Origin of the sequence: Sinorhizobium prairiense, assembly GCF_029201645.2 — a bacterium.
Lineage (GTDB): Bacteria > Pseudomonadota > Alphaproteobacteria > Rhizobiales > Rhizobiaceae > Sinorhizobium > Sinorhizobium meliloti_A.
Window position 1 is genome coordinate 2,356,352 of record NZ_CP104131.1, and the last position, 54,678, is coordinate 2,411,029.

Consider the following 54,678-nt stretch of genomic DNA (forward strand, 5'->3'; position numbering starts at 1 on the left):
GTCGGTTCGCCCGTCGTTGCGAAAATCGGCCGGTGGTCCATCGGTTCGAAGGAGAGCATCTGGCCCTTGGCGTGCAGTGCCGCCTCGACTTCGGCGAGCGGCGTTCCGGCAAGCGCACTCATGGTCATCTCGGCCGGGTCATAGGTGACGATGCCGGAAAGGCGCCTGGTCGAGAGCGTTCTGTCAGCACGCGTGGGATTGCCGAGACCTGCGCGCGTGCCGCCGCCGACTACGGCGAGCGTGACGCGCTCGGCCGCCGCGGACCGCACGACGGACGCGATCCCCTCCTCGCTTGCCGGCTCGAAATGGACGATCATGCCGCGGGCCGCCCTTCGAGCGGAAAAACCTTCGACGGGTTCATAAGCCATTGCGGATCGAAGGCGGCGCGCGCCGCCATCTGCTGGCCGAGATCGGCCCTGCTGTACTGGTGCAGCATCAGATCGCGTTTCTCGATGCCGACGCCGTGTTCCCCGGTCAGGCAGCCGCCCGCCTCGACACAGAGCTTCAGTATGTCATTGCCGGCAGCTTCCGCGCGGGCAGCTTCCTCCGGATCATTGATGTTGTAGAGGATCAGCGGATGCATGTTGCCGTCGCCGGCATGGAAGACATTCGCAACGCGCAGGCCGTAGCCGGCGACGATCTCGCCGGTCCGCCTCAACACATGAGAGAGCTGGCTCAGCGGCACCGTTCCGTCCATGCAGATATAATCGGCAATCCGGCCGGTTGCGCCGAAGGCCGACTTACGCCCCTTCCAGATCAGTGCCGCTTCCAGAGCCGATTGCGATTCCTTGATCGTCATCACGCCGTGGCGGCGGGCGATCTCGATGATGCCGGCGAGCATGGCATCCATTTCGGCCTCGGAACCTTCCACTTCGACGATCAGCAATGCTTCGACGTCGAGGGGATAGCCGGCCTGGGCGAAAGCCTCGCAGATCTCGATCGCCGGCTTGTCCATGAATTCGATTGCGACGGGGATGATGCCCGATCCGATGATATCGGCGACGCAGCTGCCGGCGGACTCGGAGGAGGCAAACCCGAAGAGGACGGGCCGCGCTCCCTCGGGCTTCGCAATCAGCCGCACCGTCGCTTCCGTGATGATGCCGAGCTGCCCCTCCGAACCGCAGACGAGCCCAAGCAGGTCGTATCCCGGCGCGTCGAGCGCCTTGCCGCCGAGTTCGATCACGGTGCCGTCGAAAAGCACCATCTTGACACCCAGAAGGTTGTTGGTCGTAACCCCGTACTTCAGACAGTGCGCGCCGCCGGAATTCATCCCGATGTTCCCGCCTATGGTGCAGGCGAGCTGCGAACTCGGATCCGGCGCATAGAAGAAGCCGTCGGCCGAAACTGCATCGGAAATATTGAGATTGGTCACGCCCGCCTGAACCGTCGCCGTGCGGTTGAACAGATCGATATCCAGGATGCGCGACATCTTCGACAGACCGACGACGATCGCGTCCTCCTGAGGAATGGCGCCGCCGGAGAGCGAGGTGCCGGCGCCCCGCGGCACGATCGGAATGCCGTAGCGGCTGCAATATTTGAGCACCGCGGCCACCTGCTCCGTCGTCTGAGGAAGGACGACCGCGAGCGGCATCCGCCGATAAGCGATAAACGCATCCGTCTCGAAGGGCTTGAGGCCGCGCTCGTCGCTGATGAGGCCGCCTTCCGGCAACAGATCGGCAAGATCGGCGACGATTTCCCGCCGACGGTCGAGGACGGCCTGCCTTGGCTTAAGAAAGCCGATCGTCTCCGGCATGAGCGCCTCCCATTCACAGCAAAGTGGTATTTTTTGCTTACCACTAATGCATGTCGCCCAAAAGTGTGCGGCGGACTTGAGACGAGGACATACACAAGCAATGACCTCAGCGCATCCCGCTCTAACCTTTTACAGGGCTGGACGGACACCCGGCAAATGTTAATGATCTTTTCGCCTTTGGAAACAATGATCAGGATTGATGACGAATCTAGGCGATCTCGAGATTTTCGCGCGGGTGGTGTCGACCGGCAGCATGTCGGCGGCGGGACGCGCGCTCGGTTTTTCCGCAGCCGTGATTTCCAAACGTATCAAGCGGCTCGAAGACAGGCTGGGCACGCGGCTCCTGCAGCGCACGACGCGGCAGATTTCGCTGACGGAGGCCGGCCAGGGTTTCTATGACCGCGTTCTCGGCATTCTCGCCGGGCTGGAGGAAGCGGAGGCCTATGCTTCGGGCCGCTCGTCCCAGGTCCAGGGGACGCTGCGCATTTCCGCGCCGACCTCCTTCGGCCGCATGCACATCGCACCGCATCTGACCGGTTTCATGAAGGACCATCCCGACCTGAAGCTGCACATCGTGCTGACCGACGACTTCACCGACATCGTCGCAGAAGGTTTCGACCTCGCCATCCGAATAGGCGAACTCAGCGATTCGAGCCTCGTCGCCCGCAAGCTCGCGCCGGTGCGCCGGCTTCTCTGCGCGGCGCCGAGCTATGTCGCCCGTCATGGAGCGCCGACGGAGATCGGCGAACTCGCGCATCACATCTGTCTGCCGGCGCACAACAACGACAACTGGAAGCTGGAGGGGCCTGACGGCAGCCTCTCCTATCGGCCGGAGGGACCGCTCGTCACCAACTCGTCGGAAATCATCCGCGAAGCGGTGATTGCCGGTGCCGGCATCGCCCTGCGGTCCACCTGGGACATCGGCAGGGAACTTCGGGAGGGGCGCCTGGTTCAGGTGCTGCCGCAATGGGAAGGATCGCACAAGCTGACGCTTTCGGCGGTCTATCCAAGCCGGCAATTCCTGCCGGCCAAGGTCAGGCAGTTCATCGACTATCTCGCCGCACTCTACGGCCCGGTGCCCTACTGGGAGCGATAGTCTATCCGTGCTCGTCGTGATGGCGGCGAATGCGCCGCACCACCAGCCAGACCCCGGCGACCGCGAAGGGAACGGCGAGGCCCGTCAGGAGACCGGGATCAACGGGTATTTCATGACTGACGGCCTTGGCGAGGTAGCCGAAGAGCCCGACGACATAATAGGAAATCGCCGCCACCGACAATCCTTCGACGGTCTGTTGCAGGCGCAATTGCAGCTTGGCGCGGCGATCCATCGAATTCAACAGGGCGCTGTTCTGCCGTTCCAGTTCGACGTCGATCCAGCTTCTCAGGAGAGCCGTAGCGCGGGCGAGCTTGCGCGAGAGATTCGCCTGCCGCTCCTCGACCGACTGACAGGTGCGCATTGCCGGCGCCAGCCTGCGCTCGAGGAAGGTGCCGATGGTCTCGTAACCGGGCACCGGCGTCTCGGAAAGCGTGCGGATGCGTTCCTGGACAATGCCGTAATAGGCGCGGCTGGCGCCGAAGCGATAGAGGCTGAGGGCGGCACCCGCTTCGAGATCGGCGGCAAGGCGGGTGATCTCCGCCAGCATCTCGTCAGCCTCCTCGCGGACGTTTTCCTTCATGCGCTGCGTCACCGCCGTCAGGCCGTCCTCGGTGCGGCGGATCTCCGGCGACAGCGACTGTGCAAGCGGCAGGCCGAGAATGGCAAGCGTGCGGTAGGTCTCGATGTCGAGCAGGCGCTGCACCAGGGCGCCGGTTCCCGCCTCCGTCATGCCGCGATCGATGACCAGCACCTGGGTCAGCCCGTCGCCGTTCTGGCGAAAGTCGGTCAGGAGCACCGCCTGGCCATTCTTGGTTTCGCTGTAACAGAGGCTCGTGGGATCGAAAGCCGCGATCGCCTCGCGGGTCTCCGGCGTATCGGGACGAATTTCCAGACGAACTCCGGAAATCAGCGAGCCCGGGGGCGAAAAACCGTCGCCGAACGGATGGATCGGCACCTCGCCGCCGAAGCTTTCCGGCGCGGGCGCGTCCCAGAAATAGGTGGAGAATTCCGTGTGCCGCTCCCAGCGCAGCGTTCCCTGTCCCCAGGGGATCGCGTGGTGATTGGCGTCGCGACCGGGCGGGGCGATGCCGCGCGAGCGCGACAACTCGGACATCACGGCGTGATCGACGATCGACCCGCCCTCCGTCATGAAGGCGAGTTGAAAGATGACGCGCGGAGTCGTGACCAGTGCATAGGGCCGTGAATGGACCTCGCCGAGCGCCTGGGCGCGCATGGGCGCCACCGGAAATGCAAAACTGCCCTTTGGCATGAAGCGCTTCTTCCCCCTCACGCGTTCATCATCACCTTCTTATCAACGGATAAGGTAAAAAGAACAGGGCGCTTTGACGCAGTTCGATCTTTGTCAACACCGGCAGAGTGGACAATCAATTTGACCACTTGATGGGTCCTGTTAGATTGCCGAATGGAAGCGGAGGCCGGCGACACCTGTGCACAATGCCCTTGGCGCTCCGGGAGACGTGGCCGTGACCGAAGACCAGGACGACCTTTATGCCCGTATCAGCCATAGCCGGACGGCCGACGAGGTGGTGCAGCAGATCGAGCTTCTGATCCTCGAGGGGTGTTACGCGACGGCGATCGCTTGCCGGGCGAGCGAGAACTCTCCAGGCGCTTCGACGTGTCGCGGCCGATCCTGCGTGAGGCGCTCAAGGAGTTGGAGGCGCGCGGTCTCGTCGAAAGCCGGCATGGCGGCGGCACGTTCGTCGCCGACGTGGTCGGCCAGATCTTTTCCAAACCCCTGATCGAGCTCATCGGACGCCACCACAAGGCGACCCAGGACTATCTCGAATACCGGCGCGAACTCGAAGGCTTGACGGCGGAGCTGGCGGCGACCCGCGCAACCGACTTCGACCGCGACATTCTTACCCGCGTCATCAAACGCATGCGCGCCGCACACGAGAGCGGCAACTTCGCCGAAGAACTCGAAGCCGATATCGAACTGCACAATGCCATCGGCGAAAGCGCTCATAATATCATCCTGCTTCACACCCTCAGGGCCTGTTACAGGCTGCTGACCCAAGGCATCTTCTTCCACCGCAATTCCGTCTTCGACGCGCCCGGCGCACGCGACCAGCTTCTCGCGCAGCACGAGGCGATCTATGCGGCGATCATGGTCGGCGATCCGCAAGCCGCCAAGGCGGCCGCGCAGAGCCACATCGATTTCGTCGCCACGGCAGCGCGCGAGGCCGAGCGCAGCGGAGAGTGGGTGCGCATTGCCCGCCTGCGCCTGCAGCAGCGCGATCGCGCGGGTTCCTGACCCGTCGCGCGCCCGACAAGCGCAAAAGTACGGATGGCGAGTGCCCCGTGGTAAAATTCCAGCCGATTTCCTAAATATGGTCATGGGACAGTGGTTCGGTCGGAACCGCGACTCCGCGCTTTGCGTTAGCTGGGTGATGCATAGTCCCGAAAAGGAAGAGCGTGAATCCGAATGAATGCGGCGCGTTTGACGAACGCATTTACAGCGGCATGCGACGGTTCATACTCGGGTCGCGCGCGCTAACCACTGATTCGTTGAGGAGTATCGGGAATCTTGAACTTTCTGCACCGGCTCGCTTCTGATGTGCAACTCATGCTGCGTCGCCCGGCGCGAATGCAGTATGCGGCGCTGTGCTATCGGCTTGCCAGGAAGACGAATGCGCTGGAAATCCTGGTGATCACCAGCCGCGACACCGGCCGGTGGGTCATCCCCAAGGGGTGGCCGATGCAGGGCAAGCAGGCACACGAGGTCGCCGAGCGCGAGGCCTATGAGGAAGCCGGGGTGAAGGGCAAGGTGCAGAGGGCCGCCATCGGCGCCTACGTCTATCAGAAGCGGATGGACCACGGCCTGGAGATCTCCTGCAAGGTGCAGGTGCATGCGCTCGAAGTCGAGGATTTCTGCAAGAACTTCCCGGAGAAGGGCAGCAGGCGGCTGGAATGGGTCGACTATCGTGAGGCGGCAAAGCGCGTTGCAGAGCCTTCGCTGAAAGAGCTTATCCTCGATTTCGGCAAACGCCTCGGCCCCGACCCGGAGCAGCGGCCGAAAGCCTCCAGCAACTGACGGCGAGGCGGAAGCCCACGGCATCCGCCACGACGACTGGTCGAACGCGCAAGCTCGCCGCAGGCTGCGACATGCCGGATCGGGTAACGCCCCGGCCGCACCCCCTCGCCCCCCTCGTCAATTCCTCTTGAATACGCCCGTTTGTGCCGCTACTGGCGAATATTACAGTTGGAGAACAGCCATTGGCCAAGCCGCGACCGCGCCTCGAAAAGCTGACGCTCGACAAGGATCTCGACAAGTTCAGCCTTGCCGAGGAAGCGTCGCATCACGTCATGCGCAGATTGGCTGCTCCCGGACTTGCCGCTCTCTTCCTGATCCTCAGCATGGGTTTCGCGGCGAGCTATTTCACCGGCGCCTCCGGTGCGGCCGTGGTGGTTGCAGCAGCGGCGGTCGCGGGCTACATGGCGATGAACATCGGCGCCAACGACGTCACCAACAACGTCGGAGCGGCGGTCGGCGCAAAGGCGATATCGATGCCCGTGGCGCTGGGGATTGCGGCGGTGTTCGAGATAGCCGGAGCGCTGATCGCCGGCCGTAAGGTCACGCTGACCGTAGAGGCCGGGATCATCGACGGCACGCAGGTGGTCGGCGCCGAAGGGCTGGTCTGGGTGATGCTCTCGGCGCTTATCTCATCGGCGATCTGGATCAATATCGCGACCTACTCGCGTGCGCCCGTTTCGACGACGCATTCGCTCATCGGCGGCATTATCGGCGCAGGGGTCGCCGCCGCCGGGCTTTCCAGCGTCAAGTGGTGGGCGATCGCCGGCATCACAGCGAGCTGGACGATTTCGCCCGTGCTCGGCGGGATCATTGCCGCACTCTTCCTCGCCTTCCTGAAGGAGTTCGTCATCTACCGCGATGACAAGATCTCGGCCGCCCGGCGCTGGATGCCTGTCGTCCTCGGCGTCACTGCCGGTTCGTTCACGGCCTATGTCGCGGTCTTTGCAATCGACCATCTGGCTTCTGTTCCGCTTCCGACCGGCCTGGCGATCGGCGGACTGGCCGGGATCGCTTGCTATATCGTGTCGAGGCCTTGGATCCACCGCCAGTCGGAAGGTCTCGAAAACCGCAACCAGTCGCTTCGCAAGCTGTTCCGCCTGCCGCTCATCTTCTCGGCCGCCCTGCTCTCCTTCGCCCATGGCGCAAACGACGTATCGAACGCCATCGGCCCGCTGTCGGCGATCGTCTCGGCTGTCGACGGCGTGATCTCGACCGCGGATTCGGAGGCCCCCTTCTGGGTACTCCTCATCGGCGCACTCGGCATTTCGGTGGGTCTTCTGCTCTACGGTCCGCTGCTGATCCGCGTCGTCGGCGAGGAAATCACGCGTCTCAACCCTATGCGCGCCTTCTGCGTGGCGCTTGCAACCGCCGTGACGGTTCTGCTTGCCTCGGCTCTCGGCCTGCCGATCAGTTCCACCCACACGGCGGTCGGCGCCGTGTTCGGCGTCGGCTTCTTTCGCGAGTGGTACACGCGTCACTCGCAACGGCGGCTCGAATATGTCCGGCGCAAGACGGGCCAGACCGAATTCATGGAAAAGGGCGAGACGAACTTTGCGGAAGTGCGCCGCCGGCGCCTGGTGCGGCGCTCCCACTTCCTGACCATCGTCGCCGCCTGGGTCATCACGGTTCCCGTGTCGGCGCTGCTCTCGGCCTTTCTCTATCTCGTCCTCTCCGGTCTGTTTCTCTAGAAGGTACCCGATATCGATGCGCGCCAATTTTCGCATGCAGCGACTGTTCATCGAGAACCCGCTCCACGCCGGAGCGAAACATGAAGCCACCAGGGAGCAGTTCAACTATCTCATCAACGTCCTGCGCCTGGGTGAAGGCGCATCGCTTCTGGTCTTCAACGGCCGGGACGGCGAATGGCGGGCGGAGATAGCCATGCCTTCGCGCAAGCAGGCGGTTCTCGTCGCGGTCGAACAGACGCGCCCTCAGCCCGCCCCTTGCGATCTCGTCTACCTGTTTGCGCCTCTCAAGGTAGGGCGGCTCGATTATCTCGTGCAGAAGGCGGTGGAGATGGGCGCCGGCGTGCTGCAGCCGGTCATGACCCAGCATGTCCAGGGAAAGATCGGCAGCCTCGAACGCGTTCGCGCCAACGTCATCGAAGCGGCGGAGCAATGCGGCGTGCTCGGCATCCCGGCAGTCGAAGAACCCCGCAAGCTCGAGGAGCTTCTCATGGACTGGCCGCGCGACCGGCGCATCGTCTTCTGCGACGAGGGAAACGACAGCCAGAATCCACTGCCCATCCTCGAGGGAATTGCCGAACGCCGGCTGGCGCTCCTGATCGGACCGGAGGGCGGCTTTTCGGAGACGGAGCGGGATCTGCTGCGGAGCCGTGACTTCGTGACGGCGATCCCTCTCGGGCCGCGCATCCTGCGCGCCGACACCGCGGCAGTGGCTGCGATGGCCGTCATTCAGGCGACGCTCGGCGACTGGCGATGATGCGTCATCCGCTTGCTCCTAGTTTTTTTGAGGGCATCTTGAAAGAAATTGACTTGCGCCGCACTTGATTACGGTTCAAGCACTCCATCCGATCCTGCTGACCCCGCAGGAGCCGCCCAGGCAAAGAAGACGAATATGGCCCGAGACACTACCGACCAGACGCCGGTTACCTCTGTCGCTGAACTGACCGCCTATCTGGCATCCGGATCGAAGCCGAAGGAAAAGTTCCGGATCGGCACCGAACATGAGAAGTTCGCCTTCTTCAAGGCGGACAACAGCCCGGTGCCCTATTTCGGCGAGGCCAGCATCCAGGCGCTCCTGAACGGTATGGCCGAAAGGAACGGCTGGGAGCCGATCGTGGACGAGGGGAATGTCATCGGCCTTGCCGAGCCCTCGGGCAATGGAGCGATTTCGCTCGAGCCGGGCGGGCAATTCGAGCTTTCCGGCGCACCGCTCGAGAACCTCCATCAGACCTGCAAGGAATCCAACCAGCACCTTGCCGTGCTTCGGGAAATCGCCGAACCGCTCGGCATCCGTTTCCTCGGCATCGGCGGCAGTCCGAAATGGAGCTTCGCCGAGACGCCGCGCATGCCGAAATCGCGCTACGCCATCATGACGCGCTACATGCCCAAGGTGGGCAGCAAGGGCCTCGACATGATGTATCGCACCTGTACGATCCAGGTTAACCTCGACTTCTCCTCGGAAGAGGACATGCGGCGGAAGATGCAGGTCTCCCTGAAGCTGCAGCCGCTCGCCACCGCCCTCTTTGCGAGCTCCCCCTTCACCGAAGGCAAGCCGAACGGGCTGCTTTCCTGGCGGGGCGACATCTGGCGCGATACCGACAACCGGCGCTCGGGCCTGTTGCCGACGGCCTTCAAGCCGGACTTCGGCTTCAGCGACTATGTGGAATGGGCGCTCGACGTCCCCATGTATTTCGTCGTCCGCGACGGGCATTACCATGACTGCACCCATGTCACCTTCCGTCAGTTCATGAACGGGGCGCTGAAGGGCGAAATCGCCGAGTGGCAGCCGACGATGGGCGACTGGACCAATCATCTGTCGACTTCTTTTCCCGACGTCCGTCTGAAGCGTTTTCTGGAAATGCGCGGGGCAGACGGCGGCCCCTGGCGGCGGATCTGCGCCCTGCCGGCGTTCTGGGTCGGCCTGCTCTACGATGACGAGGCCCTGTCGGCGGCCGAGGAATTGACCCGCGATTGGGGTTACGAAGAGGTCCTGGCACTCAGAGATGCCGTGCCCGCAAAGGCGCTCGCGGCCGAATTCCGGTCGAGGTCGCTTTTCGATGTCGCGCGCGAGGTTCTCGCCATTTCGCGCAGCGGTCTCAAGCGCCGCAACCGGCTGAACGGCGACGGCATCGACGAAAGCCAGTTCCTGGCACCGCTTGACGAAGTGCTGGCGAAGAAGGCGACGCTCGCGGAGGACATGCTCTCGCTCTATCACGGCCGCTGGAACGAATCGGTCGAACCGGTTTTCGCCGACTACCAATACTGAGCGGACCCTCTACCCCGACGGAGCGCAGCCGACATGCTCCTTCCGCCCCTGTCCGGCGCTTCAGAAAAAGCGGTTTCCAGCCCTCCAATTCCCGTTATAGTGCAAGGACATGCGTCGCTCGTCCCGGGAAGGAACGCCAATGGCACCGCTTTTTGACATGTTCGCGCAGGCGCAGAACGGCCACGCCATCGAACTGATGGCGAAACAATTCGGGCTCGCGCAGGAGCAGATGGCGAAAGCCACGGCCGCGCTGATGCCCGCGTTTTCCACCGGCTTCAAGTACAACACGACGAACCCCTACGACTTCGGCGCGCTGCTGACGGCGCTCTCGACCGGCAATTACGCCCGGTATTTCGAAGACATGAGCCAGGCATTCACACCCCAGGGTGTCGCGGATGGCAACGGCATTCTCGGCCAGCTTTTCGGCTCGAAGGAAATGTCGCGTGCGATCGCGGCGCAGGCGGCACAGATGACGGGGATCGGCCAGGAGATCTACAAGCAGATGCTGCCGGTGATGGCGAGTACGCTGATGGGCGGGCTCTTCAAACAGACCACGGGGCAGATGAGTGGTGGGCTCGCCGACAATCCGATGATGACGCTGATGCAGCAATGGATGGAGGCGACAGGCCTCGCCAAAAAGCCCGAACCGCAGTCCAACCCCTTCGACAATCCTTTCACCCAGGCGATGCAGGGCTTCTTCGGCATGGGCAAGGCGGGAGAAACGGGCAAGGCCGGGGATAAGCCGAAAGCAGCCGACCTTTTCGCCGACAATCCGTTCTTCAAGGCCTATGCGGAGATGATGCGGGGCGCCGACACGGCGCAGAAAGCGCCGGCCGATAACCCGGCCTTCGCCCAGTTTTCGCAGGCGATGAACAGTCTCTTCGACAGCGGGCTGGAGATGCAGAAGGAATATCAAAAGAGCATCGACGCGCTGTTCGAGAGCTACAAGGGCGGCTCGGGCGGCAAGGCCTAGCCGCCGGGATTGCCCCTCTCCTCGGGTTTAATGCGAGGACGAACCCTCTCCGCGGGACGGGCACGCGCCCGACTGGTCTCCGCCATGATTTAATCCCAAACTGGAAACATGCCGATAAATCGGTGGGGAAAGCTGCGTCCGAGCCTACCGCGCCGCGCCTTATCGGACGCGCAAAAAAGCCCGGTACACGTCTTGGCATGTACCGGGCAAGGAGCAGGGTCTATTGGCTCATACCCTGCGGGGAACTTTTACGACGTGCCATCGGCACGATCCGAAATTCGCGGCATGATCCGCGCGAGGCGAAGATTTCGCAGATCATGCCGCACTGGCGCATCCGAGGCGGCGGGACGCGCATGAGGGTTCAATCGTGGCGCACTCCCCTGTAGAAGAGGTTCGCCCGATTGCGTGAGGCGCGCGTCAGGTAGCTGCCCGGGTTTTCGAAGAAGGCCGAGGTCAGCGCCTCGTGCAGGTCTTCGCGTTTCAAACCCATGTCCAGCAACTGGCGATCGTCGAGATCCTGCAGGCGGGCAATCTGGCAGCGGTTTCGATAAAGGCGCCAGACGGCCGTCAGCACGCCGATGATGCCTGTTGTGCGGGCTGCAGGCGACTGCCTGCTCGCAACGAGGCCGAAACCGGAGGCGTGGTGGGTCGTGCGCATGACGGAACTCCTTTTCGCGGGCACGAAGAAACCCGTCCCCTGCGGGGAGGTCTTTCGCAGGGGCAGGCGGAAATACTTTTGGCGAACCGGCGACTATTTTGGCCGGAAAGATTGACGTGGTTTGCGGATTATCATTCGCAAATCCTTATTGATCAGTCCAACGAATGTTTTTAATGATATTCATCAAACAATCTTATAGGTATTCCGGCCATGTCCGCACCGCTCGATATCGACCAGCTGCAAACCTTCGTAGCAATCGCAGACACGGGCAGCTTCACCAAGGCGGCCGACCGTGTCTTCAAGACTCAATCCGCCGTGTCGATGCAGATGCGACGCCTGGAAGAACGGATCGGCAAGCCGCTTTTCATGAAGGACGGCCGGGGCAACCGGCTGACCGTCGAGGGCGACAGGCTCCTGAATTTTGCCCGCCGGATGATCCGCCTCAACAATGAGGCGATCGCCTCCTTCGACGACAACCGCCTCGAGGGAACGCTGCGGATCGGCACACCGGACGACTACGCGGACCGCTACATGCCCGAAATCATCGTCCGCTTCGCCAAGACGCATCCGAACGTCGAGCTCTACATCATTTGCGAGCCCTCGGTGGACCTCGCGGAAAAAATGGCGAAGGGCGATCTCGACATCGCGCTCGTCACCCACAATCCGCGTGCGCGGGCTTCCGACGTCGTACGAACCGAGCCGCTCTGCTGGGTAAGCTCCATCAATCATCCGCTGCCCGAGAATGCGCCAATCCCGCTTGCGGTCGGCCGGCGCGACTGTCAGTGGCGGCAGGCTGCCTGCGCGGCGCTCGATGCGACCGGCAAGGAATATCAAATCCTGTTCACGAGCTGGTCCTCGACCGTCGTTGCGGCCGCGGTGCTCGCCGGCATGGCGGTCTCAGTCCTTCCGGAGTCGGCACTGCGACCGGGCATGAAGGTGCTGACGCTGGCCGACGGCTTCCCGTCACTGGCGCCGGTGCAGATCGGCATCATGAAGCGCCCCGGCCTTTCGCCGTCGCTGTCCAACGCGATCACCAATCACATTACCGCCTGCCTGGACAACATCACGCCGATCACCGTCAACGACGATCTCGAAGGCGATCTCAAGGGCTATCCCCGTTATCCGCGCCTCCGGCAGAGCCATATGCTGCCGGGCTGGTGAGCCGCTTACATATCTCCAATGACGAAGGCCACGCCTGAGGCGTGGCCTTCGCGCTTCTCGGAACGGGTGCCGGACTACTCGGCCGCCGTGCTGATCGTGTCCGCCTCGTAGCCGTGGGCGGTCTTCAGCGCCCGGCGGACGCCCGCCTCGTATTCCGGGTGGACGCGCGCGAAATGAACGAGCTGCCGCTCGACGATCTCGCCCGGGACGCCGCCCATGGCGGCCGCGATGTTGGAAAAGAGGCGCGACTTCTGCCCCTCGTCGAAGAGGTCGAACAGCGCCCGCACCTGAATGTAGTCGTCATTGCCGACGCGGTGGTCGTAGCGGGACATGTCGCCGTCTATTCTGAGCGGCGGTTCCTTGGCCAGCGGCTGTTCGGCCGGTCCATTGAAGGAGTTCGGCTCGTAATAGGCGTCCGGATTGCCGGTGCGAATGCCGCCATAGGTGTTCATCTGACCGTCGCGATGGTAGTGGTGAACCGGGCAGCGCGGCTGGTTGACCGGGATGTGCTCGTAATGCGTGCCGAGGCGATAGCGGTGGGCATCCGCGTAGGAGAATATGCGGGCCTGCAGCACCTTGTCCGGCGAGAAGGCGATGCCGGGAACGATATTGGAGGGCGAGAAGGCTGCGTTCTCGATCTCGGCAAAATAGTTTTCCGGGTTGCGGTTGAGCTCCAGCACGCCGATCTCGATCGGCGGGTAGTCGGCATGCGGCCACACCTTGGTCAGGTCGAACGGGTTGTAGGGCGTCTTCTCCACGTCGAGCTCCGGCATGACCTGCACCTGAACCGTCCAGCGCGGGAAAGCCCCGTTCTCGATCGCGTAGAACAGTGCCTCCTGATAGCCCTCGCGGGTCTTGCCGATGACCGTTTCGCCTTCCTCGTTCGTGAAGAATTTGTGGCCCTGCTGGGTCTTGAAGTGGAACTTGACCCAGTAGCGTTCGCCCGCGTCGTTCCAGAAGGAATAGGTGTGCGAGCCGTAGCCGTTCATATGCATCGGCGTCTGCGGGAGGCCGCGGTCGGACATCAGGATCGTCACCTGATGCAGGCTTTCCGGCGACAGGGACCAGTAGTCCCACATGGCAGTGGCGGAACGCAGATTGGTCTTCGGATGACGCTTCTGCGTGTGGATGAAGTCGGGGAACTTGTAGGGATCGCGAATGAAGAAGACCGGCGTATTGTTGCCGACGAGGTCCCAGTTGCCTTCCCCGGTGTAGAATTTAAGCGCGAAACCGCGGACGTCGCGCTCGTGGTCGGCGGCGCCCTGTTCGCCGGCGACAGTCGAGAAGCGGGCCAGCATCGGCGTTTCGGCGCCGGGCTGGAGACATTTCGCTCTCGTATATTGCGAGATGTCGCCGGTGATTTTCAGCGTGCCGAAAGCACCCCAGCCCTTGGCATGGACGACGCGTTCCGGAATGCGCTCGCGGTTCTGATGCGCCAGCTTCTCGATGAGCTGATAGTCCTGCAGCATGATGCCGCCACGCGGCCCTGCCGTCAGCGAATTCTGGTTGTCCGGCACCGGCGCCCCGGCGGTGGTGGTGATCGTCGGACGATCTGTCATCACATCCCTCCTGTCTCGACGTTTCGGCTTCCGAAGCTCCTGAGGAGCGTGACGGCTGAACGACAGCAGCCACGATCGGCACAGCGCATGGAATGCCTTGGCACTGGTTTCTCCCATCCCGCGACGATAATCTCCAATTGTATTTCCTGCTGATTACGATAAGATTTTCCTATCATGTTGACACTCAGGCAGATGCGTTACTTCGATGCCCTCGCGGCCACTCGCCACTTCGGCAAGGCGGCCGAACTCACCCATGTCAGCCAGCCGGCGCTCTCTGCGCAGATCATGGAGATGGAAGAACATCTGGGTGTGAAGCTGGTGGAACGGAGCCGCGCCGGCGTTTTCCTGACCGTCAAGGGCGAGGAAGTGCTGGCGCAGGTGCGTTCCATCCTCGCGGATGTCGGCAGATTGGAGGAGAGCGCCCGGACAAACACGGGCACTCTCGAGGGGCGGGTCCGCCTCGGGGTTATCCCGACACTCGCGCCCTATCTCGTCCCGAGGCTCATTCCCTACCTGCGCGAACGGTATCCGGCGATCGAAATCGAGCTCAAGGAGTCGCTTACCGACCGGCTCATCGCCGATCTCGGCGACGGCCGGCTCGATGCGGTCGTGGCGGCGCTGCCGGTCGACGCGGACGGCATCGTTACTCGGGCGCTGTTTTCCGACCGCTTCTATATGGCCGTGGCGGAGAACGACCGGCATGTGCTCATGTCGCCGATGACGGAAGAGCAGGTGGATATATCGCAGCTGCTGTTGCTCGAAGAAGGCCATTGCCTGCGTGATCAGGCGCTGGCCGTCTGCAATACGGCCGGCAAACGGCAGCTCCTGAGTTTCGGCGCCACGTCGATGGCAACGCTTTTGCAGATGGTGGCAAACGGCATGGGAATGACACTCATCCCCGAGATCGCGATACCGAGCGAAGCCGCACGCAACGCGATCCGGATCCTGCCCTTCGCCGCCCCGGAGCCCTCTCGTGAGATCGGGCTCATCTGGCGGCGCAGCAACCCGCGGCCGCGCGACATGGATGCGCTTGCAGACGCCATATCGGCCTGCGCCCGGGAGATCTCACGGGACGCTGCCGCGGCCGGACGGGGCGCGGCGAAAGCTGCGCCTCGTCCAGCCGCATGATCAAGCCAGCTTCGTCTTCAGGAATTCGACGGTCCGCTGCCAGGCGAGGTCGGCCGCCTCCTTGTTGTACCGCGCCGCCGAAGTGTCGTTGTTGAAAGCGTGGTTCACACCTTCATAGACGTGGATCGTCACGTCCTTGCCGTTTTCCGTCAGTGCTTTGCGGTAGGCCTCTATGCCGGCATTGATGCGCTCGTCGAGCCCGGCATAATGCAGCAGCAGCGCCGCCTTGATCTTCGGCACGTCCTCGGCCTTCGCCTGGGCGCCGTAATAGGCCACGCCGGCCTTGAGATCGGGTGCGTTCACGGCAAGCCTGTTGACGAGACCGCCGCCCCAGCAAAAGCCGATCGCGCCGACATTGCCGGTGCTTTCCGCATGGCCTTTCAGAAAGCTCACGGTGGCGACGGCATTCTCATTCGTCTCGGTTGCGTCGAGTGCGCTGATCATCTCCCGCGCCTTGTCCTCGTCGGCCGGTGTGCCACCGTCGGGCGACAGGAAATCGGGCGCAAGCGCCACGAAGCCTTCGAGCGCCGTGCGGCGCGCAACGTCTCTTATGTGTGGGTTCAGGCCACGATTCTCGTGAATGACGATGACGGCGGGAAGCTTGCCGGACGCATCGGCGGGTCTGACGAGATATCCCTTCATTTCGCCGTCGGCGCCGGGATAGGTGATGTCCTCTCCCTTGATGCGCTCGTCCGTCTCGGCAATCATTTCGGCTTTGGCACTATCGGCAGCCAGCATCGGCGCGATTGCGGCGGCGGCCGCAGCCGTACCCGCCAGCGCCGTCAATCTCTCCATGAAACGGCGGCGATCCAAAGTGAGATGCGTATATTCGTCATAGGCATCGATCATCGCCTGGGTGATGACAGGCTTGTTCATGACGCTCTCCCTGGGGCTATGGCAGATCAAATGTCGCTGTAGCAGGCGGCGGCAGACCACCCGGCGACAGGATAGGTCAGCGGCACGGTCACGGACTTACAAAACTGCGTTACCTCAGCTCATCGCCATCCAGACGGAAAGCCATGTCCACATCGCGAAGAGCACGATGAAACCTGCCATGAACAGCGGCTGGCGAAAGCGAAGCCGATTGCTCGTGACGTGGATGAAGGCGTGAGCATAACGGAGCGCCACGAAAAGCCAGGCGAGACCAAGCGAGAGGAGATTGTCCGCCTCGGTGACGTAGAGCAGCACGCAGCAGAGATGGAAGAGAACCGGCAGCTCGAACTGGTTCGCGATGCTGTTTCGCACGATAAGGCTCTCGCCCGGCTCGCCGCGGTTTTCCCGGAACACGGAAGCGTCGATCTCGCCCGACCTGATCAGCGATGCCCGACGCGTGGAGAGGAGCGCATAAAGCGCAAAGACAAGCGCGACATGGGCCACCATCGGCCAGAATATTTCGAAGCCCGTCATCGATGCTCTCAGCGTCAGCAATGGACACGGCGGACGCCGGACGGCGCCCGCCGATGATATCAGGCGCTGCCCGGATAGTTCGGGCTCTCGCGGGTGATCGTCACATCATGGGCATGGCTCTCGCGGAGGCCGGCGCCGGAGATGCGAACGAAGGTGGCGCGCTCCTGGTAATCCTTGATCGTGGCCCCGCCGACATAGCCCATGGAGGCGCGGAGGCCGCCGGCGAGCTGGTGCAGGACGCCGGAGACCGGCCCCTTGTAAGGCACCTGCCCCTCGATGCCTTCCGGCACGAGCTTCAGCGTGTCGCGGACTTCCGCCTGGAAATAGCGGTCGGCCGAGCCGCGCGCCATGGCGCCGACGGACCCCATACCGCGATAGGCCTTGAAGGACCGGCCCTGGTACAGGAAGACCTCGCCAGGGCTCTCCTCGGTTCCGGCGAGCAGCGAGCCGATCATCACGGCCGAAGCGCCGGCGGCGATCGCCTTGGCGACATCGCCCGAATATTCGATGCCGCCGTCGGCGATAATCGGGATGTCCGCGGCCTGTGCGGCCTCGACGGCCGCCATGATCGCGGCGAGCTGGGGCACGCCGACCCCGGCGACGATGCGCGTCGTGCAGATCGAACCGGGGCCGATGCCGACCTTGACGGCATCCGCGCCTGCGTCGATCAGCGCCTTGGTACCGTCTCCCGTCGCGACGTTGCCCGCCATGATGCGCACCGAGTTGGAAAGCTTCTTCACCCGTGCCACCGCATCGAGCACGCGCTGCGAATGGCCGTGGGCGGTGTCGACGACGATCAGGTCGACGCCGGCATCGATCAGCCGCTCGGCGCGCTCGAAACCGTCGTCGCCGACGCTGACGGCGGCGGCGGCGCGAAGCCGGCCCTGCGCATCCTTGGCGGCGTTCGGGTTGAGCTGGGACTTTTCGATGTCCTTGACCGTGATCAGGCCGACGCAGCGTCCTTCGGGATCGACCACGAGGAGCTTCTCGATCCGGTGCTTGTGCAGAAGGCGCTTTGCTTCCTGCTGATCGACGCTTTCCTTGACCGTGATAAGGTTTTCCCGCGTCATCAATTCGTAGATTTTCTGGGAAGGATCGGACGCGAAGCGGACGTCGCGGTTGGTAAGGATGCCGACGAGGCGCCCCTGCTTCTGCCCGCCGAGACCGCCGTTTTCCACGACGGGAATGCCGGAAATGCCGTGCGCCTTCATCAGTCCCAGAGCATCCGCAAGCGTCGCATCCGGGCCGATCGTCACCGGATTGACGACCATGCCGCTTTCGAACTTCTTGACCTGCCGGACTTCTTCCGCCTGTTCGGCGGGCGTCAGGTTGCGGTGGATGACGCCGATGCCGCCGGCTTGAGCCATGGCGATCGCGAGCCGCGCCTCGGTGACGGTATCCATGGCCGCCGAGAGGATCGGAAGATTGAGTTCGATGTCCTGTGCGATGCGGGTGGCGATATTCGTCTGACCCGGCATCACCTCGGAATGTCCTGGCTGGAGCAGAACGTCGTCGAAGGTCAAAGCCTCCAGACCGGTTGCCGTTTCGATGATGCGCGCCATGGCCAGTTCCTCTTCAAATAAACGAAAAATCCCCGGGGACGCTCAGCGACTTGTCCACCGGGTGACTTCAAGGCTTTTCTTGGAAGTTGGCGAGGGCTGGTAACACGGATATGCCGGAATGAAAATAGCCAAGGGGCCCAAATCTTATGGGCCCCGGCGAATTGTTGTCGCAGTGCAGCAAGCCGCCTCTTCATATGTCGAACTGATAGCTCGCCGGTACGAAGCGATAGCCCTGATCATGGCTCTCGACGAAGCCGACGGACGGAAACGGCATATGATAGCCGATGAAGGGCAGCCGGTCGGTCGCGATCATGTCGAAGACCTTTTTTCTGCTCGCGCTGGCAGCCGCCTTGTCCATGTCGAAGCGAACCTCCCAATCCGGCCGCTGCAGCGACAGGACATAGTGGTTCGCCGTGTCTGCGGTCAGGATCATGGCCTTGCCGTCGGATTCGAGCCGATAGAACATATGCCCCGGAGAATGACCGAACGCAGCCATCGCAGAGATGCCGGGGACGACCTCCCCGCCATCCGCGACAAAGGTGATCTTTTCCGACAGCGGCACGACCTTCGCCAGCACCGCCTTGTGCCCGTTTTCGGCAGGCGTGCCGACGCGGGCGCCGTCCTTCCAGAAATCGTACTCGACCTGCCCGGTTACATAGCGCGCACTGGCAAAAGCGGGCTTTCCACCCTCCGTCAGGCCGCCGATGTGGTCGCCGTGCATGTGGGTGATGACGACGACCGTCACCTGTTCCGGAGCATAACCGGCAGCTTTCAGGCCTTCCGCAAGCTTGCCCGTGCCCGCCTCGCGACCTCCCTCGCCAAGCCCGGTGTCGAAGAGAACGACCTCGGATCCGGTATCGACCAGAACCGGGGAAAAGCCGTTGACGAAGCCGCTGGTCGGCAGGAAATTCTGTTCCAGAAGTTTGGAGACCGACTCCGCAGGCTGATTGGTGCCGAAGATCTCGTGCGGCTTGTCCGCGGCGCGCGTCCCGTCGCTGATCACCGTCACCTTGAAACTTCCGAGTTTCAAAGTTTTGAAGTCCGCACTCATCGCCGTGCCGCCTTTTTCCGTCGTTTCCTGAGCACCGGCAATGCCTGCCAGCAGACTTGGTGCCGCCAATGCGCCCGCGCCTGCCGCGAACAGCGTCCGCCGCTTCAATTGAAAAGCCATCGTCATTCCCTCCTGTTGACCGGCGCTGCCCGCGCGCCGGTGATCACAGGCGAAAAGTAGTGCCTTGACAGAAATGGACAGGACGGATCACACGCATGTGATCTTCAATCTCCGGTTTCGCCCCGACAAAGCCATCGGAACCCCTTAACCGCGACCAGCGCGCTCGAGTTTCTGATGATTTTGTCCTCAAATCGATTTCGAATTAAGAACCAATGGGGCTAACGCCCGCAGTGACAGCCCCAAGGCGCCTTTCATGAACCGCATCGTCCCGTTGATCCTCGCCGTCGCTCTCTTCATGGAGCAGATGGATTCAACCGTTATTTCGACATCGCTGCCGGCAATCGCGCGCGATATGGGCGTCGGGCCGATCACGCTGAAGCTCGCACTGACCTCCTATATGGTGGCGCTGGCGATCTTCATTCCCCTGAGCGGCTGGATGGCGGACCGGTTCGGCGCCAAGCGCATCTTTCGCGCGGCGATCCTCGTCTTCATCGCGGGCTCCCTCTTCTGCGCGGTGGCGGATAGCCTCTTCGCCTTCGTCCTTGCGCGCTTCCTGCAGGGCATGGGCGGCGCCATGATGACGCCGGTCGCGCGGCTCGTCCTCGTGCGCAGTGCGCCGCGCAGCGAGCTTGTCTCGGCAATGGCTTTGCTGACGATACCCGCACTGGTCGGACCGCTCGCGGGCCCGCCGCTCGGCGGCTTAATCACGACCTATTTCTCCTGGCACTGGATCTTCCTGATCAACGTGCCGGTTGGAATTGTCGGCTATTTTCTTTCGGGCATCTACCTGCCCGAGATGGAGCGAAGAAATCCGCCCCCGGTGGATATCGTCGGGTTCCTGCTCGGGGGCATTGCCGCCGCGGGCGTGGTCTTCGGGCTTTCGGTCATCAGCCTGCCGGCGCTGCCGCCGGCGATCGGTGTCGCTTCCGTGTCGGCCGGCGTCGCCGCCTCGCTCCTCTACATCTTCCATGCGCGACGGCATTCGGCGCCCGTGCTCGATCTCAAGCTCTTCCGCGACGGTGCCTTCCGCGCCGCGTCGATCGGCGGCACGATCTTCCGCATCTCCGTCGGCGCAGTGCCTTTCCTTATGCCGCTGATGCTCCAGGTCGGCTTCGGTCTCAGCCCGTTCCAATCGGGCCTCATCACCTTCGTCGGCGCCGTCGGCGCCATCACCACGAAGTTTCTCGCGCGCCGCGTGTTCGCTTTCGCCGGCTTCCGCACGACGCTGCTCATCGCCGCCGTGATTGCGGCCGTCACGACTTTCGCCAACGGCTTCTTCACGCCGGCGACGCCCTATCTCCTGTTGATCTCCGTCCTGCTGATCGCCGGCTTCGCCCGTTCCTTCTTCTTCACCGGCGTCAACGCACTCTCTTTCGCCGACATCGACGATGCCGACGCCAGCAAGGCGACATCGATGAGCGCCGTGCTGCAGCAGATCAGTCTCGCCTTGGGGGTCGCAGTCGCAGGCGCCATTCTCGAATTCCAGACGGCGCTCAGCGGCGGGCCGCTCGAGCTCGAAGACTTCCACGTCGCCTTCATGATCATTGCCATCGCCAATCTTCTGGCGGCAATTCCCTTCGTCGCCATGGCGAAGAATGCCGGCGCCTCCGTTTCGGGCCATCGGCTGGCCGTGCGGGAAGTGGAGACGACGGCTGCCGGCAAATGATCTGCTGCAGGCCCCGACCGGGCAGGGTTGTCAGCGAGGAAAGCTCCGCCCTTTGCCCTTTCAGGCAAGCCGCGTAACGCCTATTCCGGCCGCTCGCAGACCGCCGAAAGCTTGTTGCCGTCCGGGTCACGGACGTAAGCCGCGTAAAAATTTGCATGGAAGGGGCGCAGCCCCGGCGCGCCTTCATCGGTGCCGCCACCGGCGAGCGCCGCGGCATGGAAGGCGTCCACCGCCGCGCGGCTTTGCGCCTCGAGCGCCACCATCGAGCCGTTGCCGATGGTCGCGGCCTCGCGATTGAACGGGGTCACCACCCAAAGCCGGCAGCGGAAGTCACCCTCCGCGCCGTAACCAATCTCCACCTCATCCTCCCTGCGGCGCTTGAGGCCGAGGGGCGCAAGCGCCGTGTCGTAGAAAGCGCCCGCCCTTTCGAGGTCGTTGGAGCCGAGGGTCACATATAGCAGCATGGCACTATTCCTCCGCAGCACCCTCTGCCGGCTCGTCGGTCTTAAGCCCGTGGCGGCCCTTGAAACCCTTGGCGAGCAGAAACATCTCGACCGATTCGGCACGGGAGGACGCCGGCTTCACATGGACGACCTGACGGAAGTTCTGCTTCAGCATGTTCAGGAGGTCGCGCTCGGTGCCGCCCTGGAAGGTCTTCGCCAGAAAATGTCCGCCCTCCGCGAGTACCTCGACGGCGAAATGCGCCGCCACCTCGCAGAGATGCATGGTTCTGATATGGTCGGTCTGGCGATGGCCCGTGGTCGGCGCGGCCATATCGGACAGAACGATGTCCGGAGCTCCGCCGATCGCCTGTTTCAGCTTTTCCGGCGCCTCGGGATCCAAGAAATCCATCTGCAGGAAGCGGACGCCCGGGATCGGATCCATTTCGAGGAAGTCGATCGCCGCGACCCGCGGATCGGCATCGGTCGAATTCGTCACCTTGGCGGCGATCTGAGACCAGCTTCCGGGTGCCGCGCCCAGATCTATGATGCGCTTGGCGCCAGCAAGAATCTTGTGCTTCTCGTCGATCTCCAGGAGCTTGAACGCCGCTCTTGCACGGTAGCCTTCGAGCTGCGCCCGCTGAACATAGGGGTCGTTGATGTGGCGCTCGATCCAGCGGCGCGAAGACGCCTTCAGCTTGCCCTTCTTGACCTTCTGTCCGAGCTTGCGGCCGCTGCGATTGCCGCCGATCGGGGATTTCGTCATGCCTCGGTTCCTTCGTGGCGCTTTACCCGTTCCTCGCCCGCCTGCGGAGAACCGAAGCTGCGCTGATGACGGCGCGGACGCCCCCGGCGCCAGGCCCCGTCATCTGCCATCATATCGGTCAGCAGCCCTTCGCGAAGCCCGCGATCGGCGACGCGCATGCGGCTCGACGGCCAGCGGCGGCGGATCGCCTCGAGGATCGCGCAGCCGGCAAGCACCAGATCGGCCCGGTCCGGACCGATGCAGGGGTTGGCGGCACGTGCGGCGAAATCCCAGGAGAGGAGCCGCGCCTGCATGGCCGAGACCTCGTCATCGGAAAGCCAGAGGCCGTCCACGCGGCGGCGGTCGTAGCGCGGCAGATCGAGATGCACGCCGGCAAGCGTCGTCACGGTTCCCGACGTTCCGATCAGGTGGAAGCCGCCGCCATAGGAGCCGCTTGCCAGCGCGTCGACGGAGGGGCTCTCGAAGCCGGCAAGCATGGCCTCGACCTCGCGCACCATCACCTCGAAACTCTGGGGCGTCACATGCTCGCCGCCGTGGCGCTCGGAAAGGGTGACGACGCCCACGGGCAGCGAAGTCCAGTGGGTAATGTGATTGGCAAGCCGGCTCGAGCGATTTTCGCCGATCCGGATGACCGCAATTTCCGACGAGCCGCCGCCGATGTCGAAGAGCACGACGGACCGGGTTTCGCGGTCGACGAGCGACGAGCAGCCGGACACAGCAAGCCGTGCCTCCGTCTCGCGATCGATGATCTCGAGTTCGAGACCGGTTTCCTCGGCGACGCGGTTCATGAAGGCTTCGCCGTTGGCAGCCGCACGCGCAGCCTCGGTCGCGATCAGCCGGCGCCGGCGGATCGAGCGGGCGCCGAGCTTGGCGGCGCAGACCTTGAGCGCTTCGACCGAGCGCTCCATCGCGTCCTCCGAAAGCCGCCCGCTGGCGCCGAGCCCCTCGCCCAACCGGACGATTCGAGAAAACGCATCGACCACGCGGAACTGGCCCGGCCGGGTCGGCTGCGCGATGAGCAGCCGGCAATTGTTGGTGCCGAGATCGAGGGCCGCATAAAGCGGTGCCGGCGGCTCGCTTGGCGCGACGAATGGTGCACCGAGCCTCTCCGGTCGCGCCTGCTGCTGCGCGGCGGCTTCGCCGCTCCGCGGCCGCGGAGCATCGCCGGACCGCTCGCCCGGCCGGCCTCCCGGCCGCAGGTTTGTCGTCGGGTTGCTCGCGGAAGCAAGCGGCCGCCCCTGAAGGCCGCGCCGATGGCGCGCCTTCCTGTTGCGCTTTTGGGCGCCCCTCTTGTCGCTGAGGGCAGCATCCGACGCTGGCGCGCTTGCACCGGAGGCAGCGGACTGATCTTGCGGTCTTGCTGATTTCGAACGCCGGCGCCGTTTGCGCTTGCGCGACGGCTCCGCCTCGTTCAGTGCTGCGGGACGCCCTGCTTCTCCGGACGGACCGGATCCGCTGGCAATTGCAGACGGGGAACCGGACGGCTTGCGCCGCCGCCGCTTGCCCTTGCCGCCCCGCGACGCGCCCATGCGCCCCTCGCTGCGGCCTGCTGCCGACGCCCCGGATTCAGACGGCTTATCGCCGTGATCGGGGTCTTTCACTTGTCTCAACCATGGCGCCGCGCGAAGCCTGACGGCCGCTCAAGGCGCTCTCTCGATTTTGCGTTGGCGCGACTGTACCAGCGCCGCCCCCTTTCGCCAAACTTTTTTTGGAACCATAACGGAGGCGGCGAGCCCGACCGCCCTTCCCCTTCCGGTTGCCGAAGACCGACGAATGACGAGCCCCTTATCAAGGCTCAACCCAGAAGCGGAAGGACACAGCCCGGCCGCATTTTTTTGGCAAAAGGTATTTGCATCGGGCGTTCTTTTGTTTATAAGCCCGCCACACCGACGCGGCGCATACACACCGCCAGCGGCCTTGGGGAATAGGTTAACGGTAGACCAGCGGACTCTGACTCCGTTAGTCCTGGTTCGAATCCAGGTTCCCCAGCCAATTCTCACTAAAAGCCTGTATTCCTCGATTTTCCAGTCGTGCCGGCTCCCGTTTTGACATCATTGGCGACCTGATGCCCAGAACTGGTGCCCAAAGGTGATGCCCACGCGAAATATGCGCGGCGGCCTCGCCAGTGGCAGGCAAGGGCAAGATACCCATGGCAGTCCGCCACGACGTCGAAAATCTCATCCGCCGCGGCAACATCTTTTATTGGCGGGCACGCGTCCCCATGTCGTTCGCGCGGTGCCGACCGGGCAGCCGTCTTTCACTCAACCTTCACTGTTCCGACCATAAGAAGGCACAGGCGATCGGTCGGAAGCTCAACATGCTGATGGCCGAGCTGAAGTTGAAACAGAAGGAACCGATGTCCAAGGAGCAGTTCCAGAAACTCTGCGCACACGAGCGCGACGGAGCATTATCGGCATCGACCGCCTTTAGGATCACCGCGATTGCCTTGTCGGGATCGCCCGCCTGGTTGCCGTCGTTGGTTTCGCGATAGTGCCTGCGCGAGCTCGCTGCATATTCCGGCATTTCGTTGGCCACCATAGTGATCGAACGCCAAGGAAATCGGTACGAAACGGTCCGGGCTCGACGATCAACACGCGGACGCCGAAGGGCTTCAGCTCTCCGGCGAGGGCTTCGGAAATTCCTTCCACGGCAAACTTTGCGGCATTGTAATATCCGCCGCCGCCACTGCACGCGATGCCTGCGCCGGACGACATGTTGACGAATGTTCCACCGGAACGTCGCAGGACGGGCAGGTCCCAGATATCGCTTGGCTCATCCAGAGTTTGCCCAACGCGAGACCCGTCCTTCGATCAAACAACCGCAACGTCCAGGGGCGCATGTGTCGGCAGGGCGTCGGGATCGCTGTTCTGCCCCGCGTGGTCGGCGATCAGATCGCAGGCATCCGCAGAATGGAACTGCCCAAGTCGCCGCCCGCGCGAGACATCTGGATGGGATATCATCGAGACCTACGACGTCTTCAGAGGCTTCGGGCCTTCATTTCCACCGTATCGGACCATCTCGTGAGTGTGACAGCAAGATGAGCGAGCCGGAGGCGATCAAGCCTGCCGAATCTCCAAGATGCCTACCTCTCGGCCGCAATCTCCTTGTGCCGTTCCACGACAGCACCCACGATCAGTTTCATCAGGCTTTCGACGAAGTGCTCCCTCAATCCGACATCATCGGCGATGTTCTTTAGTCGATCCATTTGCCGTCGCTCCCGCTCATCATCTGTCGCCGGCATCGCCTGTGCCGCTTTTAACTGGCCGACTTGCTCGGTACAGCGAAAGCGTTCGGCCAGGATATGAAGGAGAGCTGAATCCAGGTTGTCGATGGTCTTTCGGTAGGACGCAAGTTGCTCTGCCGTATCATGTGTCGTCATTTGAGTTCTTCCAAAGTGCTCTGACAGGCACGACGTGGGCCTGAAGAAATGGGACATCGAAAGTATAATACTGCGCTCTCGATAACTCTGGCTTTCAGATGGTCGCCTTACGCTCATACACCACCGAGCTACGGCACCTCACAGTTCTGCTCTGCGCATACCGCGACGCGAGACCGAAACACTCAGCCATATCGCCGAAACCAGGAAGTAGAATGCCCCGACACCAGCGTAGCCCGTGACCGTGGAGATAGAAGGCTCCTGCGGCATTTGCGCTTGAAAGATAAAGAGCGCGCCCGCTAACGCCGATTGGCCACCGCTCAATATCATCGCCCACTGACCGCCGTTTGTTTTCCAACGACGAACTGCAGCCCCAAGCTGCAGCAGCCCCGAAAAGATGGCCCATAGGCCGAAGGCGCCGAGGACCCAGTTCATGTTCATCATCAGCGCCAGGATCACCGCAATCGTCATAATCGAGCTCGCTGTGACGTTGATCACCTGGCTGCGGTTCACCGCAAAGCCACCGCTCCTCGCCGCATCAACGACGTTAGCGGCTGCATCCCAAGCCGGATAGATGATCAGCAGGGCGGCAGCCACTGCAAATGACTGCTGTCCGGCGGTCAGTGCAGCCGCAACCCACAGCACCGAGAACGCCGCCCGGGTAAAGTAATACTGCTTGAGCCATTGGTCATTGCCGCGCGTGGCACTGGCTTTCTGTTCGTTCGACATTGGTTTCTATCCCTATCTTTGATTGATGAAATTGCTGGCGTGCGTTTTTCACAAGAAGCAGACATGCTCACCAAATGGGGTGTACTCGTCCCACTCAAGTCGGCCGATCCGATCGCTTTCGCCGGAGAGTTTCGCGGATGCATCGTCTGGCATCGCACCATCATGCTGAGTATTGTGGGACGCGATCGTTGCCCCAGCACCCTGGCTGTTCTCCGAGCGTCCACGTTTCTCGAACGCCTCGTTGATCGCTCCTTGACGCTTTGCGACCCATCGGCCGTCCGGATCAGAGAGGATTGAATTCGTTTGGCTGATCTCGGCCTGTCAATATCGCAGGATCGCCATTCGCACCGTAGTGACCCCAGTAGAGTTCAGGGTGAGCGTTGAAGATCTGCAGCCCGCTCAAGAGAAGGAAACTTAGGCAGAGCACGTTCAGCCACTGCGTGAGCCGTGTCACAATCGAGTGCCGGCGGATGAAGACCGTCCGGGGAGAGCGGATATTGTCATTGGAAGCTTGTGCGCTCATCTCAACGTCTTTCGTCAGTGACATCTCACGGCTGCGGAGAAAGCAGCATCGACCTGTAGTCGCTGGCCGGAGCAGTGGGGCGGCGGCTCCGGCCAGCGACGGCGTGGCTTACATGGGCGGAACCACGCCATTCTTGCCGACAACCACCTGATGGGCGATGGGGCCGGCTGCAGCCTTTTCGGCATTGATGAAGACGACGGCGCCAGGCACAAGATCGCCCTTGGCCGCCGCAGCAATGGTCACGACAGGCGTGCCGTCCGGAATGGCGATCTTCTTTTCCTTGCCGTGATAGGTCACGGTAACGGTCCGGCCATCGACGCCTTTGACCGCATCCGCGACCGTCGCATTCGTCATGCTGCTGTCGGGCTTGAGATCCCAGCCGTAGCTGCCCTCGCCAAGGCCTTTCATCGCCGGAGGGAAGATCAGGACTTCGAGTGCGCCATCGCCACCGCCCGCCTTTGGCAAGGATGCGATGCCGACAAAATCGCCCGGCTTGATGTCGGTCACCTTGGCTTCCGCGACACTCGCGACCTTCCAGTCGTCGGCAAACGCGACGTCGACAGTCTCACCCTCGCGGGTTTTCACCCTCAGTGTGGAGCCCGCATAGGTGACGATGCTGCCGCGCACGTGGATCGGCACGGCTTTCTTATCCTCGGCATGGGCGGGTGCCGCAAAGGCTGTCATGGAAAGGATGCCCGTCAGGCCGAGAGCTAGGGTAGCGAAAAACGTCTTCATTTTATTCTTCCTACTAGTTGGTAGTTTCGTTAGATGCGATTATGCCTGAGGAGCGTAGCGACCGCAGGATCAGTGAGAGACTGTGGGCGTAAGACGATGGAGAGCAGGTTCGAGTATCATCGAGAATACTTCCGGTTTCCCGTAGGCTCTGGCCGACAGCATCGCCCCATAAACCGTCGCCAGAAATGCTTCGGCTTCGACGTGAGGCTCGCTGGCGAGGGTGAGGGTCCCTTGCCTGGAGCCACGCTCCATCACTGTCGCCAGCCAAGTAGAGATGAAGCGGAAGAATGCCGTCACCTCCTTTGCGACCTCCGGCGGCAGAGACGGCAGCTCGCTGGCAAGCAGCGCACAGACGCAGTACGGCCTGCTAGCATCCTCAATGCATTTGGCCCAGTGGTTTGCATAAACCTTGAGGATGTCGAATGCATCCGGAACGTTCCGCTCAAGGACTGCCACGGTTGCCTGGCCATCTTCGCGGTATCGCTTGACCAGCTCACGCACCAAATCGACCTTGCTGGGAAAATGGTGGTGAATACTAGCCTTACGAATCCCGACCACCTCTGAGATATCGGCGTAGCTGAAGCCATTGTAGCCGCCGCTCATGAGAAGATTTCGAGCGGAAGCCAGGATGTCGTCGGAGGTCGTAGAAAGATTGCTCATGCCGCCTGTCTACCTTCTAGTAGGCAGACGGTCAAGAACAGAATATCGCCTCGCGTCAGCCGTCGGTCGAGACCGTCACATCCTTCCACGCCTCGACTTCCTGTTGCAGACGCTCAATCCGTGCCGTCACATGCCTCAGCGCATCGCTGCCAAGAAGAAGTTGCGGCGGGGGATTGTCGGACTCGATGAGGGTCAGAACCGCAGCGGCCAGCTTTTGCGGATTGCCGAGCTGCTTGCCGCTCACGGCCTGACGCGCCTCGCGGATCGGATCAAACAGGCTATCGTAATCCGCAATGGAACGTTCCGTGCGGATCATGGATCGACCTGCCCAGTCTGTTCGAAACGAGCCGGGGCAAAGCGTCGTCACGTGGACGCCGAACGGCGCCATTTCCGAGCGCATGACCTCCGAAATGCCCTGCAGTGCAAACTTGCTGCCGCAGTAATAGGCGATGCCGGGCATGGTGATCATGCCGCCCATCGAGGTGACGTTGACGATAAAGCCGCTGCGGCGCTCCCGGAACCTCGGAAGAAACGCCTTGGCCACCGCGACGGCGCCGAACACATTCACGTCGAACTGGCGGCGCATCTCTTCGATGGGCGATTCCTCGAGTACACCCTCGTGCCCGTATCCCGCATTGTTGATCAGCACATCGACTGGACCGTGATCGTCCTCCGCTTGCTGAACCACGGCGGGGATGCGATCGAAATAGGTGACGTCGCAAAGGACCGGGTGAAGCGGCGGAAGGCTCTTTGCCAAAGCTTCGCGCGAAGCTTGAGAGCGGACGGTCCCGACAACCTTATGGCCAGCCTCGATTGCGGCAGTGGCAATTGCCAGTCCAAAGCCCGAGTTCGCCCCCGTGATAAAGAAGGTCTTTTGCGACATTTCTGAAACTCCTTGATTAACCGTTGATGTGACAGATAATCTGGAAATTTAGCGAATTCGATTGCGGATTATTTCAGATTCTTGCCAAATCCTATGAATGAAGAAAAACAGCTATCAGGACATGACCGGCTCATAGCACTCGCCGGGCAACTCGCACCCCGCCTCGGGTATAACAAAACAGCGCTCCATTGTGTGCGTATCCTGCGCACGGAGGCGGTGCTCAACGACATTCCCGTTCTTTATAAGCCAGGCGCTGTGTTCGTATTGCAGGGGAGCAAACATGGCATGCTAGATGGGGAAATCTACCTCTACGACGAGGACCACTATCTTGCCGTCTCGGTGCCCGTTCCCTTCCGGATGACGTCTACGGCCAGTCCACAGCGGCCACTGCTGGCAATCTATCTGGAGTTCAACATGCAGATGGCGGCTGAGATCGCCATGCAGCTCGAAAAACTCGCCAATCCCGTAACCACCAGGCCGAGGGGGCTCTACTCCAGCAGAATGGATAGCAGTACAGAAGACGTCCTGCAGCGCTTGCTGATGGCACTCGGAAGCCCGGGCGAGGTCGCCGTACTTGGAGACTCCATCCTGCGTGAACTGCATTACCGGGTCATGTCAGGCCCGCAAGGTGGCGCAGTGATCGCGGCCCTGCAGCGGAAAGGGACGTCGGGAAAGCTGGTCGAGAGCGTGGCTTGGCTACGGGACAATTACGCAGGCGAAATTGCCGTCGCGGATCTCGCCAAAGCCGTGGGAATGAGCGTCCCTTCGTACCACGTTCATTTCAAAGACCTAACGGGCTCAAGTCCGATGCAATATGTCAAAGCTCTGCGGCTCCATGAGGCAAGGCTGATGATCGCCCGCCAGACAGGAACAATCGCGGAGGTGGCGGCTTCAGTTGGCTATGTCAGCCCGGCGCAATTCAGCCGCGACTTCAAACGGCATTTCGGGCGAACCGCATCGGAAGATGTGAAGTGGGTCCAGCATCACCTAGGAGAACAGGTTTGACGGTCGCCTCTGAGGACTCCGCAGGCCGGCCGGTGGCGCAAGAGGCCACAGAGCTCCGCTTCATGTGAATGCTCAGGCGCTGATGCCGCCGTTGACGAGAATGCCCGAGGCAGCACCGGGGCCGGCGAGGAAGGCGACCGCCTCTGCGACTTCCCTGGTTTTTCCGTATCGAGCAATCGACAGGCTCGGCAGGATAGCAGGTGCGAGAGCACCATCGGCAGGGGTACCTCCTGGGGGTTTACCTCTAGGTTACAACAGGGAGAAGCCAAGGCATAGTCATCGACCGTTCCTCCCCTGCGCTCCAGAAGCTACAATAGCTTTCCAAGCATGTGAGCCAATTGGTCCTGGGAATACGGCTTTGGCAGCCTGGCCACGTCGATTTCCACGCCCGACGGTAAGTCCGCGTAGCCAGAGGCCAGCACGATGGGTAACCCCGGCATACGGTCACGCGCTGCTTTCGCCAGTTCCGCTCCCGTCATGCCCGGCATCGAGTAGTCCGTGATTAACAGGTCGAAGGTGGCCCCGCCATCGATCAAGGCGAGCGCTTCCTTTCCTGAATAGGCCTCCACGACCTCGTGGCCGAGGTCAGCCAGCATGTCAGCCGAACTCATGGCAATAAGGACGTCGTCGTCGACGAGGAGTATCCGCTTGGAGCCGGCTTCATTCCGAGGGCCTACTGCCGCGACCTCCTGCTTTTTTTCGTGACTCTCAGATGTCGACACCGGAATCCATAGTTCCGCAGTGGTCCCCTGACCAAGGGCGCTTGTCAGCTTCAACCGACCGTCCAACTGCAAGGCCAGTCCGTGAACCATGGAAAGACCGAGGCCTGTGCCCTTGCCGAGTTCCTTGGTGGAAAAGAACGGCTCGATCGCCTTCTCTAGAGTTGCTGCGTCCATGCCTTGGCCCTGGTCGATAACCGACAGGAGGACATAGCGTCCGGGTGCAAGGGATTCCGATACCGCCGGCTGCTCCGCTTCCTTCAGCTCGATCCGGATCGTTCCGCCATCCGGCATCGCGTCGCGGGCATTGACGGCCAGGTTGAGGAGGGCGAGCTCCACCTGGTTGGCATCGGCCGACACGGGCGGGAGGTGCTCCGGAACGGCCACCTCTATGGCGATCCGCGATCCGACCGAGCGCTGCAAAAGATCCTCCATCTCTGTCACGAGTCCGGCGAGGTTTACCGGGCCCACCTGAAGGTCCTGCCTGCGGGCGAAGGCAAGCAGCCGCTGGGTGAGCGACGCGCCGCGCTGTGCGCCCTGCAAGGCTCCGTCGATCAGCCGCGTAGCCTTCGCATCGCCGGCAACATGCTTTCGGATGAGTTCAAGGTTGCCGAGCACCGCCATCAGGAGATTGTTGAAGTCGTGCGCCACTCCGCCGGTGAGCTGGCCGATCGCTTCCATCTTCTGCGCGTGGCGAAGCTGCTCCTCTGCCCGTTCCCGCTGACTGACCTCCGCCAGCACGAGTCTGTGCGCCTCTTGCAGCTCGCGCGTCCGCTCCGCCACGCGTTCCTCGAGCATCTCGTTGAGATGCCGCTGCTGTTCTTCGGCCTGCAGGCGCTCGGTTATGTCGGCTGAGACCCCGACCAGCCTGATCGGCCGCCCGGTGCGGTCCCGGTGAAGTTGCGCGCGGATTTCAGCGCCGTGCACAGAGCCGTCAGGCCAGACAGTCCGGTAGGCGATGGCGTAGTCGGCCCCCGTTTCAATCGTGTTGCGCACCGCCTCCGTCATGCGTGCCAGGTCATCCGGGTGGATCGCTTGCAGCAAGTCCTCGTAGGTGAAGCCGTCCTCCGGCGCGCGGCCGAAGATTTCCCTGCAGGTGGGCGAGGTGGTCAAGCCGTTTGTGGCGAGATCGAGTTCCCAGGCCCCGAGGCGGCCGGCCTCCAACGCCGTTTGAAGGCGGCGTTCCCCTTCGTCCAGTGCCTCCATACGGGCACTCGCCTCGTATTGCCGGCGTCGCGCGCGCATCGCGGAACGCGCGACGCTGATGAATGTCGTCGGGTGGAAGGGCCGCTCGACGAAACTGACATTGCCGAGGACTTCCGATAGTCGGGCGGCGGCTGGGTTTCGCTCAGGACCACCGCCGCGCGCGGTGAGTATGATGAAGGGAAGGTCGGACCAACTCGGCTGCGTCTCGATCCACGAGACAAGCGGACGCAGGTCGACCGACCGCAACGTCTCTTCCGTCATCACGGCGAAGGCGGCGTTCTCGTTCAAGTCCGCCACCAGCGCGTCCAGGGTCGAGGCAATTTTCGCAGCCAAGCCCGCTTCCTGCAGCAACGCCGCCGCAATCTGCCCGTCGCGGCCCAGCGGGGCGTGGATCAGGCCAAACACATCTCGCTCAGGAATGGGTGCCATCCTCGTCAAGTGTTTGCAAAAGGGGCTGTCGGTCTCCCACGAAAACAGGAACACCACGCAGGACTCCCTGGAACCCGGAAAGGGGTTCGCCGAGCGTCAACCCCTTTGTTCCGATCTTGTATTCGCGGATCGTATCCTCGTGTTGTCCGGTGCGCTTCTTGATCACCGAGATTGCCCGGCGAACCCGACCCTCCGCCTCGAAGTAGCGCAGCAGGATGACTGTATCCGCAAGGTACGTCACGTCCACCGGCGACTTCATGTCGCCGACGAGGCCGTGCTGCGCGACGGTGATGAAGGTGTTGGCACCCTGCCTGTTCAAATATTGCAGCAGCTCATGCATGTGCAGGATAAGTGCATTCTCCTCAGGCATCGCAGCCTGATAGCCGTTGATGCTGTCAATGACGACTGTCTTGGCGTCGAAGCCGGCTACCCTGTCCCTTACGCGCTGTGCGAACTCGCCGGGTGACAGTTCGGCGGCGTCGAGCTGTTCGATGTGGATCAGGCCCTCCTCGCGCAGGGCCTCCAGGTCGAGCCCCGTCTCCTTCGTGCGGGCAAACAGCAGCCCCAGTTCCTCGTCGAAGACGAAGATCGCCGCCCGCTCGCCGCGCCGGATCGCAGCCTCTACGAACTGAAGTGCAAACAGGCTCTTGCCGGTGCCGGCAGGGCCGATCAGCAAGGTGCTGGAGCCGCGTGCGATACCGCCGCCGAGGAGATCGTCGAATTCACTGATGCCGCTCGCCAGTACGGTCCGCTGAAAGCCCGACCTGTGCTCCGAGGCGCGCAGCCGCGGGAAGACCGCCACGCCGCCGGTCTTGATGATGAAGTCATGATAGCCACCGCGGAACGCCTGCCCCCGATATTTGAGAACCCGCAACCGGCGACGCTCAGACCCGTAGTCCGGAGCAAGCTGCTCAAGGTGGATGACACCATGCACCACGCTATGGACAGTCTTGTCCATGGCGTCGGAGGTCATGTCGTCGAGAAGCAGAACCGTTGCGTCCGAGCGCGAGAAAAAGTGCTTCAGCGCAAGGATCTGGCGGCGGTAGCGCAGCGAACTCTGGGCCAGCAGCCGGATCTCCGAGAGGCTGTCGATCACCACCCGATGGGGCTTCACCCGCTCGAAGGCTTCGAAGATGAGCTTTGTGGTCTCCCCGAGCTCCAGGTCGGAGGAGTACAGGAGGCTTTGCTGCTGGTCGGCATCAAGAAGGCTTTCCGGCGGAACGAGCTCAAAAATCTCGACCTGATCGCCGATGTCCTTCCCATGCGAGAGGGCACTGTCGCGCGCAGTTCCTCCTCGGTTTCCGAAAGCGTAATGTAGAGACAGCGCTCGCCAATGCTGGCGCCTTCGAGGAGGAACTGCAATGCGACCGTCGTCTTCCCCGACCCGGGAGCCCCTTCGAGCAGGAAGACGCGGCCGCGTGAGAGCCCGCCGGACAGAATGTCGTCGAGTCCCTCAACCCCGGTCTTCGCTTTTGCACCTGAACTGTCTGTCATACATCCTCCATGGCGGCCTATGAAGTAGAGTAAACGCGCTGGTTTCCTAGAGGGGAAGACGTTGAAGCCAGGAGATTCGTTCCGCCATCGCAGCCAAACTCAGCCGGGGCGGCGAGCGGTTGTGAGCGTCCGTTGAGCCTGAGGCAGAGCGGTCGGTTCGAGAGTGGCAGCAGGTGAAGTGACGCCGCAGCAGGTCCTTGGCGGGTCTACGCTCTCTCCCAAACGAACGCCGGCATCGAAGCGCTTCTCCACGATGTTGCGCATCCCGTTGTCGCTGTAGAGCTCCACCTTGATGTCAGGGTAATCCGGCGCCGACGCGGCTCGCCTCGATCTTTCTCCGCAAGCACCGGGCCTTCTCGCCGCTCGCTGGGGCTGTCGCGCATGAACGCGGGCGACAATGAACAAGTTGAGGCAGGCTTACTTCCGTACGACGCCTTCTATCGTGGTGCCGTGACGCGACTGATGAGATACACAATGGCTGTCGCCGAAGAAGGGAGCGTGAATTGACCGAAACTGCAAAGAACACGACCACATCCGCTCAAGGTCAGTCTTTGAGCCACGGTATTTCCTTTGGCGAGGCGCTCCGGGTCTGGGCACGCGTGGCGGCTTTGAGCTTCGGTGGCCCAGCCGGGCAGATTGCGATGATGCATCGCATCATTGTCGAGGAGAAGCGCTGGATCGGCGAGACCCGATTTCTGCATGCGCTGAACTATTGCACTCTACTGCCAGGGCCGGAGGCGCAGCAGCTTGCGATTTATATCGGCTGGCTCATGCACAAGACCAAGGGTGGTCTGGTTGCAGGGGCCCTATTCGTGCTCCCCGGCGCCGTTGCCATCATGGTGCTGAGCTGGATCTACGCCCTCTTCGGAAATGTCGGCGCCGTTCAGGCGCTGTTCTTCGGATTGAAAGCCGCGGTTCTGGCGATCGTGCTCGAAGCGGTTCTTCGTATCGGCCGTCGGGCGCTCAGGAACAGCGCCATGGTAGCGCTTGCTGCCGGGGCATTCATCGCGCTTTTCCTGTTCCGCGCCCCCTTCCCACTGGTCGTCCTCGCTGCGGGGCTCATCGGCTTTGTCGGCGGTCGAGCCGGCTGGGCTGCCTTTCAGGCGGGCAACGGACACGGAAAAGTCGGCAGCAGGCAAGTCGCTGATATCGAGACCGCGCTTGGCGAAGAGATTCCGCCCCATGCACGCCCCCCAATCAGTTGGTCGATCAAGGTTGCCGGTGTCGCTCTCTTTTTGTGGTTCGCTCCGGTGCTTGCACTTGCCGCGTTTTTTGGCCCAGGCAATGTCTTTACCGACATCTCGATCTTCTTTTCGAAGATGGCGATGGTCACCTTTGGCGGCGCCTATGCGGTTCTCTCCTATGTCGCTCAACAAGCCGTCGAGCACTATCATTGGCTGAAGCCCGGCGAGATGTTGGACGGCCTCGGCATGGCTGAGACAACGCCAGGCCCGTTGATCATGGTCACCCAGTTCGTGGGCTTCATGGGCGCCTACCGCGACCCCGGTCTGTTTCATCCGTTGCTCGCTGGCACGCTGGGCGCGCTGCTCACGACCTGGGTGACTTTCGTGCCCTGCTTTCTCTGGATTTTCCTCGGCGCGCCGTTCATGGAAACGATGCGCAGCAACAGGGCGCTGTCCGCCGCGCTGGCGGCAATCACCGCGGCGGTCGTCGGGGTCATCCTGAATCTGGCGGTCTGGTTCGCGCTGCACGTGCTCTTTCGCGAACTCTATGAAGCGCGCGGATTCGGCATGACGGTCGATGTGCCGGTTCTGAGTTCCGTGAACCTGGCCTCTCTCCTTCTGACCGTCGGCGCGATGGTCGCGGTGTTCCGGTTCAAAATCGGCATGCTGACAGTCTTAGCCGGCTGCTCCCTCATCGGCCTTGTCTATGGATTGTTCATGGAGTGGATCCAGCTCCTGTAACGCGAACTACGACGTGCTGCTCGTGCTGCAGTTCCGAAATTGCAAACCACCTGAGGAATACTGAGCCGACCGCTTCCTCGAAGACGTCGCTATAATCGCCGTACCCAGGCGCCCGGCATCAGGAACCCCGCCGCGGCTGGCCCGTTTTCATTCTGCCGAAAGGAGAAGACGATGAGTACCAAGGATACCAATGCGACCCCAGAACAGTCTGAACCAGCCGATATTCGTCAGCCGGCAAACCGAAAGAAGCACCGGGACGAGGAGTCGATCGCACCACCAACGGTCCAGCCTCCCGGGGCAAAGGACACGAGTGAGAAACCCGAAGTGAACCCGGTCACCGGCGGGGCGCTCTAGCGCTCGCCGCGCCTATTTGACCACCTGCACGACGGTGCGGCTCTTCACATCCGCGATGACGCGCTTCTCGTTGACCACCGCAAAGCCATAGCGCCTGTCGGCCGGAACCGTATTGAGAAAGACTGTTTCAGGCACCGGCTTGCCAACGGATATCTGCTCCTGCAGCACAAGCGGCCGTTGCGGAAGCGGCTGCAGTTCGACGTATTGCGTCACGCCTGGCGGCGGTGGGTCGATCGCTGCACCCTCGACGGGTCCTGCGGCAGCGACCACCGTCGTACCGGCAGCGCCGATTTCGTTTGTGCTTTGCGCTTGGACAGGAGCCGCGGTCAAGAAAACCGCAACACCCAATGCAACGGAGCTCTTGACGAGGACAATTGTCATGAGAGCTACTCCAGCTACGAATCCCTTCTCGTGAAGAATCGCCTGCCGCGAGCTTTGTTCCGGCGTGTTGGCGGTATCGGACCTTGGTCCTACACGGGAAGGTTAAAGGTCCTAGAACCATTGCACGCTGCTCCTCGTGACGCATATCGCTCTGAGACGACCACGCGGCATCCTCGTCAGCCGTCCACGTCGTCTGGAGGTCCCAGAGTCAACGCGATTGTCCCTTCTAAACGCTCTGGGACCTTCATTGCCGTCCATCTCCGTGACCCTCTATGCGGAAACCCGGCTTGGCCTGCGCACGGCCCTCACCTTCCCGCTGCTTCCTCCGCCACAGAAAAAGCGATCGCCGCCATCGGATTCAAGGCCGGAAACGCCTGCACCCGGGGGCATTTCGAGCGTTTCGAGGACTTCTCCCGTTTCCGGGTCAAGGCGTCTCAAGTCGCTCTCGTCGCCTTCCCATGTGGCATGCCAGAGCTCGCCATCGACCCAGGTGACGCCGGTGACGACCCGGTTGGATTCGATGGTGCGGAGAATCTTCCCGGTGTCGGGATCCACCTGGTGGATCTTTCGCCCTCGATAATGGCCCACCCAAAGCGTTCCTTCCGCCCAGGCCAGGCCTGAATCGCCGCCCTCGGCAGGCGCCGGAATGGTGGCAAGCACGCGGCCGGTCTCCGGATCGATCTTCTGGATACGATCTTCCGCAATCTGGAACAGATGCCGACCGTCGTAGGCCGTTCCCGCATGTGCGGCGACATCGATCGAGCGCACCGTCTTGCCGCTCTCCGGATCCAGGGCGTTCAGCCTGTCGCCGGACGCGAACCAGACGTGCCTGCCGTCGAAGGTGACGCCGGCCACCTGCTCGGTATTCGGGAAAGGTCCGTACTCCTGGAGAATTTCGGCTTTCGATCGTTTCATTTTTCCATCCTCGTCGCTGTAGGTGCCTCGCATCCTAGTCGCTCGGTAGCGGGCCCGGGAGTAACAAGACTGTCGGGAAGCCCGGGACGGGCGGGGTCATCCAGCGAAGCGCCCGTCCGCGGCCGAAGGACTGTACCTTGCCGGCCGACGCAAGCTGCTCGAGTGCGCGCTGCACGGTGCGCGGGCTCGCCCCGAGCGCAATCGCCAGTGCCGAGCTCGACCACGACTCTCCGTCGGCCAGCAGGGCAAGGACCCCCGCATGCTGCTCTTCTACCGGTGGCGTCAACACGACGACCTCGCCCGCGCGGCGCGGCGAAAGCACAAAGCCCTGTTTCGTCGCCCACACCTGCGCCAGCGCACGAAGTTCCGTGCGGAGCCGTCCGATCTCCACGCGCAACCGGGCGCGGTGCGATTCGTCCGCATGTCTCGCCCGGAAGGCGCGTGCGAGGAGCGTGGCTCTCGGCACGTCTGCCGGCCAGGCTTCGCCGAGCGCGCGGGCAAGCGCGAAGAGCACCGGGCGCGTGGCGAGCGAGACGACCAGCCTTTCGTCCCGCACCACATTGCGGCAGGCATCCACCACGAGCGCTCCCGACGCGAGCAGCGTTTCCACTTCCTCGATGAGGAGAGAGCGCTCGCCACCGCTGCCGATCAGGCGCGCGACGGGCGCATCGAGCACGAGCGATGCGCTTTCGACCTCGGCCGTCAGTGCCGGGATATTGGCTTCGCGCGCGGCGCGTTCGGCTCGGGCGAGCGCTATCCGCGCCGCTTTCGCCTGCAGACGCCGTATGGCGATGCCGGCGACGACGAGTTCGCGGGCCGCCCGCGTCGCCGGGGGGAGCGTCATGCCGGAGTCCAGCTCTGCAAGCGCGCGTTCTGCCTCGTCCAGGCGGCCGATGAGAAGCAGGCGCCGGGCCTCGAGATTGCGCGCATGCGCTGCATTGACGTGATCGCTATGCGCCTCGAGCGTCGACCTCGCCGCTTCGAGCGTTTTCGTGGGCCAGCCGAGATCCCGCGAGACGAGAGCGATCTCGGCCTCGGCGACGATGCAGCGCGCCCGCGCCACCGCCTGTCTCTGGCCGAAGGCATGCGCAGCGCTTCTGAGAAGAGTCTTCGCCCGGCCGAAATCTCCGAGCTGCGCCATCGCAATGCCCCGAAGCGCGAGTGCATGCGCGTCGTCGCGCAAAGCCACGCGGTTCAGTACGCCGAGGAGATCGCCGGCCGCGAGCGCCCGTGCCGCAGCGGTGATCAGCGAGTCCATCGAAATCCCGTCACACTTGTCACTCTCACCATTCGATCTCCGGCTCTAGTCTGGGTTCCTGTCGGTCGAACAGCCCGCCCCCGGGCAATGTACGACGACAAATGGCCAAAGGAGAAGAATGATGACGGCACATGCAATCGGAACACGGGAAGAATGGCTGGCAGCGCGGCTCGACCTGCTCGAGGCCGAAAAGAACCTGACGCGGCGAAGCGACGAGCTGGCGCGGTGGCGCCGGGAATTGCCCTGGGTACGGATCGACAAGGCGTACCGGTTCGAAACCGACGAGGGCGAGGCCTCGCTGCGCGACCTCTTCAAGGGGCGCTCGCAACTCCTCGTCTATCATTTCATGTTCGGCCCCGACTATACGGCCGGCTGCCCGTCCTGCTCTGCGATCGCCGATGGGTTCAACGGGATCGTCGCTCATCTCGAAAACCACGACGTCGCCTTCTCCGCGGTTTCGCGCGCGCCGCTTGCGAAGCTCAAGGCCTATAAGCAGCGGCTGGGATGGAGCTTCCCCTGGGCTTCTTCGGACGATGGCGACTTCAACCGCGATTTCTGCGTCTGGTTCACCGAACAACAACAGCGCGAGGGCGGCATCGAGTATAATTTTCGCCGCGAGCCGCCAATCCCCGAACAACCGGCATCTGAGCCGCTCGCGGGCAGGACAGTCCGGGATTGGGACCCGAGCGGCAGCGAGGGGCCGGTCGCACAGATCGCAGCCATGACGGGAACCGACGTCGCCACCTATACACGCGACAGGCCCGGCGTCAGCGCCTTCGCGCTCGAGGACGGAATCGTCTATCACACCTATTCCAGCTATGCGCGTGGACTGGATGGGCTATGGGGCATGTATCAGTGGCTCGACCGGGCTCCCCTCGGACGCAACGAGAACGGCATCTGGTGGCGCCGCCACGACGAATATGCCCAAAGGTGACCGTCCGATGCGGCTTGAAACGGGTACCGTCGTGCGAGGCCTCGGCGACTGGCTGGGCTTCGCCGCCGCACCGACTTTCGCGGTTATGGCGCTTCTGGCCGCCGGCGGCGATGCGGATATCTGCTCATCGATACAGGGCGCTTCGATACAGGGCGCTTCGCTGCTGAACGGGATGAGTAGCATGTATTTGCTGATGTCGGTCTTTCACCTGGCGCCATGGCTGAAGCTGATTTCCGCAAGACGGGAAGCGCCAGCTGATCCGGCGCTTCCGCGGATCACTCCGCCGACTTGAACTGCAACGTGAACACGTTGCCTGCGATCTCGTCGGAGAGTGATTTCGAAAATTCCAGCGGCACGCAATTCTGCAGCGCCTCGGTGGCGGCGGTCACGAATGCCTGCCGCTGCTTTTCGTCGCCGTTCACCTTGATCGCAGTCGGCCGGGGCGGGCCCATCAACGTACCGTCGCCGCGGAACCCGAACCTAAGGGTGACGAAGGAATCCGTGAAGCCTTGCGGCGGAGTCCAGCATCTGCCAAGCGCGGCTCCAAGGTCGGCCACCGTATAAAGCGGTTCGGCATGGAGCCTTTCAGCCCCCGACACGGCAAGGATCAGACCAGTGCAAGCCAATCTCGCCATCTGCATCGTCTTCAGCCCCTATCCCAGAGGATGGTGTAGAGCGGGACGAGGAAAAGTGTGTGCGCTTTTCAGCCCGAATCCCGCTTCACAACCTGTTCGAATCGAGCATGCTCGTGACTTTAGGCCGACGCGGCCCAAGGTCGTTATGATCTAGCAGATTTGGAAGCGCCTGCAACAGGCCCGTATTCCCCCTACCGGCTGCGTTTCAGCGGTGCTTCGTTTTCAGTGCCGCATGGCTCGTGAGGCTGAGGAAGACGGCCAGGAACATGATGCCGAGGATCTTGAAGCCCTCCTCGACGAAAACCAGTCCGGCGAAGTGCTCCGAGACCGCGTCCACCAGGAAGGAACAGCCGAGCGAGGCGACGGCGGCGGCAAGAAGGACCCACTGAATATCCCGGCGGACAAACCAGGCGTGATAACAGAGCGTCGCCAGCAACAGCATATGGGGAACAAGGACAAGCGGCTCCGGGACGCCCGCCGTGGCAATCGCCTCGTGAAGCATCAGGAGATCGTCGATGCCCATCAAGCCGGAAAAGAGCCCGCCGGCGAGAAGCGTGCGTCGCAGATGCGGCGCGCCGAAGCCTGCGCCGGACCAATAGGCCTGGAGAGCCGCAATCCCTCCCGTAAACCAGAGAATGACGCCGAGATTGGAGACCAGCCCGAAATACTTCGGCTGCCCGGCAATCGCGTTGGGGTCGCGTACGAGGTCGTAGTAGTCGATGCCGAAAAGCCGATCGGCGATGACCATCGACGTCAACAGCACGATGCAGGAGCAGATGACGAGAAGGGCGCAGTGGAAATCACCCTGTATTCGCCTGTCGCGTGTCAGGGCTTTGGCCGTGGTGATGCCTTCGACATCCATCTCGATCCTCCGCAACAGATGCCCCAGCCATGCCACCGGGGACGGTCAGCTGCCTTTGTGACAGTTTTATGACAAGACGCGACCGGCGGTTGCGGATCTCCCGGCAAGGTTGTCGGAGACCGGCGGCACGGTCGCGGACACAACGGAACCTTGCAGCCTGCCGGACGTTAATCGTTGCGTCGCGTGCCCACCGGGGCGCGACGAGGCCGCAATTTACTTGCGGTGGCACGGAACCCCTCCCCTTTGGTCATGCTGATTTGGGGATCTATGCAAAGGCGATTTGCAGGCGGGGTGACGGAGAGAAAGGATGTATGTCATGAACCAGCACGAAGAATTGCGGGAGAAACCGCCGCTCGATCCTGCCACCGGCCAACCGACGCCGCGGGACCCGGAAGCGCCCGTGACCAGATCGCGCCGTAGCAGTTGGCCTTTGCTGGTCATCATTCTTGCTGGCCTGATACTCGCGCTGATCGCCTGGCTGCCGGCAGAGCTGACAAGGGACGCCGAGAACGAGCCGGTCGCGCCGAGCCAATCCGAGACGACTCCCGACGCCACCCCGCCGGCTGCCGCGCCTACGGATCAGGCCGCGCCTGCGGATCAGACCGCACCTACGGACCAGGCGACGCCGCCCGCCGGAGGAACGACGGCGCCGGCAGCACCTGAGACCCAGACCCCCGCAGCGCCCGAGACGCCCGCTGCACCGGCAGCACCTGCCACGCCGGCCCAGCCGCAGAGCACTCCTGCGCAGTAGATCGACGAACGCCTCTTGTCGAGCGGGATGAAGTCGAGCGGGATGACGCGCTTTGCCGCGCCATCCCGCACCTCTGCAATCAGATCCGCCCCGAGCGGTCGAGTGACGGAGCGCGTTCGTCTTTCATGAACGAAGTCTTTAACGACATCCTTGTCGATACCCAAACACCTTACTCAGTGATATTCGCGCGGCTCTTCGGCGCCATCCTGCTCGGCGCGATGATCGGCGTCGAGCGTGAAAAGCGGCAGCGGCCGGCCGGGCTCAGGACCCACATTCTCGTCAGCCTCGCCTCCGCGATCTTCGCGGTGGTCGCCATCGAAAGCGTGCACATGAAAAGCCTTTCCGGCCCCGAGGTGCGCATCGATCCCATTCGCGTCGTGGAAGCCGTAACCGCGGGAGTGGCCTTTCTCGCCGCCGGCATGATCGTCTTTTCGAAGGGTGAGGTGAAGGGCCTGACGACCGGCGCTGGCATGTGGCTCGCCGGCGCCGTCGGTCTCGGGGTTGGGTTCGGCTTCTGGCTGATAGCGGCCTTCGCCGCCATTGCGAGCCTCGTCGTGCTCTTTGTCCTCGGCCGGCTGGAGGTGGCGTTGCGGTGGAAGGCGCCGGACGAGTTCGACGCGGACGCTACGTCGCAGAAGAATGAAGATCCAGGAGAAGACCGGCCACGAGACCGGGTCGATGTGCGCGAACGATGATCGGAGCCGCCAATGGCCGCCCGATCAGCGCAGTTCGGAAATTGGGGTTGTCTGATACCCGCCCAAGGGGAGCGGACGGTTGTCGAAGACCGACCTACCCTCCTTCAGGCCATGAATGACAGCAACGGCCTTACGGGCTTCGTCCGGCGTCGCGAACAACTGGCCTTCCAGGGACCAGACGCTGAATTTCACGGCCATGAACCGCAATCGGCCGTTCTCCGGGATCAGCGCACCGACAGCCTCGCCGGCAAACTCCACCGTGTGCTTGCTCATCGTGTTTGAAACTCCTCCCGCGGCCGGGCAAAGCCCAAGCCGGCCGACTCTCGCGGTCAGCCGGAGGAGAAACACGCGAAGACCAGGTTGGTTCCGGCGCCAGAACAAAAAAAGCTATGACGATCGCCTCTCCTCATAAAGGCGCGCCTCAAATCACCTTGTTGTAAGACAACTGACATGCACATGAGCTTTCGTCTCCGCCCGAATAAATCACTTGCCGTTGCAGCCGAGTGCGGCCCGGCCGGCTTAACGCAGCGCCCGTTTGCGCATTCCTGAGATCGGTCGCTCATATTTTTTGTTGACAGATGTCTGACAATTGCGCAATTTTTCATTCGACAGGACCGCGCCTAGGGCGAGCGGCCGGCAAGCCTCCTGGCGCCGGCCGAGAACAAGAAACGGCCTGCGGGAACGAAAACTTGGGACCGGATATGCACTCACCCAAAATAGGCGTGCAGGCTTCTGCACTTTCTGAACGCATCGACGACGCGATTGCCCGCCTCGCCCCCGGCGCGGAGCACCTTCTTGAGCAGCTTGTGTCGGTCAACAGCATCAATCCGGGCTTTCCCGGCATTGCCCGTGAAACCGTGATCGGCGGAGAGACGGCCTGTACGCGCCTCATCGGCGCCTATCTCTTCAACCTCGGCTTCGAACTCCATGACATCGCAGTCGATCCGCAGCGGGTCAATCTGGCGGCAGTATTGAAGGGCACCGGCGGCGGGCGCTCCCTGCTCTTCAACGGCCATGTCGACACGGTCGCTCCGTTCAAGCCCGAAGCCTGGATTTCCGGAGATCCGTGGAAGCCGGTACGGCGCGGAGAGGAGCTCTTCGCTCTCGGGTCCACCGACATGAAGGGCGGCCTTGCCGCTGCCTGTCTCGCCATCGCGGCGCTCAAGGAGGCCGGCGTCCTGCTGAAGGGCGACCTGCAGGTCCATGCCGTCGTCGGCGAAGAGACGATGGACCACGAAAACGGCACGACAGCCGTGATCAAGGCCGGCTTCCGGGCCGATGCGGCCATCATTGCCGAACCCTCCTCCCAACCCGAGCCGCTGACGATCGCTCCCGTCTCGGCCGGCAACTTCAACCTTGAAATTTCGGTCAAGGGTCATGGCACCCATGCCGGCAACCGCGGGGCCGCTATCCGCGCCGGCGGCGAAGGCTCGAGCGCCGGCGTCAACGCCGTCGAGAAACTGATCAAGGTCGTGCAAGCGCTACAGGATCTAGAACAGGAGTGGGGTATCAGCAAACGCCATCCGGCCTTTCCGCCGGGGCTGTTTTCGCTCGTGCCGGGCGTGTTCCACGGCGATGTCGGCGTTCCGAGCGTCGGCTACATGGCCGACCACGCCTATGTCGGCTACCTCGTCTGGTACGCGCCGCAAGAAGACCCCGAGGCGGTGAAGGCTGAAATCGAGCGCCATGTGCACCACGCGGCCCAACTCGACCCCTGGCTTCGCGACAACCCGCCGAGATTCACCTGGCGCAGCCACTGGCCTGCTGCAGACGTTCCCACGGATCACCCACTTGTAGACGTGCTCGTCGAGGCCCGTTCCGCAGTGCTGGGTGCCCTCCCCCAGGGCGGACCAAAACCGCTTCCTTCAATGCCGTAAGCGATGCGTCCTTCCTTCAGGCTCAAGGCATTCCAGCGATCGTGCTCGGCCCCGGGAACATCCGCTACGCTCATGCTGTCGATGAACGCATCAACATGCGCGAATGGCGAGAATGCGCCCGCATCTATGCCCGCGCCATCGTCGAGTGGTGTGGCCTCGCCAACTGACTGCTGCTGCTTTCGAACCGACACCCGCCATGGAGGCGGGCGGAAAGCACCGTCGGGTGGCGCCGCCCGTGCAACGCGCACCTGAACGTTGTTGGAGCCCGACGAACCATGATCGCTTTTCTAGTCTGGAGACTGCCATGACAACCCCGATCCTCGCTGCTCGCAATATCGAAAAAAGCTTCGGGCAGATGCGCGCCATGCAAGGCGCAAGTTTCGATGTCCATGAGGGCGAAATCGTCGCCCTCATCGGCGACAACGGTGCCGGCAAATCGACCTTGACCAAGATTCTTTCCGGCGTGCTCCAGCCGGACAGCGGCGAGATCCTTGTCGATGGAAAGCCGGTCCATTTCGACAGCCCGCTCGACGCCCGCACACACGGCATCGAAACCGTTTACCAGGACCTATCGCTGGCGGTCGATCTCAATGCGGTGCAGAACCTCTATCTCGGCCGCGAGATCGCCGCCCCCGGACTGATGGGCCGCCTCGGCTTTCTCGACAAGACGCTGATGCGGCGCAGGGCCCAGGAGTCCTTTACCCGTCTGGGCGTGCGCGTTCCCGACCTGCGCGCGGCCGTCGCCAATTTCTCCGGTGGACAGCGCCAGGGCATCGCGGTTGCACGCGCGCTGATGTGGGCGAAACGGGTGGTGTTCATGGACGAACCGACCGCAGCGCTCGGCGTTGCGCAGACGCGCAACGTGCTCGACCTCATCCGCCGCGTTCGAGACACCGGCATCTCCGTCGTGCTCATCAGCCACAGCATGCCGGATGTCCTTGCGGTGTCGGACCGCGTCACCGTGCTTCGCCACGGCCGTCGCGTTGCGACCTATGCCACCGGTGCGGTTACCTCCGACGAGCTCGTCGCAGCGATGACCGGCGCCCTCGAACGCGAAGGAGCCGCGGCATGACCGTCGAAACCGCATCCGACCACACGACGACCAAGGACCAGCCTTCCATGCTGCATGACGCTTCGCCGCCAAAGCCCCTGATCCGCCGGCTGTTGGACGGTCCGGAACTGATGATCTTCGGTTCGCTTATCATCATCATAGCGATCTTCACGGTCATGGCGCCCGCCGCGTTTCTGAGCGGTATCAACCTGCGGAACATGGCGATCGAGGCTTCGATGATGATGATCCTCGCCGTGGGCATGACCTATGTCATCATCGCCTCCGGTATCGATCTGTCGGTTGGCGCCGTGCTTGTCTTCTCAAGCGTCGCGTCGCTGATCGCCATGCGTGCAACTGGCTCGGATGCGTCCTGGGTGCCGGTGCTCGGGCTTGTCGTGTCGCTTGCCTCCGGAGCGATCTGGGGGCTCGTCAACGGCCTCCTCATCGCCAGAGCCCGGCTTACGCCGCTGATCGTCACACTTGCCAGCATGGGCATCGCGCTCGGGTTGGCCCGGCTGATGACCGGCGGCGTCGACCTGACCGGGGTGCCTCGATCAATCGTTACCTCGATCGGCATCGGCCGTCTCGGGGCATTCCGGTCATCGTGCTGATCGCCTGCGTCTTTACGGCCATCGCCGGCATCGCTCTGCATATGACCCGCTTCGGCCTCTATACCTATGCAGTCGGATCCAACGAGCAAGGCGCGCGCCGCGCCGGCATCAAGGTCGATCGGCATATCGTATCGATCTATGTGATTTCCGGCGTTTGTGCCGGCTTGGCCGGCTATCTCACCCTTGCCCGCTTCTCGTCCACGACGATTTCGGGCCACGCCATGGACAATCTGAAGGCGATCACGGCTGTCGTCCTCGGTGGCGCAAGCCTCTTCGGCGGCGTCGGCTCCATGTACGGTACGGCAGCCGGGGTGTTCATCCCTGTCGTCCTGGCTTCGGGCCTGATCATCGTCGGCCTGCCGAGCTTCTGGCAGGAAGTCGCTGTGGGCATCGTCCTTCTCGCGGCCGTGCTGCTCGACCAGTACCGACGCCGCTCCCGCTCCTCCTGACCTCCAACCACAACCACAAGAGGGAACACAATGACGAAGATGACCAAGAGACTTGCTTTCCTGCTTGCCGCCACCACGCTGTCGGCAACAGTCGCCGCGGCTTCGGACGACATCAGCGTATCGCTGGTTCTCGGCCAGCGTAACAGCGGCTTCCATGAGGCCATCGCCTGCGGCGCCCGCGCCGCCGCTGAGGAGCTAGGCGTGAAGGTCAACATCCAGGCCGCCCCGACTTACTCAGCTTCCGAACAAATCCCCGTATTGAACTCCGTCATGGCGACGAGTCCTTCCGCCATCGTGCTCGATCCGACGAGCTCGACCGCACTGATCGCGCCGCTTATGGAGGCGGCGGCCAACGGTGCCAAGATCGTTGCCGTCGACACCACCCTTGATGACCCGTCTGTACTGGCTGCCGTGGTGGGCACCGACAATGAAAATGTCGGCCGGGAAACCGCCAAGGCGCTGGCGAAAGCACTGGAAGGAAAGTCCGGCAAGGTGGCGCAGATCAACAGCATTCCCGGCATCTCCACCGTCGATGCCCGGATCAGGGGCTTCGAGGAAGAGATCAAAAATCATCCGAACCTTACCTACATCGGAAATCAGTTTGCCAGTGAAGACATACCGAAGGCGCAGCAGGCCTTCGTGTCGCTCATGAGCGCCCATCCCGACCTCATCGGCGTCGTATCGCAGTCCAACAACCCGGCGATCGGCGTCGCCGGCGGCATTCGTTCAACCGAGACCGCCGACAGCGTCGTCGCCGTCGCAGTGGATGCCGACGATGCCGAGATCGAGGCCCTGAACGAAGGTCTGCTCGACGCTCTCGTCATCCAGCAGCCCTTCGAGATGGGTTATATTGGCTTCAAGCAGGCCGTCGCTGCCGTCAAAGGCGAGCCCGTCGAGACGCCGATAGGCACCGGCACCGTAACCGCGACCAAGGCGAACATCGCCGAGCCGGACGTCGCCAAATACCTCTACAAGGGAAATTGCATCTGATCGAAAGTTCAGGCGACAGGCGGGGGCCGACAATCTCCCCCCGTCTTTTTATGCTTCTGGAGAGCCCGTGGTCAGTTGGAGGCACAAGGGCGCTCCAGATCACGATGGTTTTAGCTCGGCTAAAGCTAAAACCATCGAACACACTCCTCCTCATCCTCTATGCGAGGAAGCGCTCCGGCCGATACGGCGCGATGTCGATTACGGGCTTCTCACCCGTCATCGCCTGTGCCAGCGCGCGGCCGGTGACCGGCCCTAGCGTCATACCGTGATGCGCGTGGCCGAAGGCGAACCAGAGGCCTTCGTGTCGCGGAGCCTTGCCGATAACGGGCATCATGTCGGGCGTGCAGGGCCGCGCGCCCATCCACGGCTCCTCGTCGCGCCGCTCGGCGAGCGGGAAGAATTCGCGAGCGACCCGCTCCGCCCGCGTCAGCTGCACCGGCGTTTTCGGCGCATCGCGCAGTGCGAACTCGGCGCCGGTCGTCAGCCGGATACCGCGCAGCATCGGCGCCAGGAAATATCCCTTCTCGGCGTCGAGCACCCAGTTGTTGAGTTGAGCGCCCTCCCGGGCGCCGTAATGCATGTGGTAGCCGCGCTTCACGGCGAGCGGGAAATGATAGCCGAGCTTTCGCGTAACCGTGTCGGCCCACGGCCCGAGCGCGACGACGACCTCCCGCGCCTCCAATGGGCCGTCCGGTGTGGCGACACGCCATCCCGCCCCTTCCAGAATGTGCTCCAGTGTCGCGGCATCCCCGGAAACGAGCCGGCCGCCGAGCGACTGGAAGTAGGCGAGATATGCCTTGTTCAGGCTGTGCGGATCGCGGATCGACCACGGATCCGTCCAGCGCAGGCCGCCGGCGAGTTCGACCTGGATGGATGGTTCGATCGTCTTCAGCTCGCTGGTCGAAAGCTTCTGGTGATTGACTCCGAACCCGGCGGAAAGCCGTTCTGCGTCCTTATAGGCCGCGTCCCGCTCCTTCTCGGTGCGGAAAACCTTCATCCAGCCATCCTTGCGAATGAGGTCGCCGGCGCCGGACGCGTCGATCAGGTCCTGATGTTCCGCGATCGAATGTTCGATAAGCGGTGCATAAAGATGAGCAATCTTCTGGTGCTGGGTGAAGCCCGAGTGCCACCAGTAGCGCGCGAGGAACGGCACGAGACTGGGCAGCGCACGGAAGTGATAGCTGGCGTCGATCGTGTTGTTCAGGGCGTAACGGAAAAGCGCTCCGAAATTGTGCGGGAAGCCGTAGGGGAAGACGCCCTCGCGCTGTATCAGGCCTGCATTGCCGAAGGACGTTTCCTCCCCGGCGCCGCGCCGATCCAGAAGCACCACCGACTTTCCAAGCCGAGCCAGATGGATCGCGCTGGAAATGCCGACAATGCCGGCACCGAGAACCACTACGTCCGTCTTCATGTGCAGATGCTCCTATCCGTCATGCCGCCGTGCCGCGTCACTTCACGACGACAACTTCCAGGGATTTCATGGGAGATGGTGTCCTGATATGCGCGGCGGATATTCGCATGAATAGCCAAGCGAACCCGGCAGGGCAAGGGAACAGAGCGTCACACCACAACTGGAAAGGGGTGGAGACGAGAGCTCCACCCCTTATCGATCGGCACCTTTTTTTGCGGGCGGCAAGCCCCGCCTGGAGGCTCACGTTCGGCGGATGAGACCCGCTACGAGCGAGATCACGAGGAATATGAGGAACAGGAAGAACAGGACTTGCGCAATTCCCGCCGATGCGCCGGCAATTCCGCCGAAGCCGAGGACACCGGCGATGATCGCGACGATCAGGAACACGAGAGCGTAATAGAGCATCTGCTATCTCCTTGTCAGCGTTATCGAAATCGAAACGCGTGTCGGCTCGCCTTTGTTCCCGGGCCGGCCGTGGCTGCGCGGTGCGAGGTTGTCTACCCGGTTCAGAAAGCATTGATTAACCAAGAGAACCGCAAATAGAACCGAACTTATATTTCGCGTGCAAGCGAGAGGAACCTTCGAAAGCGCTTGGCGTTGTTCGGATTGAAAGAATCTCCAGGAAGACAATGAAGATACCATCGCGACATATCTGGAAGACCGTAAACGATGCGGGCCGTTATCAGACCGATCTGCGTGATCGGAATCTCCATATCGGCAGGACGATGCGCGACCTTCAGCGGCACTCCGAGGAAAAGTACAACAAGCGGATCCAGGCGCTGCTCGAAACTCTGGAACGTGCCGAACGCCAGTCGCATAAATGACGACCGCTCCGTGTCCCTCCGGCAACAGGCATGCGCGCCGGCGTCATCGCGCGCGGAACAAAAGGCGCCAATCGGCGTTTTGGCGACAATAACAAGCGCCGCGGCGGCGGCATCCATGGGAGATGGGAATGCAAGCCTTGGCGGCGCCTGTTGTGACCACCCCTCCAGCGGGGACCGACGCTCAGATGAGCATCGCAGCGGCTCCAGCCATGCCTCGGTGCGCATTTCCAACGAAGACTATGCTCGGCATCTCCAGCAGTTCTGTGTCAACCCTGAATAGGAACGCGTCATGAAGAAGTTACTCGTCGTCGCAAGCCTGATCCTTCCCTTGGCTGCCTGCACGCAAACGGAACGAGGTGCGGCAATCGGCGCTGCCTCCGGCGGTATCATCGGCGGTGCCATATCCAATGATGTCAGGGGAGCTGCGGTAGGTGCCGCTGTCGGCGGTGTCGCCGGTGCCCTTATCGGTCGTGCGAACGAGCCCGGCTATTGCGTCTATCGCGACCGCTACGGCCGCCGCTACACGGCGCGCTGCTGATACGGATAGTTCTCGGGGCCGCGCTCCTGCCGGGGCGGCTCGTTTTGTCGGTGGCCGCCAGCGTGAAAGCTGCGGCGTCACTCGCGCGGTCGTTCTTCGGCCTCATCCAGACGGTGCAGAAGGTCCAGAAAGTGCTGCGGCACGGGTTCGTTCTCCACCGTCTGGTAGAGCGCCTTCAGCTTCGAAGCGATTTGACCGTGAGGTTGCGTCGTCTCGGCGCGGTCGATCCCCGCTGGCACGGCGCCTTTCTTTGAGGACTTCTTCATCTTCCCGTTCCGTGCGGGCTGCAGTTCCGCGCCATTTCAGGTCCACGGTACCTGATGCGGCGCTTTTCGTGCCTGTCGGAATAAGCTTCAGCCAATCCCATCCAAGGTCGCAGCAGCCGGTCGCCCAATTCATTTGCCGCGATTGTTTCTCAAGGCTTTCCATAAACCGGAATACGTGCTCAAAACATTTGAGGTATCCTGCTTGCGCCGTCGGCAAGATATGCACAATAGTTTAGGAAGGTCTAAATGCCACTTTCCACAAGGATTGCGCCCCACCTCCCCTATCTTCGGCGTTACGCCCGTGCCGTCACCGGCTCGCAGGCAGCCGGCGATGCCTATGTCTCTGCCGTGCTCGAAGCGCTGATCGACGATCTGGGGCTTTTCCCGGCCGCGTCGAACGATCGCATCGGTCTTTACAAGCTGTTCTGTTCCCTGTTCGGAAAACTCAAGATCGACCGAACTCAGCTCGCTTCGCCTTTCGCATGGGAGCAGAAGGCGGCTTCCAATCTCTCCCTCATCGCGCCGCCCCAGAGACAGGCATTCCTTCTCGTCGCCCTTGAGGGTTTCTCGACCGGCGAGGCGGCGGAAATCATGGGGCTGGACCACGGCGCCTTCGGCAAGCTGCTGACCAGCGCCTCGGAGGAGATTTCGCGCCAGATCGCGACCGACGTGATGATCATCGAGGATGAGCCTCTCATCGCGTTGGACATCGAGGACATGGTGACGAGCCTCGGTCACCGGGTCACCGGGATCGCCCGCACGCGCCGCGAGGCGCTTGATCTCTATCACCAGACATCGCCGAAAATGGTGCTCGCGGATATCCAGCTGGCCGACGGCAGTTCGGGCATAGACGCGGTCAACGACATCCTGACGCAGGCGGCCGTACCGGTCATCTTCATCACCGCCTTTCCCGAACGGCTACTGACCGGCAAGAAACCCGAGCCGGCCTTTCTGGTGACCAAACCCTTCAACCCGGAAACCGTGAAGGCGCTGATCAGTCAGGCTCTTTTCTTCGACGAACATGCGCAGGCCGGAGCGAGCTAGAGCATTTCCTGTTTCATGGAAACGCTGAAATGCTCCAACCCTTTGGTCCAACGCGCTTCCGGACGGAAAACCGTTACACGCTTTTCCTGGAAGTGCTCTAAGGCCTGTTGAGATTCGGGTCACCCGCCGCCGCTTGTTCGATTCCCTCATTCCTGTGCTCGTCACAGGGATGAGGTGGGGAGCGATTGCAGTCCTCCGAAAACTTTCCTACAGCGCCGCGCGTCTTATGAGACGCGCGCATGAAGGATCAGCCCGGCAACTGGCGTTCCGGCTGCGGCAGCAGGGTCTGCTCGAATATGATCATCGCGATCAGCGAAAGCGGAAAGGCGAGGAGCGCCCCGACAGCACCCCACATCCACGTCCAGAAAATGATCGCGACGAAGACCAGGAACGGGTTGATATCGAAGCGTTGGCCGAGGATGGCGGGCACCAGCAGATTTTCCATGGCGAGGTGAACGGTGAAGAAGGCGACCGCCGGGGCGATGGCCACGATGAGCGCATCATGCGTCATCAGTCCGCCGACGAGCAAAGAGAGGGTCATGAAGGTGACCCCGAGATAGGGAATGAAACTCGAGACGAAGGCGAACAGCCCCCAAAGCGGGGGCATCGCCAATCCGCCGACCAGCGCAATGACCATGGTTATGAAGCCCAGCGCCAGATAGATCAGGCTGGCGGTCGAGAAATAATGCGTAAGCGCATCCTCCAGGGCGTTCATGATCCGGATCGCGCTCAGGCGACCTTCGCGGCTGGGAAAAGCGAGAATGATCGTGCTGCGCAACTGAACGCGCCCCAGCAGGAAGAGCACAAGCGCGGCCAGGAAGATCAGGGTCTGCACCAAAGCGGGCGTCAGGCTTGCCGCCGCGCCGCCGATCAACGGTCCCGCATTCTTGACGATGACGTCGGCGAAAGCCTCTTCTCCGCTGCCGCGGGCAAGCGCTACGTTTATCCATTCGAAGCGCTGCAGATAGGGCAGTATCCGCTCCATGAGGCCTTCGACCAGCCGCGGCGCCTCGCGCGCGACCTCGGTGATCGGCCAGAGGATGGCATTGACCAGGTATGACAGGCCAAGCAGAAAGCAAAGCGCCAGCAAAAGGCCGCCGAACATGGGCGGCAGCCCGAATCGGGCCAGTTCATCGGCAGCGCGGCCGAGAACGATGCCGATGACGACGGCGAGCGTGATCGGCAGGAGGATCGCTTCCATCGCATAAACGACGGCCGCGCAGGCGATCACGAACAGTCCAATGACGCTCCACGCGCCGGCGAGATCGATGCTGTCGCGTTTTCGGGCGACAATCGCCGATGCCTCGGCTAGCGCGATTTCCCTCTCCGCTTCGCGCTTTCGTCGACGCTCGGCCGTCGTCCGCCCGACTATGTCCATCGGCACCTACCTCTCAAACGCTCGTGCGGCGAACAGTTCGTTCGCGAATGCGGGAAGGAGGTGGCGCACTCCACCCCGGATGCCCCCGCGAAGCCTTGCTCAATGTCGCTTAAGCGGGACAGGTGAAGCGTGGCGGAAAGCAGGCCAGGCCCACCGATGGTGATCAGCAATGTTTAGGCCACGCCCTGCGGCGTGCGCGGGAAGAGATCCATGCCGAATACCGGCACGTCACGACGGGTCCTGGCATCCGGTAGAGCATGTCTCATCCTCCTTGCGGAACGCACCGATAAACGCCGCAACTGCGGAAATCGTTCCTGCGCGACAAGCGTGTAAGGACGGCAGCAAAACGCCGCCGGCCGAGGGGCCGACGGCGGGGAAAGTGGAGCGTATATCTGCTTGCGTGAAACGTCTTAGAGAGCTGCCGTCACGATGACTTCGACGAGATATTCCGGGGTTGCGAGTTTCGCTTCGCCGGTCGCGCGCGCCGGCGCGTGGCCCTGAGGCACCCAGGCGTCCCAGACCGAATTCATCTTGGCGAAATCCGCCATGTCGGCGAGCCAGACGGTCGCGGAAAGAATGCGCGTCTTGTCCGTGCCTGCGAGCGCCAGCAGACGATCGACCTCCGCCAGCGCCTGCTTCGTCTGGGTGACGACGTCGTCGCCGGCATTGCCGACCTGGCCGGCGAGATAGACCGTGTTGTTGTAGACCACGGCCTGGCTCATCCTCGAGCCGCTTTCGAAACGCTTGATTTCCATAATCCTCATCCTGGTGTTGGGCCGAACAACGGTCTGCCGGCATTTGGGTGATACGTATTTCCGCTCAGGCGGCATTCTTCCGGGCGAGCCGGGCCTTGATGCTGGCAACATCCGCCCGCGGCGTCGCCGCGAACAACGTCTTCGTATAATCGTGCTGCGGGTCGGAGAATACCGCGTCCCGGCTGCCATACTCGACCGCTTCGCCGTAATACATCACCATTACGTCATCGGCGATGTAGCGCACCACCGACAGATCGTGACTGATGAAGACATAGGTGAGCTTGAATTCGTCCTGCAGATCGGCGAGCAGGTTCAGAACCTGCGCCTGTACGGAGAGGTCGAGCGCCGAAACCGGCTCATCCAGAACCAGAAGCTTAGGATTGAGCATCAGCGCACGGGCAATCGCAATGCGCTGCCGCTGGCCGCCGGAGAACATGTGCGGATAGCGATTGTAGTGCTTCTCCTCGAGGCCGACCTTCTTCAACATCGCCATTGCCCGCTCTCGGCGTTCGCCTGCCGGAACCTTGGTGTTGATGATGAGCGGTTCCGCGAGAATATCGCCGATCTTCTGGCGAGGATTGAGGGAGCCGTAAGGGTTCTGAAAGACGATCTGAACCTTGCGGCGCATCTCCGCCGTCAGCCCCTCGCGCGCGATGTCGACCGTCTTGC

At 62.5% G+C, this 54,678-nt stretch carries 55 protein-coding genes, 1 tRNA gene and 7 pseudogenes (2 of these 63 only partly in view); 28 read left to right on the top strand and 35 right to left on the bottom strand.

The genetic code is table 11. The annotated features are described in order from the left end of the window. Both glcE and N0Q91_RS14010 read right to left on the bottom strand, forming a co-directional pair. Positions 1-317 carry the start of a glycolate oxidase subunit GlcE gene (gene glcE, locus N0Q91_RS14005; RefSeq protein ID WP_275596698.1) on the bottom strand. 901 nt of this gene lie to the left of the window's left edge, so 317 of the gene's 1,218 nt are visible here — the first part of the coding sequence; the start codon lies at positions 315-317; the stop codon falls past the left edge of the window. Beyond that, a complete protein-coding gene (locus N0Q91_RS14010; protein ID WP_275596699.1) occupies positions 314-1,753 on the bottom strand; it encodes an FAD-binding oxidoreductase in 1,440 nt (479 codons plus the stop codon). Before N0Q91_RS14010 ends, glcE begins: the two co-directional genes overlap by 4 nt. 199 nt (positions 1,754-1,952) lie before the next feature. On the opposite strand from N0Q91_RS14010, the gene N0Q91_RS14015 reads away from it, so the two are divergent. Further along, complete coding sequence (locus N0Q91_RS14015; RefSeq protein WP_275596700.1) at positions 1,953-2,849, top strand: LysR family transcriptional regulator; 897 nt, start codon at positions 1,953-1,955, stop codon at positions 2,847-2,849. Between the two features lies 1 nt (position 2,850). On the opposite strand, the gene N0Q91_RS14020 is transcribed toward N0Q91_RS14015, so the two are convergent. After that, entirely contained in the window at positions 2,851-4,119 is a 1,269-nt protein-coding gene (locus N0Q91_RS14020) for a DUF3422 family protein (protein WP_018094324.1), read from the bottom strand. Between the two features lie 214 nt (positions 4,120-4,333). On the opposite strand from N0Q91_RS14020, the pseudogene N0Q91_RS14025 reads away from it, so the two are divergent. The 6 genes and pseudogenes from N0Q91_RS14025 to N0Q91_RS14050 all read left to right on the top strand — a co-directional run bounded on the left by N0Q91_RS14025 (position 4,334) and on the right by N0Q91_RS14050 (position 10,828). Then, positions 4,334-5,124, top strand: a pseudogene (locus N0Q91_RS14025) (FadR/GntR family transcriptional regulator). A gap of 273 nt (positions 5,125-5,397) precedes the next feature. After that, positions 5,398-5,904 carry an NUDIX hydrolase gene (locus N0Q91_RS14030; RefSeq protein ID WP_275596701.1) on the top strand — a complete coding sequence of 169 codons (507 nt, stop codon included), beginning with the start codon at positions 5,398-5,400 and terminating at the stop codon, positions 5,902-5,904. Positions 5,905-6,086: 182 nt separating this feature from the next. Further along, positions 6,087-7,592 (top strand): inorganic phosphate transporter, encoded by a 1,506-nt coding sequence (locus tag N0Q91_RS14035; RefSeq protein ID WP_275596702.1) that lies wholly within the window; start codon positions 6,087-6,089, stop codon positions 7,590-7,592. 16 nt (positions 7,593-7,608) lie between these two features. Continuing rightward, entirely contained in the window at positions 7,609-8,346 is a 738-nt protein-coding gene (locus N0Q91_RS14040) for a 16S rRNA (uracil(1498)-N(3))-methyltransferase (RefSeq protein WP_100669359.1), read from the top strand. A 135-nt stretch (positions 8,347-8,481) separates the two neighbouring features. After that, complete coding sequence (locus N0Q91_RS14045) at positions 8,482-9,855, top strand: glutamate--cysteine ligase (protein ID WP_275596703.1); 1,374 nt, start codon at positions 8,482-8,484, stop codon at positions 9,853-9,855. 139 nt (positions 9,856-9,994) lie between these two features. Beyond that, positions 9,995-10,828 (top strand): DUF937 domain-containing protein, encoded by an 834-nt coding sequence (locus tag N0Q91_RS14050; RefSeq protein WP_275596704.1) that lies wholly within the window; start codon positions 9,995-9,997, stop codon positions 10,826-10,828. A 361-nt stretch (positions 10,829-11,189) separates the two neighbouring features. Here the strand turns inward: N0Q91_RS14050 and N0Q91_RS14055 are convergent, their stop codons facing one another. Next, positions 11,190-11,486, bottom strand: a complete 297-nt coding sequence (locus N0Q91_RS14055; protein ID WP_018094318.1) for a DUF1127 domain-containing protein — start codon at positions 11,484-11,486, stop codon at positions 11,190-11,192. 210 nt (positions 11,487-11,696) lie between these two features. Between N0Q91_RS14055 and N0Q91_RS14060 the strand changes: the two genes are divergently transcribed. Then, positions 11,697-12,647: a LysR substrate-binding domain-containing protein gene (locus N0Q91_RS14060; RefSeq protein ID WP_003527211.1), complete on the top strand. Its 951-nt coding sequence runs from the start codon at positions 11,697-11,699 to the stop codon at positions 12,645-12,647. Between the two features lie 74 nt (positions 12,648-12,721). Here N0Q91_RS14060 and katA read toward each other — a convergent pair whose 3' ends face one another. Then, positions 12,722-14,206 (bottom strand): catalase KatA, encoded by a 1,485-nt coding sequence (katA, locus tag N0Q91_RS14065; protein WP_275596705.1) that lies wholly within the window; start codon positions 14,204-14,206, stop codon positions 12,722-12,724. A 174-nt stretch (positions 14,207-14,380) separates the two neighbouring features. Between katA and oxyR the strand changes: the two genes are divergently transcribed. Beyond that, positions 14,381-15,334, top strand: a complete 954-nt coding sequence (gene oxyR / locus N0Q91_RS14070; RefSeq protein WP_275596706.1) for a hydrogen peroxide-inducible genes activator OxyR — start codon at positions 14,381-14,383, stop codon at positions 15,332-15,334. Here the strand turns inward: oxyR and N0Q91_RS14075 are convergent, their stop codons facing one another. The 4 genes from N0Q91_RS14075 to N0Q91_RS14090 all read right to left on the bottom strand — a co-directional run bounded on the left by N0Q91_RS14075 (position 15,335) and on the right by N0Q91_RS14090 (position 19,474). After that, a complete protein-coding gene (locus N0Q91_RS14075; RefSeq protein ID WP_275596707.1) occupies positions 15,335-16,210 on the bottom strand; it encodes a dienelactone hydrolase family protein in 876 nt (291 codons plus the stop codon). A gap of 114 nt (positions 16,211-16,324) precedes the next feature. After that, complete coding sequence (locus N0Q91_RS14080) at positions 16,325-16,741, bottom strand: MAPEG family protein (RefSeq protein WP_275596708.1); 417 nt, start codon at positions 16,739-16,741, stop codon at positions 16,325-16,327. Between the two features lie 59 nt (positions 16,742-16,800). Further along, positions 16,801-18,303: an IMP dehydrogenase gene (gene guaB / locus N0Q91_RS14085; protein ID WP_275596709.1), complete on the bottom strand. Its 1,503-nt coding sequence runs from the start codon at positions 18,301-18,303 to the stop codon at positions 16,801-16,803. Between the two features lie 190 nt (positions 18,304-18,493). Then, entirely contained in the window at positions 18,494-19,474 is a 981-nt protein-coding gene (locus tag N0Q91_RS14090; protein WP_375341881.1) for an MBL fold metallo-hydrolase, read from the bottom strand. 253 nt (positions 19,475-19,727) lie between these two features. Between N0Q91_RS14090 and N0Q91_RS14095 the strand changes: the two genes are divergently transcribed. Continuing rightward, entirely contained in the window at positions 19,728-21,140 is a 1,413-nt protein-coding gene (locus N0Q91_RS14095; RefSeq protein ID WP_275596711.1) for a DHA2 family efflux MFS transporter permease subunit, read from the top strand. 80 nt (positions 21,141-21,220) lie between these two features. Here the strand turns inward: N0Q91_RS14095 and N0Q91_RS14100 are convergent, their stop codons facing one another. Genes N0Q91_RS14100 through N0Q91_RS14110 form a run of 3 tightly spaced genes read right to left on the bottom strand, consistent with a single transcriptional unit; the run spans position 21,221 to position 23,947 of the window. Then, the gene (locus N0Q91_RS14100; RefSeq protein ID WP_275596712.1) at positions 21,221-21,604 is read right to left on the bottom strand and encodes a VOC family protein; all 384 of its coding nucleotides are present in this window, start codon (positions 21,602-21,604) and stop codon (positions 21,221-21,223) included. A gap of 4 nt (positions 21,605-21,608) precedes the next feature. Further along, on the bottom strand, positions 21,609-22,346 hold the full coding sequence (locus N0Q91_RS14105; protein ID WP_275596713.1) for an RlmE family RNA methyltransferase: 738 nt from the start codon (positions 22,344-22,346) through the stop codon (positions 21,609-21,611). Further along, positions 22,343-23,947 (bottom strand): Ppx/GppA phosphatase family protein, encoded by a 1,605-nt coding sequence (locus N0Q91_RS14110; protein ID WP_275598138.1) that lies wholly within the window; start codon positions 23,945-23,947, stop codon positions 22,343-22,345. Before N0Q91_RS14110 ends, N0Q91_RS14105 begins: the two co-directional genes overlap by 4 nt. A 317-nt stretch (positions 23,948-24,264) precedes the next feature. Here N0Q91_RS14110 and N0Q91_RS14115 point away from each other — a divergent pair. Beyond that, a tRNA-Gln gene (locus tag N0Q91_RS14115) sits at positions 24,265-24,338 on the top strand. Positions 24,339-24,746: 408 nt separating this feature from the next. Here the strand turns inward: N0Q91_RS14115 and N0Q91_RS14120 are convergent. Continuing rightward, positions 24,747-25,099 (bottom strand): annotated as a pseudogene (locus N0Q91_RS14120) (SDR family NAD(P)-dependent oxidoreductase); the annotation flags it as partial. Between N0Q91_RS14120 and N0Q91_RS14125 the strand changes: the two are divergent. Next, positions 25,094-25,387 (top strand): annotated as a pseudogene (locus N0Q91_RS14125) (LysR substrate-binding domain-containing protein); the annotation flags it as partial. The pseudogenes N0Q91_RS14120 and N0Q91_RS14125 sit on opposite strands and share 6 nt — an antisense overlap. A gap of 41 nt (positions 25,388-25,428) precedes the next feature. Here the strand turns inward: N0Q91_RS14125 and N0Q91_RS14130 are convergent. From N0Q91_RS14130 to N0Q91_RS14155, 6 genes and pseudogenes are all read right to left on the bottom strand, one after another. Next, on the bottom strand, positions 25,429-25,725 hold the full coding sequence (locus N0Q91_RS14130) for a chorismate mutase (RefSeq protein WP_100669445.1): 297 nt from the start codon (positions 25,723-25,725) through the stop codon (positions 25,429-25,431). Positions 25,726-25,863: 138 nt separating this feature from the next. Continuing rightward, on the bottom strand, positions 25,864-26,451 hold the full coding sequence (locus tag N0Q91_RS14135; RefSeq protein ID WP_275596714.1) for a DUF308 domain-containing protein: 588 nt from the start codon (positions 26,449-26,451) through the stop codon (positions 25,864-25,866). Between the two features lie 295 nt (positions 26,452-26,746). Continuing rightward, positions 26,747-26,974, bottom strand: a pseudogene (locus N0Q91_RS14140) (cytochrome b/b6 domain-containing protein); the annotation flags it as partial. 108 nt (positions 26,975-27,082) lie between these two features. Further along, entirely contained in the window at positions 27,083-27,709 is a 627-nt protein-coding gene (locus N0Q91_RS14145) for a hypothetical protein (RefSeq protein ID WP_100669449.1), read from the bottom strand. A 69-nt stretch (positions 27,710-27,778) separates the two neighbouring features. After that, positions 27,779-28,369 carry a TetR/AcrR family transcriptional regulator gene (locus N0Q91_RS14150; RefSeq protein WP_100669451.1) on the bottom strand — a complete coding sequence of 197 codons (591 nt, stop codon included), beginning with the start codon at positions 28,367-28,369 and terminating at the stop codon, positions 27,779-27,781. A gap of 55 nt (positions 28,370-28,424) precedes the next feature. After that, positions 28,425-29,252, bottom strand: a complete 828-nt coding sequence (locus N0Q91_RS14155) for an oxidoreductase (protein WP_275596715.1) — start codon at positions 29,250-29,252, stop codon at positions 28,425-28,427. A gap of 93 nt (positions 29,253-29,345) precedes the next feature. Here N0Q91_RS14155 and N0Q91_RS14160 point away from each other — a divergent pair, with 93 nt between their 5' ends. Beyond that, positions 29,346-30,257, top strand: a complete 912-nt coding sequence (locus N0Q91_RS14160) for an AraC family transcriptional regulator (RefSeq protein ID WP_100669455.1) — start codon at positions 29,346-29,348, stop codon at positions 30,255-30,257. 308 nt (positions 30,258-30,565) lie between these two features. Here the strand turns inward: N0Q91_RS14160 and N0Q91_RS14165 are convergent, their stop codons facing one another. The 3 genes and pseudogenes from N0Q91_RS14165 to N0Q91_RS14175 all read right to left on the bottom strand — a co-directional run. After that, positions 30,566-32,611: a hybrid sensor histidine kinase/response regulator gene (locus N0Q91_RS14165; protein ID WP_100669457.1), complete on the bottom strand. Its 2,046-nt coding sequence runs from the start codon at positions 32,609-32,611 to the stop codon at positions 30,566-30,568. After that, positions 32,595-34,105, bottom strand: a pseudogene (locus N0Q91_RS14170) (ATPase domain-containing protein). Before N0Q91_RS14170 ends, N0Q91_RS14165 begins: the two are co-directional and overlap by 17 nt. A 204-nt stretch (positions 34,106-34,309) precedes the next feature. After that, a pseudogene (locus tag N0Q91_RS14175) lies at positions 34,310-34,411 on the bottom strand (LysR family transcriptional regulator); the annotation flags it as partial. 4 nt (positions 34,412-34,415) lie between these two features. Between N0Q91_RS14175 and N0Q91_RS14180 the strand changes: the two are divergent. From N0Q91_RS14180 to N0Q91_RS14190, 3 genes and pseudogenes are all read left to right on the top strand, one after another. After that, a pseudogene (locus N0Q91_RS14180) lies at positions 34,416-34,607 on the top strand (chromate resistance protein ChrB domain-containing protein); the annotation flags it as partial. Between the two features lies 1 nt (position 34,608). Continuing rightward, positions 34,609-36,030, top strand: coding sequence for a chromate efflux transporter (gene chrA, locus N0Q91_RS14185; RefSeq protein WP_275596716.1), 1,422 nt, complete (start codon positions 34,609-34,611; stop codon positions 36,028-36,030). Between the two features lie 171 nt (positions 36,031-36,201). Continuing rightward, positions 36,202-36,384 carry a hypothetical protein gene (locus N0Q91_RS14190; protein WP_275596717.1) on the top strand — a complete coding sequence of 61 codons (183 nt, stop codon included), beginning with the start codon at positions 36,202-36,204 and terminating at the stop codon, positions 36,382-36,384. Between the two features lie 12 nt (positions 36,385-36,396). Here N0Q91_RS14190 and N0Q91_RS14195 read toward each other — a convergent pair whose 3' ends face one another. From N0Q91_RS14195 to N0Q91_RS14205, 3 genes are all read right to left on the bottom strand, one after another. Then, positions 36,397-36,765 (bottom strand): DUF1236 domain-containing protein, encoded by a 369-nt coding sequence (locus tag N0Q91_RS14195; protein ID WP_100669463.1) that lies wholly within the window; start codon positions 36,763-36,765, stop codon positions 36,397-36,399. A gap of 270 nt (positions 36,766-37,035) precedes the next feature. Then, positions 37,036-37,680 (bottom strand): Vgb family protein, encoded by a 645-nt coding sequence (locus tag N0Q91_RS14200; RefSeq protein ID WP_275596718.1) that lies wholly within the window; start codon positions 37,678-37,680, stop codon positions 37,036-37,038. Positions 37,681-37,714: 34 nt separating this feature from the next. Next, complete coding sequence (locus N0Q91_RS14205; RefSeq protein ID WP_275596719.1) at positions 37,715-38,938, bottom strand: helix-turn-helix domain-containing protein; 1,224 nt, start codon at positions 38,936-38,938, stop codon at positions 37,715-37,717. A gap of 121 nt (positions 38,939-39,059) precedes the next feature. Between N0Q91_RS14205 and N0Q91_RS14210 the strand changes: the two genes are divergently transcribed. After that, on the top strand, positions 39,060-39,872 hold the full coding sequence (locus tag N0Q91_RS14210) for a DUF899 domain-containing protein (protein WP_275596720.1): 813 nt from the start codon (positions 39,060-39,062) through the stop codon (positions 39,870-39,872). 7 nt (positions 39,873-39,879) lie between these two features. Beyond that, on the top strand, positions 39,880-40,164 hold the full coding sequence (locus N0Q91_RS14215; RefSeq protein ID WP_345774903.1) for a hypothetical protein: 285 nt from the start codon (positions 39,880-39,882) through the stop codon (positions 40,162-40,164). On the opposite strand, the gene N0Q91_RS14220 is transcribed toward N0Q91_RS14215, so the two are convergent. Together N0Q91_RS14220 and N0Q91_RS14225 are read right to left on the bottom strand one after the other, a co-directional pair. After that, positions 40,148-40,513, bottom strand: a complete 366-nt coding sequence (locus tag N0Q91_RS14220; protein ID WP_018094296.1) for a UCP034077 family protein — start codon at positions 40,511-40,513, stop codon at positions 40,148-40,150. The genes N0Q91_RS14215 and N0Q91_RS14220 overlap by 17 nt on opposite strands. 199 nt (positions 40,514-40,712) lie before the next feature. After that, positions 40,713-41,369, bottom strand: coding sequence for a DUF8692 domain-containing protein (locus N0Q91_RS14225; protein ID WP_275596722.1), 657 nt, complete (start codon positions 41,367-41,369; stop codon positions 40,713-40,715). Positions 41,370-41,676: 307 nt separating this feature from the next. Here N0Q91_RS14225 and N0Q91_RS14230 point away from each other — a divergent pair, with 307 nt between their 5' ends. Further along, positions 41,677-42,120 (top strand): hypothetical protein, encoded by a 444-nt coding sequence (locus N0Q91_RS14230; protein ID WP_198516576.1) that lies wholly within the window; start codon positions 41,677-41,679, stop codon positions 42,118-42,120. Between the two features lie 125 nt (positions 42,121-42,245). Then, complete coding sequence (locus N0Q91_RS14235) at positions 42,246-42,815, top strand: MgtC/SapB family protein (protein ID WP_275596723.1); 570 nt, start codon at positions 42,246-42,248, stop codon at positions 42,813-42,815. Between the two features lie 24 nt (positions 42,816-42,839). Here the strand turns inward: N0Q91_RS14235 and N0Q91_RS14240 are convergent, their stop codons facing one another. Beyond that, positions 42,840-43,088 carry a hypothetical protein gene (locus N0Q91_RS14240; protein ID WP_018094292.1) on the bottom strand — a complete coding sequence of 83 codons (249 nt, stop codon included), beginning with the start codon at positions 43,086-43,088 and terminating at the stop codon, positions 42,840-42,842. A gap of 428 nt (positions 43,089-43,516) precedes the next feature. Between N0Q91_RS14240 and N0Q91_RS14245 the strand changes: the two genes are divergently transcribed. The 6 genes from N0Q91_RS14245 to N0Q91_RS14270 all read left to right on the top strand — a co-directional run bounded on the left by N0Q91_RS14245 (position 43,517) and on the right by N0Q91_RS14270 (position 47,793). After that, entirely contained in the window at positions 43,517-44,692 is a 1,176-nt protein-coding gene (locus N0Q91_RS14245) for a M20/M25/M40 family metallo-hydrolase (protein WP_275596724.1), read from the top strand. A gap of 38 nt (positions 44,693-44,730) precedes the next feature. Further along, positions 44,731-44,859 (top strand): hypothetical protein, encoded by a 129-nt coding sequence (locus tag N0Q91_RS14250; protein WP_345774971.1) that lies wholly within the window; start codon positions 44,731-44,733, stop codon positions 44,857-44,859. A gap of 137 nt (positions 44,860-44,996) precedes the next feature. After that, positions 44,997-45,764, top strand: coding sequence for an ATP-binding cassette domain-containing protein (locus N0Q91_RS14255; RefSeq protein ID WP_100669477.1), 768 nt, complete (start codon positions 44,997-44,999; stop codon positions 45,762-45,764). Next, positions 45,761-46,354, top strand: coding sequence for an ABC transporter permease (locus N0Q91_RS14260; protein ID WP_275596726.1), 594 nt, complete (start codon positions 45,761-45,763; stop codon positions 46,352-46,354). Before N0Q91_RS14255 ends, N0Q91_RS14260 begins: the two co-directional genes overlap by 4 nt. Then, complete coding sequence (locus N0Q91_RS14265; RefSeq protein ID WP_275596727.1) at positions 46,348-46,803, top strand: ABC transporter permease; 456 nt, start codon at positions 46,348-46,350, stop codon at positions 46,801-46,803. The genes N0Q91_RS14260 and N0Q91_RS14265 overlap by 7 nt, the downstream gene beginning before the upstream one ends. 30 nt (positions 46,804-46,833) lie before the next feature. After that, positions 46,834-47,793: a substrate-binding domain-containing protein gene (locus tag N0Q91_RS14270; RefSeq protein ID WP_275596728.1), complete on the top strand. Its 960-nt coding sequence runs from the start codon at positions 46,834-46,836 to the stop codon at positions 47,791-47,793. 157 nt (positions 47,794-47,950) lie between these two features. Here the strand turns inward: N0Q91_RS14270 and N0Q91_RS14275 are convergent, their stop codons facing one another. The 3 genes from N0Q91_RS14275 to N0Q91_RS14285 all read right to left on the bottom strand — a co-directional run bounded on the left by N0Q91_RS14275 (position 47,951) and on the right by N0Q91_RS14285 (position 50,145). Further along, the gene (locus tag N0Q91_RS14275; RefSeq protein WP_100669483.1) at positions 47,951-49,204 is read right to left on the bottom strand and encodes an NAD(P)/FAD-dependent oxidoreductase; all 1,254 of its coding nucleotides are present in this window, start codon (positions 49,202-49,204) and stop codon (positions 47,951-47,953) included. A gap of 240 nt (positions 49,205-49,444) precedes the next feature. After that, on the bottom strand, positions 49,445-49,609 hold the full coding sequence (locus tag N0Q91_RS14280) for a DUF1328 domain-containing protein (protein WP_003527150.1): 165 nt from the start codon (positions 49,607-49,609) through the stop codon (positions 49,445-49,447). Between the two features lie 146 nt (positions 49,610-49,755). After that, positions 49,756-50,145: a hypothetical protein gene (locus N0Q91_RS14285; protein ID WP_234819184.1), complete on the bottom strand. Its 390-nt coding sequence runs from the start codon at positions 50,143-50,145 to the stop codon at positions 49,756-49,758. 172 nt (positions 50,146-50,317) lie between these two features. Here N0Q91_RS14285 and N0Q91_RS14290 point away from each other — a divergent pair, with 172 nt between their 5' ends. Next, on the top strand, positions 50,318-50,566 hold the full coding sequence (locus tag N0Q91_RS14290; protein ID WP_003527142.1) for a YMGG-like glycine zipper-containing protein: 249 nt from the start codon (positions 50,318-50,320) through the stop codon (positions 50,564-50,566). 77 nt (positions 50,567-50,643) lie between these two features. Here N0Q91_RS14290 and N0Q91_RS14295 read toward each other — a convergent pair whose 3' ends face one another. Next, complete coding sequence (locus N0Q91_RS14295) at positions 50,644-50,832, bottom strand: NepR family anti-sigma factor (protein ID WP_275596729.1); 189 nt, start codon at positions 50,830-50,832, stop codon at positions 50,644-50,646. 246 nt (positions 50,833-51,078) lie between these two features. On the opposite strand from N0Q91_RS14295, the gene rsiB2 reads away from it, so the two are divergent. Continuing rightward, complete coding sequence (rsiB2, locus tag N0Q91_RS14300) at positions 51,079-51,876, top strand: PhyR-type response regulator RsiB2 (RefSeq protein ID WP_018094288.1); 798 nt, start codon at positions 51,079-51,081, stop codon at positions 51,874-51,876. 247 nt (positions 51,877-52,123) lie between these two features. Here rsiB2 and N0Q91_RS14305 read toward each other — a convergent pair whose 3' ends face one another. The 3 genes from N0Q91_RS14305 to N0Q91_RS14315 form a co-directional block, all read right to left on the bottom strand. Beyond that, the gene (locus N0Q91_RS14305) at positions 52,124-53,254 is read right to left on the bottom strand and encodes an AI-2E family transporter (RefSeq protein ID WP_275596730.1); all 1,131 of its coding nucleotides are present in this window, start codon (positions 53,252-53,254) and stop codon (positions 52,124-52,126) included. A gap of 410 nt (positions 53,255-53,664) precedes the next feature. Continuing rightward, the gene (locus N0Q91_RS14310; protein WP_018094286.1) at positions 53,665-54,009 is read right to left on the bottom strand and encodes a RidA family protein; all 345 of its coding nucleotides are present in this window, start codon (positions 54,007-54,009) and stop codon (positions 53,665-53,667) included. A gap of 64 nt (positions 54,010-54,073) precedes the next feature. Beyond that, positions 54,074-54,678: the 3' portion of a dipeptide ABC transporter ATP-binding protein gene (locus N0Q91_RS14315; protein ID WP_018094285.1), read on the bottom strand. 223 nt of this gene lie beyond the right edge of the window; 605 of the gene's 828 nt are visible here — the last part of the coding sequence; its start codon lies off the right edge, out of view; it ends in the stop codon at positions 54,074-54,076.

Coding starts and splice junctions, on each gene's coding strand:
- N0Q91_RS14100 (WP_275596712.1), bottom strand. CDS start 21,604: ATGCTGCTATATGTGACCCTCGGCTCCAACGACCTCGAAAGGGCGGGC.
- guaB (WP_275596709.1), bottom strand. CDS start 18,303: ATGGCGCGCATCATCGAAACGGCAACCGGTCTGGAGGCTTTGACCTTC.
- N0Q91_RS14105 (WP_275596713.1), bottom strand. CDS start 22,346: ATGACGAAATCCCCGATCGGCGGCAATCGCAGCGGCCGCAAGCTCGGA.
- N0Q91_RS14010 (WP_275596699.1), bottom strand. CDS start 1,753: ATGCCGGAGACGATCGGCTTTCTTAAGCCAAGGCAGGCCGTCCTCGAC.
- N0Q91_RS14195 (WP_100669463.1), bottom strand. CDS start 36,765: ATGACAATTGTCCTCGTCAAGAGCTCCGTTGCATTGGGTGTTGCGGTT.
- N0Q91_RS14130 (WP_100669445.1), bottom strand. CDS start 25,725: ATGACGACACATGATACGGCAGAGCAACTTGCGTCCTACCGAAAGACC.
- katA (WP_275596705.1), bottom strand. CDS start 14,206: ATGACAGATCGTCCGACGATCACCACCACCGCCGGGGCGCCGGTGCCG.
- N0Q91_RS14210 (WP_275596720.1), top strand. CDS start 39,060: ATGACGGCACATGCAATCGGAACACGGGAAGAATGGCTGGCAGCGCGG.
- N0Q91_RS14240 (WP_018094292.1), bottom strand. CDS start 43,088: ATGAGCAAGCACACGGTGGAGTTTGCCGGCGAGGCTGTCGGTGCGCTG.
- N0Q91_RS14155 (WP_275596715.1), bottom strand. CDS start 29,252: ATGTCGCAAAAGACCTTCTTTATCACGGGGGCGAACTCGGGCTTTGGA.
- N0Q91_RS14220 (WP_018094296.1), bottom strand. CDS start 40,513: ATGCAGATGGCGAGATTGGCTTGCACTGGTCTGATCCTTGCCGTGTCG.
- N0Q91_RS14165 (WP_100669457.1), bottom strand. CDS start 32,611: ATGGCACCCATTCCTGAGCGAGATGTGTTTGGCCTGATCCACGCCCCG.
- N0Q91_RS14305 (WP_275596730.1), bottom strand. CDS start 53,254: ATGGACATAGTCGGGCGGACGACGGCCGAGCGTCGACGAAAGCGCGAA.
- N0Q91_RS14190 (WP_275596717.1), top strand. CDS start 36,202: ATGAGTACCAAGGATACCAATGCGACCCCAGAACAGTCTGAACCAGCC.
- N0Q91_RS14290 (WP_003527142.1), top strand. CDS start 50,318: ATGAAGAAGTTACTCGTCGTCGCAAGCCTGATCCTTCCCTTGGCTGCC.
- N0Q91_RS14045 (WP_275596703.1), top strand. CDS start 8,482: ATGGCCCGAGACACTACCGACCAGACGCCGGTTACCTCTGTCGCTGAA.
- N0Q91_RS14205 (WP_275596719.1), bottom strand. CDS start 38,938: ATGGACTCGCTGATCACCGCTGCGGCACGGGCGCTCGCGGCCGGCGAT.
- N0Q91_RS14135 (WP_275596714.1), bottom strand. CDS start 26,451: ATGTCGAACGAACAGAAAGCCAGTGCCACGCGCGGCAATGACCAATGG.
- N0Q91_RS14255 (WP_100669477.1), top strand. CDS start 44,997: ATGACAACCCCGATCCTCGCTGCTCGCAATATCGAAAAAAGCTTCGGG.
- N0Q91_RS14095 (WP_275596711.1), top strand. CDS start 19,728: ATGAACCGCATCGTCCCGTTGATCCTCGCCGTCGCTCTCTTCATGGAG.
- N0Q91_RS14050 (WP_275596704.1), top strand. CDS start 9,995: ATGGCACCGCTTTTTGACATGTTCGCGCAGGCGCAGAACGGCCACGCC.
- N0Q91_RS14225 (WP_275596722.1), bottom strand. CDS start 41,369: ATGGATGTCGAAGGCATCACCACGGCCAAAGCCCTGACACGCGACAGG.
- N0Q91_RS14230 (WP_198516576.1), top strand. CDS start 41,677: ATGTATGTCATGAACCAGCACGAAGAATTGCGGGAGAAACCGCCGCTC.
- N0Q91_RS14260 (WP_275596726.1), top strand. CDS start 45,761: ATGACCGTCGAAACCGCATCCGACCACACGACGACCAAGGACCAGCCT.
- N0Q91_RS14200 (WP_275596718.1), bottom strand. CDS start 37,680: ATGAAACGATCGAAAGCCGAAATTCTCCAGGAGTACGGACCTTTCCCG.
- N0Q91_RS14270 (WP_275596728.1), top strand. CDS start 46,834: ATGACGAAGATGACCAAGAGACTTGCTTTCCTGCTTGCCGCCACCACG.
- N0Q91_RS14295 (WP_275596729.1), bottom strand. CDS start 50,832: ATGAAGAAGTCCTCAAAGAAAGGCGCCGTGCCAGCGGGGATCGACCGC.
- N0Q91_RS14015 (WP_275596700.1), top strand. CDS start 1,953: ATGACGAATCTAGGCGATCTCGAGATTTTCGCGCGGGTGGTGTCGACC.
- N0Q91_RS14080 (WP_275596708.1), bottom strand. CDS start 16,741: ATGACGGGCTTCGAAATATTCTGGCCGATGGTGGCCCATGTCGCGCTT.
- N0Q91_RS14245 (WP_275596724.1), top strand. CDS start 43,517: ATGCACTCACCCAAAATAGGCGTGCAGGCTTCTGCACTTTCTGAACGC.
- N0Q91_RS14235 (WP_275596723.1), top strand. CDS start 42,246: ATGAACGAAGTCTTTAACGACATCCTTGTCGATACCCAAACACCTTAC.
- N0Q91_RS14060 (WP_003527211.1), top strand. CDS start 11,697: ATGTCCGCACCGCTCGATATCGACCAGCTGCAAACCTTCGTAGCAATC.
- N0Q91_RS14055 (WP_018094318.1), bottom strand. CDS start 11,486: ATGCGCACGACCCACCACGCCTCCGGTTTCGGCCTCGTTGCGAGCAGG.
- N0Q91_RS14285 (WP_234819184.1), bottom strand. CDS start 50,145: ATGGATGCCGCCGCCGCGGCGCTTGTTATTGTCGCCAAAACGCCGATT.
- oxyR (WP_275596706.1), top strand. CDS start 14,381: ATGTTGACACTCAGGCAGATGCGTTACTTCGATGCCCTCGCGGCCACT.
- N0Q91_RS14150 (WP_100669451.1), bottom strand. CDS start 28,369: ATGAGCAATCTTTCTACGACCTCCGACGACATCCTGGCTTCCGCTCGA.
- N0Q91_RS14215 (WP_345774903.1), top strand. CDS start 39,880: ATGCGGCTTGAAACGGGTACCGTCGTGCGAGGCCTCGGCGACTGGCTG.
- N0Q91_RS14275 (WP_100669483.1), bottom strand. CDS start 49,204: ATGAAGACGGACGTAGTGGTTCTCGGTGCCGGCATTGTCGGCATTTCC.
- N0Q91_RS14280 (WP_003527150.1), bottom strand. CDS start 49,609: ATGCTCTATTACGCTCTCGTGTTCCTGATCGTCGCGATCATCGCCGGT.
- N0Q91_RS14020 (WP_018094324.1), bottom strand. CDS start 4,119: ATGCCAAAGGGCAGTTTTGCATTTCCGGTGGCGCCCATGCGCGCCCAG.
- N0Q91_RS14160 (WP_100669455.1), top strand. CDS start 29,346: ATGAATGAAGAAAAACAGCTATCAGGACATGACCGGCTCATAGCACTC.
- N0Q91_RS14090 (WP_375341881.1), bottom strand. CDS start 19,474: ATGGCTTTTCAATTGAAGCGGCGGACGCTGTTCGCGGCAGGCGCGGGC.
- N0Q91_RS14145 (WP_100669449.1), bottom strand. CDS start 27,709: ATGAAGACGTTTTTCGCTACCCTAGCTCTCGGCCTGACGGGCATCCTT.
- N0Q91_RS14075 (WP_275596707.1), bottom strand. CDS start 16,210: ATGAACAAGCCTGTCATCACCCAGGCGATGATCGATGCCTATGACGAA.
- N0Q91_RS14040 (WP_100669359.1), top strand. CDS start 7,609: ATGCGCGCCAATTTTCGCATGCAGCGACTGTTCATCGAGAACCCGCTC.
- N0Q91_RS14310 (WP_018094286.1), bottom strand. CDS start 54,009: ATGGAAATCAAGCGTTTCGAAAGCGGCTCGAGGATGAGCCAGGCCGTG.
- rsiB2 (WP_018094288.1), top strand. CDS start 51,079: ATGCCACTTTCCACAAGGATTGCGCCCCACCTCCCCTATCTTCGGCGT.